The following is a 53,117-nucleotide window of genomic DNA, read 5'->3' on the forward strand; positions in this document are numbered from 1 at the left end:
GGCTTCCTCGGGACACCAGCGATGCAGTCCATCCACCAACACCTCTACCTTCGAGTCCAGTTGCGAAGTGCGATCACCCACATACAGAGAGTTGCATTGGAACTCTCAAAATGGAACTCTCATCTCAGGCTTCTAGTGGTGCGACCGGATGGCGAGCGCCCCCGGCGCGCGCCACCTTGCCGTTCCCTCGGGACAACCAGGACGATTCGCTAGATCGACACGAAGGGCCGCAGGCATGGCAGTTGGACCCACGACACGAAGGCGCCAACTCGGCGCCGACCTCCGTCGTCTCCGCGAGCGAACAGGGTTGACCCTCGAAGAGGCAGGCACCCGCGTCGGCATCTCGAAGGCGACCTTGAGCCGCTACGAAACGAAGGAAGGGACCGTCAAGTGGCCGGCCGTTGATGCCCTCTGCCGCGAGTACGGCGCCTCCGACGAGGAACGTCTGGCCCTCGTAGAGCTCGCGAAAGGCGCCAAGATCCAGGGCTGGTGGCGGTCCCTCGACGACCCCATCCCCGAGTCGATGAACCTCATGCTCACGCTTGAGGACGAAGTCGTACGCGAAGACCACTACGCCTGCATGTACATCCCTGGTCTTCTGCAGACCCGCGCCTACGCGGAAGCCGTCCACCGGGCCTCGGAAGTGCAGTGCCCCGAGCGCGAAGTTCAGCACATGGTCGACATCCGCATGAAGCGGCAAGAGCTCCTCGAACGAGAGGAACCCCCGCTGCTGTGGTGCGTGATCGATGAGGCGGCACTACGGCGCAGGGTAGGCGGCGGCGAGGTCATGCGGGACCAGCTCCACCACCTACTCGCCATGGCACAGCGACCACACGTCACCGTCCAGGTGCTCCCCTTCTCATCCGGCGCACACGCTGCCGCCGTAGGCAGTTTCGCGGTCCTGCGAGGTCCGTCTCCCGAACTGGACGTGGCATACGTGGACTTGCTCGGCGGTGGTCTCTTCATGGAAAAGCAACGAGAACTGGAGCGTTATAGATTGGCGTTCGAGTACCTCAGCGCGCAGGCGCTCGATCTTGAGTCCTCGGCGGCGGTCATCCGCCGTATAAGCAAGGAGCTTTGATGACGAAGGCACCGACGCACGCGTGGTTCAAGTCCTCCTACAGCGGAGGCAGCGGAACCGAGTGCGTGGAGACCGCCTTCGTACAGCCCGAGGTACTCGTACGGGACTCCAAAGCACCTGAACGCCCGTATCTCGTCATGTCAGTGGGCGCCTGGTGCGGCTTCCTGTCCGGAGTACGTCGTACCTCTCCTGGGGGCTTTTAGGAGCAGGCGACCTTGAGCGGACCGCAAGCCAAGAAACCCGTGCCCGCGCCCCTGCGAACCAACGGCGATCCCCGTGCCGCCCTCCGGTCCGGCCGAGACGGATCTGAGCGCGGTCGCCTCGAAGGCATCGATCTCGTGGGACGCTGAAGCAGGAGACCGATGAGTGGTGAGTAGCGTCCTCACGGCGATGATGACCGGGCCGATCGTCCCCACCAGGAGAGCACCCCGTGACCATCGTGAAGGACATCACTCTCCGCGCCACACACCACTGCGAAACCACCACCCTCGGCCTCCTCCTCCGCCACCAGGGCGTCGATCTCTCCGAGCCCATGCTCTTCGGACTCGGTCGTGGGCTCTCCTTCGTCTACTGGGACAGCAAGAGCATGGGGTTCCCCTTCCTGGGGGGACGGGTCAAGCCCTTTGAGCTCACCCGGAATCTGGCTGAGACGCTCGGGTTGGATCTCGTGGTGCAGGAGACCGCCTCGCCTCGGAAGGCGTGGGCGAACGTGGTGGAGGCCATTGAGGGCGGCCGGCCCGTGGGGCTGCAGCTGGACAGTTATCACCTGGACTACTTCGGGGCGAAGGTGCACTTCGGGGGGCATGTCGTCGCCATGTATGGCTACGACGAGCAGGTCGCCTACCTGGTGGACACCGAGCAGCAGGGCGGAGCGGTGTCCACGAGTCTCGGCGGTCTCGCTCAGGCTCGGGCCGCGCGTGGGCCCATGACCGCCAGGCACCGGTCCTTCACCCTCACCGCTCCCACCGTTCCCCAGGACCCGCCCGCGGCTCGCGAGAGGATCGTTCCCGCCATCACCGCCTGCGCGAAAGCCTTTCTCAACCCGCCGATCGCCAACCTGGGTCATCGCGGCATCGAGAAGAGCGGCAAGCTGGTCCGCACCTGGCTCGGGCGGACCGACGACCCGCGGCGGGACCTGCCGCAGGCCGCCCTTCTGATGGAGAAGGCCGGTACCGGTGGCGCCCTGTTCCGCAATCTCTACCGCGACTTTCTCGCCGAGTGCTCCCAAGTGCTGGAGGCAAGTCCCCAGGCAAGTTCTTCGCTGCGCACCGGCCACCGGCTGTACATCGAGGCCGCCGCGCTGTGGACGGAGGTCGCCGCGCTGATCGCCCGAGCCGGTGAGGCGGGCGATGAGCAGTACCTCGTACGGGCGGGCGACGCCCTCCACGAGCTGTCGCGCATCGAACGCGAGGCCATGCAGGCGCTGAGCCGTCTGGAGGCCTGAATCGAGGCCCGGGCCTGAAGAGTCACTTCCCCACGCGGTACTTCAGGTGGGTGGCCAGTGGGGTGTCCACCACCCTCACCTGCTCGAGGCGCCCGGCCCCCACTCCCTCGAACAACCGCAACCCGTCCCCCAACAACGCGGGCACCACATGCAGTTGCAGCTCGTCGATGAGGCCCTCCCTCAGGTACTGGCGCACCGTCCTCGCGCCGCCCGCGATGTCGACGTTCCGCCGACCGGCCGCCGCCCGCGCCTGGGCGAGCGCGCTGTGGATGCCGTCCGTGACGAAGGTGAAGGTGGTGCCGCCCTGCTTGACCAGGGTCGGGTGCGGGCGGTGGGTCAGGACGAAGACCGGGGTCCGGAACGGCGGATCCTCACCCCAGAAGTCGGCGCCCGTCTCGTACATCATGCGGCCCATGACCACCGCCCCCGTCGCGTCGAACCACTCCCTCATCAGCCCGGAGTCGCGGTTCTCCTCGCCGCCGGTCATGCCCTGGCGTTCGCGCCAGCTCGCCAGGTTGTGGATCCACTCGAAGAGGGGTTCGGCGCCGGTGCCGCCGGGGTTTTCGAGGGTGACGTCGGTGCCGGCGATGCAGCCGTCGAGGGAGATGGCCAGATCCGCGGTTACGGTGGTCATGAGGGGGGCTCCTGGGGGGGGCTGGGTGTGCTTCCTTCACTCTCACGTCGATCGGGGATCGGCACATTCGACATGTCGTATCGCGAGGAGACCGATGGACCAGCGGGACCGTCGAGGCCGGGGAGACACAGGCCGAGGCGCTCGTGCGGGAGGCGGCGGAGGAGGTCGGGCTGCGGGTGGTGCCGGGGGCCAAGGTGTGGGAGTCCGAGACCCATGACAAGGGGTTCCGGCTGCACTGGTGGACCGCGGAGGCCGACGCGGGGGACATGGTCATGGACCCCGGCGAGGTGAGCGCCGTGCGCTGGGTCACAGCAGAAGAGTTCGCCGGTCTGCATCCTGTCTTCGAGGAGGACCTGGTCTTCTTCGACCGCGTACTGCCGCAGCTGTGAGCGGTCGGACGCCGGTCGCGGGGATACTGCCTCTCAAGCAACGACCCCGGAAGGCGACGACACCATGCTCATCCTCTTTGGCACCAAGGGATACCTGTACCAGCTCGCGATACTCACCATGGTGTGCGGGCGCTGTGGGAACCCGGCGGCGCACACCCTGCGCAAGCGCGTCACGAAGTTCACGCTGTTCTTCGTGCCGCTGTTCCCCATCTCCACCAAGTACGCGACGCAGTGCACCTTCTGCGGTGCGGAGAACAAGGTGACCTCGCAGGAGGCGGAGCAGCTTCAGGCGCAGGCGGCCGCCGGGGGTGGGCAGGGGGGTCAGGTGTCCGGCGGACAGGCCCCGCAGCAGCCGTACCACCAGTAAGGGAGTACGGCAGCAAGGGTTCAGGCGAGCTTGCGGGCCACCCCGCCGTAGAAGCCGTGCTCTCTCACGGGGCTCCTCTTGGGGAGAGGAAGTTCCGGGGGCGGGGCGGGCTCGGGGCGGCAGTCTCGCCCGTGATGGGCGGCTCCGGGCGTCCGGTGCGGGCGGGGTCTTTCGCGACCCATTCACTCTGATCGTCCGACCGTGACGCAGATCACAGCATTGAGCTCCGGCCTTCGCGTCATCAAGGGGCACTTCCGCGGCTCGAGGGGGCAATTGATACACAACCGCCCCCGCCTCGCAGCCGATCCGGAGACCCCGCTCATGCGCCTCACCACCCTGCAACAGACCGTCCGCGCCCGCCTGATCACCCCCGATTGCCCGGAACTCCCGTTGCGCCCCACGCTGCGCTACGACTCTGCCGATCCGTTCGCCGTGCACATCGACTTCCCCGCGCAGGTCTCGGCCGACGGCCAGGGCGTGACGTGGATGTTCGCGCGGACGCTGCTGGAGGAGGGGCTCGGGAGACCCGCCGGGGAGGGGGACGTACGGATACGGCCGTCCGGCTGGGCCCGGACCGTCATCGAGTTCCGCTCACCGCTGGGCCTCGCCGTGATCCGCTTCGGCACGGCCTCCCTCCGCCGCTTCCTGCTGCGCTCCTACGACGTCGTCGAGATGGGCGCCGAGAACCTGGGCCCGGGCCTCGACCACGGTCTGGCGACGCTGCTCGACGAGGTGTGAGGCGGCGCGGGTAACGGCGGTCGGCCGGACCGCAGCACCACGTCACCGCAGCACCGCGTCACCGCAGCACCGCAGCACCGCAGCACCGCGTCAGAGCCCTCGCGCGAACTCCGCCACCGTCTCGAAGTCCCCTTCGCGCAGCCCCACCCGGGGATCCACCCGATGCAGCAGAGCCGGACCGTCATGGTGAGCGGCCACGAACTCCCGGTCCCGGTCGTCGAGTTCGTCGTCGAGCCAGGCGAAGGGGCGGCCGTCGGCGTGGGTGACGAGGTGGTGGGTCTTCCAGAACGTGCCGGTCGGGCCGGGGGTGAGGGTCGTGGGCCAGTCGACGACGGGGAGGTCCGGGAGGCCGAGGACGGGGGCGATGAAGGTGTTCGCCTCGTGGCGCCACGTGGTCGCCCAGACGAGTTCGTAGCGGTCCGCCAGGGCCAGCAGCGCGGGTCCGTGGCCGGGGTTGAGCCAGACCCGCAGGGGCTTGACGGCGGACGGGGGCAGGCCGGGGTGCTGGGCGATCCAGCCCTCGGGCTTCATGCGGTGGGTGGTGTAGCCCTCGGGGCGGCGTTCGGGCCGGGCGGCGTAGGGGTTCAGGGGGCCGTCGACGTCAAGGTAGAGGAGAGCGCGGCCGGCGTTCACGGCTGCTCGCCGCCGGTCAGGAAGCGGATCAGCTCGAGGTTGCCGTCCAGGGCCACGAGATGGTCGAGGTCGGTCTCGGCGGACGCCTGCAGCCGCAGCCGTTCGGTCTCCAGGAAGACGTACGCCATCGGGCCCTCCTCATCGTGTGAGGGAAGACTCGCCCGCCCGGGCCCTGCGCGCCAGCCGTTTTCCCCCACCGGTCTGTGACAGCCCTGTTGCCGGAGGTGTGGGCTCCGTCACAGCCGTACGTCGCCCGTGCTGCTGAACTCTGCGGACCCGGAAACGAGGCAGTCAGGGGGCCGGGATGTCGTCGTCGTTGATTCCGCGTCTGCGCGGCACCGCCGTGCTCGCGATGAGCGGGGCGGTCGCCGCGTACGTGTGGGGGCTGCTGCATCTGGCCGGGGCGTTCCTGGAGGCGGAGGACGGCGGCACGGGCTCGGCGCCGATCCCCCCGTGCCGTGGGGACGACCGGGTCGTCCACGTCATCGACTACTCGGTGGGCTTCTTCCCCCTCTCGTTCGACTGCGAGATGACGGACGGCGGCAGCTACACCGCCGACGTGATTCCCGCCTACGTCAATCCCGCCGCCGTGGGCCTCGCCCTCGCCGCCGTCGGCTGTGTCGTCTCCGCCGGTTATGTGGCGGAGCTGCGGCTGCGGGCCGAGGCGCGGAAGGGCGAAGCCCTCTAGGCGGGGCGGGCGGGGGCGTCAGGCGGGTGGGGGCGTCAGGCCGCTGCGGGGGTCAGTTCCGCCTTGCCGAACAACAGGGCGTAACCGGAGGGCAGTCGGTCCAGAACGCGGTCCACGAGCTCGTCGCCCACCAGCTCCGGCAGCACGCTCAGGACCGAGCTGACGTCCCAGCGGGCCGTCGCCGGGGTCGCGCCCTCGATGCGGCCGGCCACGGCGTCCACGAACTCCGGTGCCGTCAGGGGCCTGTTGAGCGGGATCCGGGAGGCGACAAGCCTGGCGGCCTCCTCGGGCAGGGCCCGGGCGAGGTCGACACGTTCGTCGCCGGTGACATGGCCGCCGAGGGTGGACAGGACGACGCGGACGACGCGTTCCGCCTTCGCCGTGGTCGCGTACTGTCCGGCCTCGCGCACGGCGTCGACGAGGTCGCTCCACCGTGCCGTTCTGGCCGCTCGGTCCGCGCTGAGTGCGCTCATGTACGGGTCTCCTGGGGGTCGTTGCGCCCCGCGGGCGGACCTGCCGCCCCGCGGGAGCGCCACTGCCTTGCCTGTTCTTCGAGGCCTTGCGTGTTTCTTCGAGGCCTTGCCTGTTCTTCGAGCCGCCGCGGTCAGCGGCTGATCTCCTTGCGGTCGCTGTCGCCGCCCGTGATCTGGATCCGGCGCGGCTTGGCCTGCTCGGCCACCGGGATGCGCAGGGTGAGGACGCCGGCGTCGTACGAGGCGTCGATACGTTCCGTGTCGAGGGTGTCACCGAGGAAGAGCTGACGGGTGAACGAACCCGTGGGGCGTTCGGCGACGATCATCTCCGCGCCCTCGGGGGCGGGGACGCGGCGCTCGGCGCGGACGTTCAGGACGTTGCGTTCGACGTCCAGCTCGATCGTCTCGGGGTCGACACCGGGGAGGTCGAAGTGGACGACGAACTCGTCCCCCGACCGGTACGCGTCCATCGCCATCGCGGCGGGACGGGCGGTGGAACCGAGAACCTGCTGCGCGAGCCGGTCGAACTCGCGGAAGGGGTCGGTACGCATGAGCATCACAGTCCATCTCCTTTCCACAGACTCCGTGGTGCGATGCCCTACGCCTTCTTATATAGCTCGCAACCAGGAAACTTGACAAGCCCCGACTCAGGTTAGTTTCGAGGCGCCGGTCCGGAGTTAGCCTCGGGACACATCGACCGAGGAGGCACACATGGCGAAGGTTCCCAGCGCGGCGATCGCTGCGGGCGGGCTCGTCGGCGGATACGGCGCGGCCCGCTGGACGAAGAAGCGGCCGCTGGGCGGGGCGGTACTGGCCGTCGCCGGGGCCGCGGCGGCCCGGCAGTGGCGGGAGCGGGCCGGCGGGAAGGCGGCCGGAGCACTGTCGGCCGCGTACGTGGCCGCCTTCGCGGGGTCCCACCCGCTGGCCAAGAAGGTGGGCGCGTGGCCTGCGGTGTTCGGCGTGGCGGGCGCGGTGGCCCTGGCCTCGTGGGCGGTCGCGGACCGCGACACCTGAGAGGTCAGCGGCGTCCGGCGTCCCGGTGGGTCAGCACATTGACCACCTGGCCGTTCGGATCCCGGACGAAGAAGCGCCGTACGCCCCACTCCTCGTCCCGCAACTCCCGTACGACCTCCGCGCCCGACGCCACGACCTGTGCGTATACGGCGTCGACGTCCTCGACCTCCACGCTCAGGTCGGGGACGACCGGCGCGGTGCGCTCCTCGGTGAGGAAACTGATCTGGGCGGTCGGGTTGGCGGGCGACGCCAGCGTCACGACCCACCCCATGTCCATGACCTCCTCGAAGCCGAGCAGGCCGTAGAAGTCACGGTTGGCGGTCAGGGCCTCCTCGGACTCGACGTGGATGTCGGGCATGATCCTGCGGATGCTCACGGGCACGACTCCCTGCCATCGGCTTTCTGTTATCGGCAGTCCCACCCTCGCGTCTCCTGACCGTCCCAGCCACCGGCACGCGAGGAATGACGTCCGTGACTTCACAGATCAGCCGCCGCAGCATGCTCAAGGCGGCGGGAGCCGCGGGTGTCGCGGTGACCGCCGCGACGGCCCTGCCCGCCACCGCGGCCGCCGCCGACGCCGCCTTCGCGCACCCCGGCCTGCTGCACACCGGGGCCGACCTCGCCCGCATGGCCGCCAAGGTGAAAGCGGGCGCCGCGCCCTACACGGCCGGTTTCGCCAAGCTGGCCGTCAATCGCCATGCGCAGAACGGCTGGACGCCCAACCCGCAGGCCACGGTGTACCGGGGCTCGGGCTCCCCCCAGAACTACGCGACCCTCTACAACGACATCCACGCCGCCTACCAGAACGCCCTCCGGTACCACGTCAGCGGCGACAGCGCGCACGCCGACACGGCCGTGACGATCCTCAACGCCTGGTCGGCGAAACTGACCTCCGTCGAAGGCACCGCGGACCGCTTCCTCGCCGCCGGTCTCTACGGCTACCAGTTCGCCAACGCCGCCGAACTCGTTCGCGACCACCCCGACTTCGACCTCGCCCGCTTCCAGGAACTGCTCACCAAGGTCTTCGCCCCGCTCAGTGACGACTTCCTGGTCCGGCACAACGGTGCCGTCGTCACCAACTACTGGACCAACTGGGACCTTGCCGCCATGGCCTGCGTCCTGGCCACGGGCATCTTCTGCGACGACAGCTCCCAAGTCGCCCGTGCGGTCGACTACTTCAAACACGGCGAGGGCCTCGGCGCCATCGAGCACGCCATCCCCGTCGTGCACGACGACGGCCTCGCCGAGTGGCTGGAAGCGGGCCGGGACCAGGGACACGCGCTCCTCGGTGTCGGCCTGATGGGCACGTTCTGCGAGATGGCCTGGAACCAGGGGTACGACCTGTACGGCTACGACGACAGCCGGTTCCTCAAGGGGGCCCAGTACGTGGCGAAGTGGAGCATGGGAGGGGACGTCTCCTACACCGCGAACACCCGCGCGAAGGGTGCGATCGGGGGGTGGTCCGGTCGGGAGACGGCGTCCGCGGTGGCCGGCGTCGACCCCGCGACGACCCGCCCCATCTGGGCCATGATCGCCAACCACTACACGAAACGCCGGGCCCTTCCGGCGTCGTACGTCACCCGCATCGCGGCGAGGTCCGCGCCGGAGGGGGGCGGCGGGGACTACGGCCCCAACAGCGGGGGCTACGACCAACTGGGCTTCGGCACGCTGGCGTTCACGCGGGACCGGGTGTCGGGGGCGGGGGGTTCTGCTGTCCCTACGCCCGGCGCGGCCGCTTCCCCGAACTCCGGCACACGTCCCCAGACGGGACCCACGGCCGACCAGGACCTCGCGGCCACCGGTTCCGACGACATCGTCGGCTGGTCCGCGGCCGCGGGGATCACGGCGGTGGCGGGGGGACTGCTTTTGCTGCGACGGCGTGGGGGTGCCGGGTGAGGTGGTCGGGCGGCTGCAGGCCGGTGGGGGCTGGTCGCGCAGTTCCCCGCGCCCCTAGGGAGCTGCAGTCAGCCGTGCCGGGACGGACCGTCGGCCACCTCGCGCACTACGACGGACCGTGGGCCGGACCGCGCGCCACCACGGGCCGATAGCCGCGTACGGCGGCGAGGGGACGGGGTGGGGGGTGTCCGCCCGCAGCGGCCGGCGTCCGTTACCGGGCCCTACTCAAGAGGCCGAGCCGCCGGACCGAGGACGGACACCCCCCACCCCGGCACCGACCCACGACGAAACCGTTGGCGCTACGGCCGCCCCCACCGGAGCCGCAGCTGCGCCGCAGGCATCCAGGGGCGCGGGGAACTGCGCACAACGCCAGCCCCCACCGAACCCGCACCCGACGAAACCGAACCCGCAGACATACGACCCAACCTCACGTCGCCGTAAGCGGCTTCGCGATGTCCTCCAGCGATCGCCCCTCCGCCCGCACCGCCAGGAACGCCGCCACCAGACCCGCCGCGCACATCAGCCCGGCCCCGATCTGGAAGGCAAGCACCGTGTCGCCGACCTTGCCCGTGCTCGTCAGGTCGGCGAACAGCAGCGGCCCGCTGATGCCGCCCGCCGCCGTACCCAGCGCGTAGAAGAACGCGATCGACATCGCCCGCGTCTCCATCGGGAACACCTCGGACACCGTGAGGTAGGCGCTCGACGCCCCCGCCGACGCGAAGAACAGCACCGCACACCAGCACGCCGTCAACGTGCCCGCGCTCAAGGAGCCCCGGTCGAACAACCACGCCGTCCCGAACAGCAGCAGCCCCGACAGCAGGTACGTCGACGAGATCATCACCCGCCGTCCCACCGTGTCGAACAGCTTCCCCAGCAGCAGCGGCCCGAAGAAGTTGCCGATCGCGATGACCGCGAAGTAGTACCCGGTGTCCCCCGTCGGCACGTCGAAGAACGTCGTGAGGATCGCCCCGAACCCGAACGTGATCGCGTTGTAGAGGAAGGCCTGGCCGATGAAGAGCGAGAACCCCAGGATCGACCGGCGCCGGTAGTCCGAGAACACCGTCCGCGCGATCTCCACGAACGTCACGCTCCGCCGCTGGTGGATCGTGATCTCACCCTCGGGCCGCGGCAGCCGCTCGCCGCCCCTCTCCTCCTCGACCCGTTCCTCGATCGACGAGACGATCCGTTCGGCCTCCTCGTCCCGCCCGTGGATCAGCAGCCACCGCGGACTCTCCGGCACATGCCGCCGCACCAGCAGGATCACGAAGGCCAGCACCGCCCCCAGCGCGAACGTCAGCCGCCACCCCACGTCCTTCGCGAAGATGTCCGTGTTCAGCGCGACGATCGACAGCAGGGAGCCGCCCACCGCTCCCAGCCAGAAACTCCCGTTGATCATCAGGTCCACCCGGCCCCGGTACTGCGCCGGGATCAGCTCGTCGATCGCGGAGTTGATCGCCGCGTACTCGCCGCCGATCCCGAACCCGGTCAGGAACCGGAACAGGAAGAACCACCAGGAGTCGAAGGACACCGCCGTCAGCGCCGTGGCCGCCAGATACACCGCCAGCGTGATCATGAACAGCTTCTTGCGGCCCCACTTGTCCGTCAGCCGCCCCCAGAACAGGGCCCCCACGCACGCCCCGGCCACATACAGCGCCGCCGCGACACCGGTGACCTGCCCGGAGGAGATGGACAACCCACTTCCCGGCTCCGAGAGCCGGCTCGCGATGTTGCCGACGACCGTGACCTCGAGGCCGTCGAGGATCCACACGGTGCCGAGTCCGATGACGATCGTCCAGTGCCAGCGGGACCAGGGAAGCCGGTCGAGTCTGGCGGGGATGTCGGTCGTCAGGGTGCGGCCGGTATCGGCCTGGGCTGTGGTCACGGAAGGGCTCCCTCCCCCTCGGGCGATCGGCGGGCGATCGTCGAACGAACGCCACTCGGGTGCCCGCGACCAGTCCGGCTACGCCCCCAGCGCCCGCGACACCGTATAGATCAACAAGCCCGCGAGCGAGCCCACCACCGTGCCGTTGATCCGGATGAACTGAAGGTCGCGGCCGATGTTCGCCTCGATCTTCCGGGTCGTGTGTTCGGCGTCCCAGCCGGCCACCGTGTCCGTGATGAGGGAGGTGATCTCGCGCCGGTAGGTGGTGACCACGTACACCGCGGCCCCTTCCACCCACCCGTCGACCTTCGCCTGCACCTTGGGGTCGACGGCCATCCGCGCCCCCAGCGACAGCAGCGACGCCCGCACCCGCAGCCGCAGCTCACTGCGCTCGTCCTCGGCGGCGGAGACGATCATCGACCGTACGGCGGTCCAGGCGGACGCGATCAGGTCCTGGACCTCGCCGCGCCCCAGCACCTCGCCCTTGAGCCGCTCGACACGCGCGCGCGTGTCCGTGTCGGACTGGAGGTCGTCGGCGAAGTCCGTCAGGAACCGGTCGAGGGCTCCGCGCGCCGGATGCGACGGCATGTCCCGCATCTCGGTCACGAACCGCAGCAGCTCCTTGTAGACCCGCTCGCCGACCTTCTTGTCGACGAAACGCGGGGTCCAGCCGGGCGCGCCCCCCTGCACCGCGTCCATGACCTGCTCGTCATGGAACACGAGCCAGTCGTGGGCCCGCGCCACCACCAGGTCGACGACCCGCCGGTGCCCGCCGTCGGCGACGACCTTGTCCAGCATCTTCCCGATGCCGGGCGCGATCTCCTGGGCATCGGCCCTACGGGTGATCGCCTCGCCGACCACGGCCTGCACGTCGGAGTCGCGCAGCACGGTCAGGGCACCCCGGAGCGCGGCCGACAGCTCCGCGGTGACCCGGTCGGCGTGCTCGGGGTCGGCCAGCCAGGCCCCCAGCCGGCTGCCGATGCCCACGGCCCGCAGCCGCTGTCGTACGACGTCCTCCGAGAGGAAGTTCTCGCCGACGAACTCGCCCAGTGACACCCCCAGCTGGTCCTTCTTGGTGGGGATGATCGCGGTGTGCGGGATGGGCAGGCCGAGCGGGTGGCGGAACAGGGCGGTGACCGCGAACCAGTCGGCGAGCGCGCCGACCATGCCGGCCTCGGCGGCCGCGGCGACATAGCCGGCCCAGGGACCCGCCCCGGAGTTGTGCGCCCACGTGGTGAGGACGTACACCACCGCCACGAACAGCAGCAGCCCGATCGCGGTGAGCTTCATGCGCCGCACCCCGCGCTGTTTCTCCAGGTCCGCGGCGCTGAAGGTGGTCATCGCACGTACGGCCGCGGCGGGCACGGCACGGCCCGGTGACGTCACGCCCCCGCCCCCTCGGGCCGGCCGCTCCACGTCAGACGGTTCCGCTTCCTCAGATTTCGTGCGTTCCATCCGCTCCACCCGTTCGGTGATCCCCCACACATTGTCCCTTCCTGACCGACTCATGGAACAGAACAGGAGTTCCCGGCGTCAGTCCGGATGAGGGAACCGGTAGGGGGTCTCGTCACTTCTCCCCCGGTTTATGCCTCATCATGAGTTGATCAGATCGGAGCCCCGGGCTCCCATCGCCCTAGGAGAACAAGTCCGCATGACTCGGCGTCATGGTTACGCCCTGCTGACCGCGATCGTCGCCCTGATCGTGGCCCTGTCCACCGCCATCTACGTAGGAGTGGCGGCCGACACCGGCACCTCGGACCGGACCGCGCTGTCCGGCTCACCCGCCCGCCCGTCCGCCGAGCCCGTGTCCGCCGGGGTCTGGGTCGGCAGCTGGTCCGCCTCCCCGGTCGGCGCCGAGCCCGGCACCGAGGCCGAGGGCATGACCGGCCGTTCCGTCCGCAACGTCGTCCACGCCGGCGTCGGCGGTACGAGTGCCCGTATCACGCTGTCCAATCTCTACGGCCGGACCCCGCTGACCATCACGCACGCCTCCCTCGCGCTCGCCGCCGGTCCGCGGACCGCCGCGGCGCAGGCGGGGACCACGCGGCGGCTCACGTTCGCCGGCACCACCACGGTCGTCATCGCGGCGGGCGGACAGGTGCTCAGCGACGCCGTCGCCCTGGCCGTCCCGACGGGCGGCGACGTCCTCGTCACGACCTACTCGCCCACCCTGTCCGGCCCGGTCACCTACCACCCGACGGCCCGGCAGACCTCGTACGCCGGTCCGGGCGACCTCACCGAGGACGAGACCGGGACGGGGTACACCGAGCAGGTCGACCACTGGCGGTACCTCACCGCGCTGGACGTGCTCGGCGACGAGGCCGACGGGACGGTGGTCGCCTTCGGTGACTCGCTGACCGACGGCAAGAACTCCACCCTCGACGTGAACGCCCGCTGGCCGGACTTCCTGAACCGGCGCCTGCGCACCGCGCTCGCCGCCGGCCGGGATCTGCCCCGCTACAGCGTCGTCAACGCCGGGATCGGCGGCAACCGGGTCCTCGCGGACGCCCGGGGCCGGCCCCTGGAGAACCAGGCCGGCCTCCGCCGCTTCCGGCGGGACGTGCTCGAACGTCCCAACGTCAAGATCGTCGTCATCGATCTCGGCATCAACGACATCCTCCGCACCCCGGGCACCGTCGATGCCGGCGAGCTGCTGGCCGGCCTGCGCGACCTGGTACGCCAGGCCCACGCCCGCGGCATCAAGGTCGTCGGCGCGACCCTCATGCCCGTCGGCAAGCGCACCACCTGGACCGAGGCCCGCGAGGGCGTCCGCCAGACGGTCAACGCGGAGATCCGTGCGGGCAGGGTCTACGACGCGGTGGTCGACTTCGACAAGGCGCTGAGGGATCCCTACAACCCGCTTGGGCTCCGCGCGATGTACGACTCCGGGGACCGCCTCCACCCCAACGACAAGGGGTACGAGCGGATGGCGGACACCTTCGACCTGGAGTACCTGAAGGGGTCCACGGCGGCACGGCTGTAGCTGCGGGCCGGTGGGGGCCGGTCGCCACAACGGACCCCACCGACCGCTCAGTCCTCGCGTCGCCGGCGTCGTTCCCGCATCAGGCCGTGGTGATCGCCGATCATCCGCCGATGCGCGTCGCGCACATCGTCCCGGACCGACTCCCGCAGCTCCCGGACGGCCTCCCGGCGATCCAGCCGCTGCTGCCGCCGCTCGTCCCGGAGCCGCTGCCGCTCGGCCCTCGTCACCTTCCGCTCGACGCCGACGCCGCCCCAGAACGCGAACCCGGTCACGACCACCCGAGGTGCCCCCGGCTCCCCCGGGACCCCCTCCTCGCGGTGGTCGAACCCGCCCATGATCCCGATTCCGCGCACCACGACCTCGACCCCCGGCGGTACGACGACCTGCATCCCGCCCATGATCGCGACACAGTTGATCTCGACCTCGCCGTCGGCGAAGTTCGCCTCCCGCAGATCGATCTCCCCGCCGCCCCAGAAGGCGAAGCAGTTGAACCTCCGGGGCACGGTCCACCGCCCCTTGCGCTGGAACCCGGACATCACGGCGACGGCCCACGTGGACGAGCCCTCGCCGCCGACGATCCGGGGCGCCCAACTCCCGTCCGGCTCGGGCCGCTTCAGCATGTCGATCTTGGGAGGGGCCACGCCGCCGACCGGCAGGTCACGGGTGATCGGCGCGAGCTCGCCGTACGTCCGCGCCTTGTACGTCGCGTCCAGGCGCTCCTCGAACTCCTCCATGTCGAGCCGCCCTTCCGCGAGGGCGTCCCGCAGGACCTCGGAGACTCGCTCACGATCGGCGTCGGAGGCACGCAGCTCCGGTCCGGGGGGCCTGGGGGGTGTCCCCCCAGAAGACACAGCGTCCGTCATGTACGCAGCCTACGAGTTACCGAACCCCACGGCTACGACGCCGCTTTCTCCGCTTCTCCCGCGTACATCTTCGCGATCACCGCCTCGATGTCCGGCTCCCGCACCGACAGATCCACCAGTGGGTACTCCGCCGCGACCCGCGCCACCAGCGCCGCCGCCGACTCGGACGCCGGGAACGCCAGCCACTGCCGCGGCCCCTGCACCTTCACCACGCGCGCGCCCGGCGCCTGGATCGGCGGCAACTCCCGCTCCAGGTCCACCACAAGGGTGCGCTCGCTCTCGCCCACCTCGTGGAGGCCGGCGAGGGGACCGTCGTACATCAGGCGCCCGTGGTCGATGACCATCACGCGCGAGCAGAGCTGCTCGATGTCCTGGAGGTCGTGGGTGGTCAGCAGGACCGTCGTGCCGCGCTCGGTGTTCAACTCCCGCAGGAACCCCCGCACCTTGGCCTTGGAGATGACGTCGAGTCCGATGGTCGGCTCGTCCAGGTACAGCACCTCGGGGTCGTGCAGAAGTGCTGCCGCGATGTCCCCCCGCATCCGCTGGCCCAGGGACAGTTGGCGTACCGGGACGTCCAACAGATCGGCCAGTTCGAGGAGTTCGACGCAGCGGTCGAGGTTCTCGCGGTAACGGGCGTCCGGGATGCGGTACATGCGGTGCATCAGCTTGTAGGAGTCGATCAGCGGGAGGTCCCACCACAGGGTCGTGCGCTGGCCGAAGACCACGCCGATCCGGTGGGCGAGCTTCGTCCTCTCCCGGGACGGGTCGATCCCCGCCACCCGCAGCCGGCCACCGCTCGGCGTCAGGATGCCCGTCAGCATCTTGATCGTCGTCGACTTGCCGGCACCGTTCGGGCCGATGTACCCGACCATCTCGCCGCGCGCCACGGTGAAGGAGATCGAGTCGACCGCCCGCACCTGGCGCCGCTCCCGTTTCAGGAAGCCGGTCTTCTTGCGCACGTCGAAGACCTTCTCGACGTGGTCCAGTTCAATGAACGTGTCCATCGCTAACTCCCGGTACTCCGATACGACCCGAGCCCGGCCCGCCACGCGAGCCCGGCCAGCGCACAGCACGCCAGCGCCACCAGCGGCGGTGTGAAGGCCGCCCACCGCGGCAGATCCAGCGGATACGGCCTGCCCAGCACATAGGAGGCCGGCACCCAGTTGACGAAGGCGAGGGGCAGCACGAACGTCACCCCGCGCACGAAGTCCTTCCCGAACACCGTCGGCGGGTACTGGAGCAGGGTCGTACCGCCGTACGTGAACGCGTTCTGCACCTCGGCGGCGTCCTGCGCGAAGATCTGGAAGGCCGCGCCCGCCACGAACAGCGCGCTGAAGAGCACCGCGCCGCTGACCACCATCACCGGCACCAGCAGCACCTTCGCCGCGCTCCAGTCGACGTCCACCGAAGCCAGCGCCCACACCAGCACCACCGTGCCCTGGATGATCCGGCCCAGGCGGCGCACCGCGAAGTGGTCCGCCCCGATCTGCGCGAGCACCGGTGCCGGCCGCACCAGCAGTATGTCGAAGGAGCCGTCCCGGATCCGGCCGCCCAGCACGTCCATCGAGCCGAGCACCAGGTCGGCGATCCCGAAGGCGGTCACCGAGAGGCCGTAGAGGAAGGCGATCTCGGGCAGGCCCCAGCCGCCCAGCGAGTCGACCTGCGAGAACATCAGCAGGATCCCGACGAAGTCCAGGCAGGTCATCAGCAGGTTGCCGCACATCGTGACGACGAAGGAGGTGCGGTAGGTCATGGAGGATCGCACCCACATGCCCGCGATCAGCCAGTAGGCCCGCACACCCTCGCCCAGGCGGGACGTCCCGGTCTCAGCCACCCTGCACCACCACCCGCCGGGTCGCCGCCGACTGCAGCAGCCGCCCGGCCCCCAGCAGCACCACCGCCCAGGTCGCCTGGAAGGCGTACGCCCCGAGCGGGTCGGTCTCCCCCATCAGCACGTCCGCCGGCACCTGGAGCTGCGCCGCCCACGGCAGCGCCCGCACGATGTCGCCCAGCACCCCGGGGAAGGCGTTGAGCGGGAACACGATGCCCGAGCAGAAGACCCCCGTGATCATCACCGCCTGCATGATGCCCATGCCGTCCAGCAGCCAGAACACGCTCAGGGCGGCCAGATAGCGGATCGCGAAACTGACCAGCATCGCGAGCAGCAGCGCCACCAGCAGGGCCGCCCAGGACATGACGTCCGTGGGCAGCGCCATCGGGAAGAACAGCGCGCCGAAGGTGAAGGGGATCACACCGCGGCCCACCAGCTGGAACAGGGACCTGCCCAAGTCGCTCGCCAGCCACCACAGTTGGAGGTCGGCAGGGCGGTACAGATCCACCGCGATCTCCCCCGTGCGGATCCGCTCGATCACGTCCTTCTCGGCGCCGCCGCCCTGGATCGCCAGCGTCGAGTAGAGACACTGCCCCAGCCACACGTACGTGACCGCCTGCGCCTGGTCGTAGCCCCCGAGATGGGGCTTCTCGTCCCACAGCGCGAGATACGTGTAGACGAGGATCACACCGAAAACGGTGTTGGTGAACACCCCCGCGAACGTGGCCGCGCGATATGTCGCGTATCGTCTGAATCCCCCTGCCGCGACGGCCGCGTACAACCGCCAGGAACCCACATCCACAGCCCTCCTCGGCCCGCCGGCACCAAAGCGCAGGAGCCTAGTGCGCAGGTGACAGGGGAGGCCACCCATTTTCCCGGCGAGACGCGCGCCATATCCGGGAACGGAACGCAGGGTGCGAGAGTCTTCAACAGGGGACGCAGAAGGCGTACGAGGTCGTACGGGAACGTACGACGCGAAACAGGAGTCCGTGCACGAGATGAGCGACCAGCCGCAGCAGCCGACCAAGGGCTGGGCACCGAGCGAACCGCAGACGCAGACGCCCGAAGAGCCCGGCGACAAGAAGAAGGCCAAGCGGCCCAGGCGCACCGGCTGGCGACGGGTGATCCCGACCTGGCGCATGGTGCTGGGCACCTTCGTCCTCGGACTGATCCTCCTGGCCGGCCTGTTCTTCCTCGGCTACTCCATGGTCAACATCCCGCCGGCCAACGCGCTCGCCATGAAGCAGTCCAACGTCTACCTCTACGCCGACGGCAGCCAGCTCGCCCGCGACGGCGAGGTCAACCGCGAGAACGTCTCCCTCTCGCAGGTCTCCAAGGCCGCCCAGCACGCCGTCCTCGCCGCCGAGGACCGCGACTTCTACACCGAGTCCGCGATCGACCCCAAGGCCATGCTCCGCGCCGGCTGGAACACCGCCACCGGCAAGGGCAAGCAGTCCGGCTCCACGATCACCCAGCAGTACGTGAAGAACTACTACCTGGCCCAGGAACAGACCGTCACCCGCAAGGCCAAGGAGTTCTTCATCTCGATCAAGCTGGACCGCGAGAAGCCCAAGGACCAGATCCTCGAGGGCTACCTCAACACCAGCTACTTCGGCCGCAACGCCTACGGCATCCAGTCCGCCGCCCAGGCCTACTACGGCATGGACGCCGTCGAGCTCGACCCGGCCCACGCCGCCTACCTCGCCGCGCTGGTCAACGCGCCGAGCGAGTACGACGTCGTCGCGCACCCGGGGAACAAGGCGGCGGCCCAGGCCCGCTGGAACTACGTCCTGGACGGCATGGTCAAGAAGGGCTGGCTGGCCCAGTCCGAGCGCACCGGACTGAAGTTCCCCATGCCGAAGGAACAGACCGTCTCCACCGGCCTGTCCGGACAGCGCGGCTACATCAAGAACGCGGTCGAGGACTACATCCTCGACAACAAGATCCTCACCAAGGAACAGCTGGAAGCGGGCGGCTACCGCATCACCACCACCCTGGACAAGGGCAAGCAGAACGCCTTCGTGAAGGCCGTCAATGACCAGGTGATCAAGAAGCTCGACAAGAAGAACAACAAGGTCGACAACTACGTGCGCGCGGGCGGCGCCTCCGTCGACCCGAAGACCGGCAAGGTCGTCGCGATGTACGGCGGCATCGACTACGTCAAGCAGTACACGAACGGCGCGACCCGCGGCGACTTCCAGGTCGGCTCCATCTTCAAGCCCATCGTGTTCGCCTCGGCCGTCCAGAACCACTCCGAGACCCAGGACGGGCAGCTCATCACGCCCAACACCTACTACGACGGCACCAACAAGCGCCCCGTCGTCGGGTGGAACGGCGGCACCTACGCCCCCGAGAACGAGGACCAGGGCTCCTACGGCGAGATCACCGTCCGCGCGGCCACCGACAAGTCCGTCAACTCGGTGTACGCGCAGATGGCCGTCGACGTCGGCTCCGACAAGGTCAAGCAGACCGCGATCGACCTGGGCATCCCCTCCGACACCCCGGACCTGACGGCCTCCCCGTCCATCGCGCTCGGCGTGAACACCGCGAGCGTCCTCGACATGGCGGAGGCCTACGCCACCCTCGCCAACCACGGCCGGCACGGCACGTACACGATGATCGACAAGATCACCAAGGACGGTGAGCAGACCGTCGAGCTGCCCCGGAAGAAGACCGAGCAGGCCGTCAGCCGCGAGGCCGCCGACACCACCACCTCGATCCTGCAGAGCGTCGTCGAGAACGGCACCGCCACCGCCGCCCAGGGCGCGGGCCGCCCCGCCGCCGGCAAGACCGGCACCGCCGAGGAGGACACCGCGGCCTGGTTCGCCGGCTACACCCCCGAACTGGCCACGGTCGTCTCCGTCATGGGCCAGGACCCGGTGACCGCCGCGCACAAGTCGCTGTACGGCGCGATGGGCCTGCAGCGCGTCAACGGCGGCGGACCGCCCGCCGAGATCTGGGCGCAGTACACCAAGGCCGCCCTCAAGGGCACCTCGGACAGCGACTTCGACCTCGAGCTCCAGGCGGGCGCCGACGAGGTGGCCCCCAGCAGCCAGGCCCCCGTCGACCCGACCACGGGCGGCCAGGACGACGGCGGCACCACGGGCGACACCACCGGCGGCCAGGACACCCAGGGCCAGACCGAGGGGCAGACCCAGGGCCAGGACAACGGCGGTACGACCACGACCGGCGGCGACACCACGACGGGCGGCACCACCGGGGGCACGACAGACGGCGGCACCACGGACGGCGGCGGCACCACGACGGGCGGGACCACGGGCGGCCCGACGAACGGCGGCACCACCGGCGACGGCGGCACCACGGGTGACACGACCGGAGGCACCACCGGAGACAACCCGAGCGGCGGGGCGACGACGGAGGGCGCGGGCCTGGTGAGCCCGGCCAGACGGGACTGACCGTCCCACGACACGACGAGAGGGGCCGGTGACGATGGTCACCGGCCCCTCTCGGGTTTTTCCTTCTGTCTACAGGTACAGGCCTGTCGAGTCCTCGGAGCCCTCGAACCGGTCGGCCGCCACGGCGTGCAGGTCACGCTCACGCATGAGGACGTAACCGGTCCCGCGCACCTCGACCTCGGCCCGGTCCTCCGGGTCGTACAGCACCCGGTCCCCGGGCTCCACGGTCCGTACGTTCTGCCCCACGGCGACGACCTCGGCCCAGGCCAGCCGGCGCCCGACGGCCGCGGTGGCGGGAATCAGGATGCCGCCACCCGACCGCCGCTCGCCCTCACCGTTCTCCTGCCGCACGAGTACGCGGTCGTGCAGCATCCGGATGGGCAGCTTGTCGTGCGGGGTGTCGTTTCTCTTCGCGCTCACGCCACTGAACCTACCTGTCTTCGGCACCCGTGTACGCGGCCGGGTCAGCCCTTGCGGCGCCGGGTGCTCAGGGCGAGCAGCCCCACGAGTCCCACGGCGACGAGGGCGACCGGCACGACGCGCTCGAGCCGGGGCGCGCCCTCCTCGTCCACGAACTGGGCCTTCACATCCGTGACGGCCTTGTTGACGGAGACGTACGCCCGCCCGAGCGTGTGGTCGATGGTGGAGACGACTTTCGCCTTGGCGTCGCCGACGACCGTCTTGGGGTGCACCCGCACCCCGATCTCGTCGAGCGTGTCTGCCAGCACCTCGCGGCGGCGCTTGATGTCCGCCTCGATCTGCGCCGGGGTTCTGATGTCCGACGTGTCCGCCACGGTAGAGCCTCCGGTGTCGCTGCTACTTGTCCTGGACAGTGTGTCAGTTCCGCCCGCGACCGCACGGTCAGGACCCCCGGTTACGCTGACCCAATGAGCGAGCGACTCCAGCCGGGGGACGTGGCCCCCGCCTTCACCCTGCCCGACGCCGACGGCAACGACGTGTCCCTGTCCGACCACAAGGGCCGCAAGGTCATCGTCTACTTCTACCCGGCCGCCCTGACCCCCGGCTGCACGAAGCAGGCCTGCGACTTCACCGACAACCTGGAGGTCCTGGCCGGCGCGGGCTACGACGTCCTCGGCATCTCCCCCGACGCCCCGGAGAAGCTGGCGAAGTTCCGCGACAAGGAATCCCTGAAGGTCACGCTCCTGGCCGACCCGGAGAAGACCGTCACCGAGGCCTACGGCGCCTATGGCGAGAAGAAGAACTACGGCAAGACGTACATGGGCGTCATCCGCTCCACGATCGTCGTGGACGAGGAGGGCAAGGTCGAACGGGCCCTGTACAACGTCCGCGCGACGGGCCACGTGGCCAAACTACTGAAGGACCTGTCGGTCTGACCCTCACGTCAGGAGCTGGGCCAACCCGTACACTGAGTGCCGCCGGTCACGCGCGATGACCGTATGAGCGGCCGTGATGGAATTGGCAGTCATGCTGGGTTTAGGTCCCAGTGGGTTCACACCCGTGTGGGTTCGAGTCCCACCGGCCGCACACTGTCGAAGGGCCGCCCGACAAGGCGGCCCTTCCAACATTTTTCAGCCCAACAACTCCCGAACCACCGGCACCAGCGCCCGGAACGCCTGTCCCCGGTGGCTGATCGCGTTCTTCTCCTCCGGTGAGAGCTCCGCGCACGTTCGGGTCTCGCCCTCCGGCTGGAGGATCGGGTCGTAGCCGAAGCCGTTCGTGCCCACGGGGGTGTGGCGGAGGAGGCCCCGCAGTTGGCCCTCGACCACCCTCTCCGTGCCGTCCGGCAGCGCCAGGGCCGCCGCGCAGGCGAAGTGGGCGCCTCGGTGTTCGTCGGCGATGTCCGAGAGCTGGGCCAGCAGCAACTCCAGGCTCGCGCGGTCGTCGCCGTGGCTCCCCGACCAGCGGGCCGAGAAGATTCCCGGGGCGCCGTTCAGGACGTCCACGCACAGGCCCGAGTCGTCCGCGACCGCGGGGAGGCCCGTGGCCTGGGCCAGGGCGTGGGCCTTGAGGAGGGCGTTCTCGGCGAAGGTGACGCCGGTTTCCTTGACGTCGGGGATCTCGGGGTACGCGTCCGCGCCGACGAGGTCGAAGGGCAGACCTGCGTCGGCGAGGATCGCGTGGAGCTCGGTGATTTTGCCGGCGTTGCGGGTGGCGAGGATCAGGCGGGTCATGCCACCAGTATTACGGCGTGCAGACCTTGGTGAGTTCGCCGGCCGCGTCGGTGATCGGGCTCAGGTCCGGGGTCTCGTCGCCGTTCTTGACCGCCGTACGGACGTTGGACACGGCGGAGTTGAGGTGGTCGACCGCCTTGTTGACGTCGGCGTTGTCGGTCTTGTCGCCGATCTCGTCGAGGTTCTGGTCGATGGACGCGAGGGCCTCGTCGATCTGGGTGGGGTCGTTGGAGGCGTTCTCCACGGCCTGCTGGAGGTCGGTGACGCTGTCGGCGACGGCCTCGGCGGTCTGGACGCAGTCCAGTGCCTTGCTGACGGCGTCGCAGCCGGTGGTGAGGCCGACCGTGAGTCCCACGGCGGCCACCGCGGCGGCGATGGTGATACGGCGACTGCGGCGGCGTCGGCTCGCGGCCATGGATCTCGCGGCCATGGATCTGTTTCCTCCCTGTGGCAGGCCTCAGGGGCCCCCCGTTGACTGGCCGGGCGCCCGTTGTGCACAAGCGGGCGCCCGTACTCCCGAAGACGCCGGTACGGTCGGTCGGGTTGCGCGCGCCGGCCACCGTTTCTTGGCGGTCCCTTTACCTTTCGAGGACCGTGTCGAGCGCCTTGTTCTGCAGGACGGCGAGTTCCGAGCAGCCCAGGACCGCGAGGTCGAGGAGGGAGTTGAGCTCGTCGCGGGCGAAGGGCTCGGCCTCGGCGGTGCCCTGGACCTCGACGAAGCGGCCGTCGCCGGTGCAGACGACGTTCATGTCGGTGTCGGCCTTGACGTCCTCCTCGTAGCGGAGGTCGAGGAGGGGGACGCCTCCCACGATGCCGACGGAGACCGCGCTCACGGTTCCGGTCAGCGGTCGGCGGCCGGCCTTGATCAGTTTCTTGCCCTGGGCCCAGGCGACGGCGTCGGCGAGGGCGACGTAGGCGCCGGTGATCGCGGCGGTGCGGGTGCCGCCGTCGGCCTGGAGGACGTCGCAGTCGAGGACGATGGTGTTCTCGCCGAGCGCCTTGTAGTCGATGACCGCGCGCAGGGAGCGGCCGATGAGCCGGCTGATCTCGTGCGTACGGCCGCCGATCTTGCCGCGGACGGATTCGCGGTCGCCGCGGGTGTTGGTGGCGCGGGGCAGCATGGAGTACTCGGCGGTCACCCAGCCCTCGCCGCTGCCCTTGCGCCAGCGGGGGACGCCCTCGCTGAAGGAGGCGGTGCAGAAGACCTTGGTGTCGCCGAAGGAGACGAGGACGGAGCCCTCGGCGTGCTTGCTCCAGCCGCGTTCGATGGTGACCGGGCGGAGTTGTTCGGGGGTGCGGCCGTCGATTCGAGACATGACGTCGAGCCTATCGGCCTCCCGGGTGGGCGCTCAGCTCACATCATGTCCTCGATCTCCGCGGCGATCGGGTCGGCGTCGGTGCCGATGACGACCTGGATGGCGGTGCCCATCTTGACGACGCCGTGGGCGCCGGCGGCCTTGAGGGCGGCGTCGTCGACCTTGCCCGCGTCGACGACCTCGGTGCGCAGGCGGGTGATGCAGCCCTCGACCTCTTCGATGTTCTCGATGCCGCCGAGTCCGGCGACGATCTTCTCTGCCTTGGTGGCCATGTCGGTCTCCTCATGCACAGTTGGCCCAACTTCGGGAGCGATTGCGCCGTGTGTACCGAAAGATGACGTCACAGCTGCTCAATCGTCCGTGACTGGTCTACACCACCCGACAGGCGGTCGCCAACTGATGAGTTCGGAGACGGAGATCTCACCCGCGCGACGGCGTTGGCAGTCCGCGTTCCAGGGGCTGCAGAAGATGGGCCGCAGTCTGCAGCTGCCCATCGCCGTGCTGCCGGTCGCGGGCATCCTCAACCGACTCGGCCAGCCGGACGTGTTCGGGGACGACGGGCTGGGCTGGACGAACGTCTCGAAGGTGATGGCGGGTGCGGGCGGGGCGCTGCTCGACGGTCAGCTGGGACTGCCGCTGCTGTTCTGCGTGGGTGTGGCGATCGGGATGGCGAAGAAGTCGGACGGGTCGACGGCGCTGGCCGCGGTGGCCGGATTCCTCGTCTACTTCTCGGTGTTGAGGCAGTTCCCGGAGGCCTGTCCGAGCGGGGCGAAGGCTGTGCAGGGCATCGGGTGCCAGGCGACGGTGGACCAGACGGTGGTGGCGTTCACGTACCAGAATCCGGGGGTGTTCGGCGGCATCGTGATGGGGCTGCTGACGGCGTTCTTCTGGCAGCGGTACCACCGCACGAAGCTGGTGGACTGGCTCGGCTTCTTCAACGGGCGGCGGCTGGTGCCGATCATCATGGCGTTCGTGGCGATCGTGTTCGCCGCGCTGTGTCTGTGGGTGTGGCCGCCGATCGGTGACGGGCTGGAGAACTTCAGTGACTGGCTGAAGGACGCGGGGGCGTGGGGTGCGGGGCTGTTCGGTGTCGCGAACCGGGCGTTGCTGGTGATCGGGTTGCACCAGTTCCTGAACGTGCCCATCTGGTTCCAGTTCGGGACGTACACCAAGCCGGACGGCACCGAGGTGCACGGTGACATCAACATGTTCCTGGCGGGGGATCCGAACGCGGGGCAGTTCACCTCGGGGTTCTTCCCGATCATGATGTTCGCGCTGCCGGCGGCGGCGCTGGCGATCACGCACTGTGCGAGGCCGGGGCGGCGCAAGGAGATCGGCGGTCTGATGCTCTCCGTGGCCCTGACGTCCTTCGTGACGGGGATCACCGAGCCGATCGAGTACTCGTTCCTGTTCATCGCGCCGCTGCTGTACGTGGTGCACGCGGTGCTGACGGGGGTGTCGATGGCGGTGACGTGGGGGCTGGGGGTGCATGACGGTTTCAGCTTCTCGGCCGGTCTCATCGACTACGTCATCAACTGGAACCTCGCGACGAGACCGTGGGCGATCGTGCCGATCGGCCTGTGTTTCGCGGTCCTCTATTACGTGATCTTCCGGTTCGCGATCACGAAGTTCGACCTCAAGACGCCGGGCCGGGAGCCGGAGGAGGAGGTCGAGGACGTCACCAAGGTGTAGTCCTCCGGTTGCGGAACTGACGGGTTCCTTATAACGCCCCCATCGTGTACAACAGGTCTACACCACTGAGTGGTGTAGACCACCACCCGATGGAGGAAGCGTTATGAGCACCGCCACTGCGCCCTCGGCGGCGCCCCCGAAGAAGCGGGGATCAGGCCTTTTTCAGGGCCTCCAAAAGGTAGGCCGCAGCCTGCAGCTCCCGATCGCCGTGCTGCCGGCGGCGGGTTTGCTGCTCCGGTTCGGCCAGCAGGACGTCCACGACAAGTTGCACCTGCCCGACAAGGTCACGGCGGTCTTCGCCACGGCGGGCGGCGCCATCTTCGACAACCTGCCGATGCTGTTCTGCATCGGTGTGGCGATCGGCTTCGCCAAGAAGTCGGACGGCTCGACCGCGCTGGCCGCCCTGGTCGGGTTCCTGGTCTACAGCAACGTCCTGAAGGCGTTCCCGGTCACCGAGGCCAAGGTCCAGGCGGGTGCGGACATAGCCGCGACCTACAACAACCCCGGTGTCCTCGGCGGCATCATCATGGGTCTGCTGTCCGCGGTGCTGTGGCAGCGCTTCCACCGGACCAAGCTGGTGGACTGGCTCGGCTTCTTCAACGGCCGCCGTCTGGTGCCGATCATCATGGCCTTCGTCGGCACGCTCCTGGGCGTCTTCTTCGGCCTGGTCTGGGAGCCGATCGGTGAGGGCATCTCGAACTTCGGCGAGTGGATCACCGGTCTCGGTGCCTTCGGTGCCGGTCTGTTCGGTCTGATCAACCGTGCGCTGATCCCGGTCGGCATGCACCAGTTCGTGAACTCCGTCGCCTGGTTCCAGATCGGCGACTTCAAGAACGCCTCGGGCACCGTCGTCCACGGCGACCTGACCCGCTTCTTCGCCGGTGACCCGACCGCCGGCCAGTTCATGTCGGGCTTCTTCCCGATCATGATGTTCGGTCTCCCGGCCGCCGCGATCGCGATCGCCCACTCCGCCCGTCCCGAACGCCGCAAGGCCGTGATGGGCATGATGATTTCGCTCGCGCTGACCTCCTTCTGGACCGGTGTGACCGAGCCGATCGAGTTCTCGTTCATGTTCGTCGCACCGATTCTGTACGCGATCCACGCGGTGCTGACCGCTGTCTCCATGGCGGTCACCTGGGCGCTCGGCGTCCACGCGGGCTTCACCTTCTCTGCGGGCGCCATCGACTACGGGCTGAACTGGAACCTGGCCACGAAGCCCTGGCTGATCATCCCGATAGGCCTGGTCTTCGGCGCGATCTACTACGCCGTCTTCCGCTTCGCCATCGTCAAGTGGAACCTCCCCACCCCCGGCCGCGAGCCCGAGGAGGAGGTCGAGGACCTCACGAAGGCCTGATGCCCGGCTGACGTACGACGAAGGCCCCCGGAGTCCTGAACCTCTCCGGGGGCCTTCGTCGTGCCGTGGGCGATGCCGTGGTGCTAGATCTCGTACGACTGCCTCGGCGTCGCCAGGGACACCGTGCCGTCGAAAACCGCGCGCGCGTCGGCGAGGTTGACCTGGGGGTCGGTCCACGGGGGGATGTGGGTGAGGACCAGGCGGCGGGCGCCTGCCCGGGTCGCCGTCTCACCCGCCTCGCGGCCGTTGAGGTGCAGGTCGGGGATGTCTTCCTTGCCGTGCGTGAAGGCGGCCTCGCACAGGAACAGGTCGGTGTCGCGGGCGAGTTCGGTCAGGGCGGGGCTCAGACCGGTGTCGCCGGAGTAGGTCAGGGACTTGCCGCCGTGCTCGACGCGGATGCCGTACGCCTCCACCGGGTGCGCCACTCGCTCGGTGTGGACCGTGAACGGGCCGATGTCGAAGGTGGACGGCTTGACCGTGTGGAAGTCGAAGACCTCGCTCATGGAGGAGGCGGTGGGGGTGTCGGCGTAGGCCGTGGTGAGGCGGTGCTCGGTGCCCTCGGGGCCGTAGACCGGGAGGGGGTCGCAGCGGCCGCCGTCGTGGCGGTAGTAGCGCGCGACGAAGTACGCGCACATGTCGATGCAGTGGTCGGCGTGCAGATGGCTGAGGAAGATCGCGTCGAGGTCGTAGAGACCGCAGTGGCGCTGCAGCTCGCCAAGGGCACCGTTGCCCATGTCGAGAAGCAGCCGGTAGCCGTCGGCCTCGACGAGGTAGCTCGAGCAGGCCGATTCCGCGGACGGGAACGACCCCGAGCAGCCGACGACGGTGAGCTTCATAAAACAGAAACCTCCGCTGGCGGGAACTTTTCTGGGATGGAGAACGGGGGTCGTGCGGTCCGTCGAGCGTAAGGCGCAAAACCCCCGGTCGCTCCTCCGCCAAGGGCTGTTGTGGGCGAACTCACCTGTGCTGTCACCGGTTCGGCTGGACCAGCGGCGCGTAGGGAGTGAGAGAGGGATCACGGGTTACGCAGAGGGCGCGCGGGGCAGTTCGCGCGCCGGTACGGTCGTCCTCATGGACACGTCCTGGTGGCTCGCGCTCGTGGCGGTGGTGCTGCTCGCGCTGGTCGCCACCCTGGTGGACGGCTGGGGGCGGGGGCATCGGCCTCGCGGGCGCGCGGACCGGACGACTCGGCCGTCCGGGCGTACGACGGGGGTGCGGCCGCGGCCCGCCGAGATCTGGTGGGCGCAGGTGCCGTACGAGGACGGTCCGGGGGGCAAGGACCGGCCGTGTCTCGTGCTGGCGGTGCGCGGCGGGCGGGTCACCGTCGCGAAGATCACCAGCAAGTACCACCACGAGCGGGGCGGGGTCATCCCGTTGCCGCCGGGCTCGGTGGGCGATGCGCAGGGGCGCGCGAGCTTCCTGGAGACGGACGAGCTGCGGCAGGTGCCGGTGGGGGACTTCCGGCGGAGGGCGGGGGTGGTGGACCCGGTCCTGTGGGATCAGGTCCGTCACCTGGCGACGTAGATCGTCACCCTCGGAGCGCGACGTGGAACGTCACGCCCAGAGCTGGCCCTGGAGCGTCTCGATCGCTTCCTCCGTCGTCGCCGCCGTGTAGACGCCCGTCGAGAGGTACTTCCAGCCGCCGTCGGCCACGACGAACACGATGTCGGCGGACTCCCCCGCCTTCAGCGCCTTGGTGCCGACGCCGATCGCCGCGTGCAGGGCGGCGCCGGTGGAGACGCCCGCGAAGATGCCCTCCTGCTGGAGGAGCTCGCGGGTGCGGGTGACCGCGTCGGCGGAGCCCACCGAGAAGCGGGTGGTCAGCACCGACGCGTCGTACAGCTCCGGTACGAAGCCCTCGTCGAGGTTCCTGAGCCCGTAGACCAGGTCGTCGTAGCGCGGCTCGGCGGCGACGATCTTCACGTCCGGCTTGTGCTCACGCAGGTAGCGGCCGACGCCCATCAGGGTGCCGGTGGTGCCGAGGCCCGCGACGAAGTGGGTGACCGAGGGGAGGTCGGCCAGGATCTCCGGGCCGGTGGTCGCGTAGTGGGCGCCCGCGTTGTCGGGGTTGCCGTACTGGTAGAGCATCACCCAGTCGGGGTGCTCGGCGGACAGCTCCTTGGCGACCCGTACGGCGGTGTTGGAGCCGCCCGCGGCCGGGGACGGGATGATCTCGGCGCCCCACATGGCGAGCAGTTCGCGGCGTTCCTGCGAGGTGTTCTCGGGCATCACGCACACCATGCGGTAGCCCTTGAGCTTGGCGGCCATCGCGAGGGAGATGCCGGTGTTGCCGGAGGTGGGCTCCAGGATGGTGCAGCCGGGCGTGAGGCGGCCGTCCTTCTCCGCCTGCTCGATCATGTGCAGCGCCGGGCGGTCCTTGACCGAGCCGGTCGGGTTGCGGTCCTCGAGCTTCGCCCAGATACGGACGTCGGCGGACGGCGAGAGCCGCGGCAGGCGCACCAGGGGGGTGTTGCCCACCGCGGCCAGCGGGGAGTCGTAACGCATCGACGATCAGGCCATGCCGCCGGCCACGGCCGGCAGGATCGTGACGTTGTCACCGTCGGTGAGCTTGGTGTTGATGCCGTCGAGGAAGCGGACGTCCTCGTCGTTGAGGTAGACGTTGACGAAGCGGCGCAGCTCGCCGCCGTCCACGATGCGCGCCTGGACGCCCGTGTGCCGGGTCTCCAGGTCGGCGAAGAGCTCGGCGAGGGTGTTCCCGTTGCCCTCCACCGCCTTCTGGCCGTCGGTGTAGGTGCGGAGGATGGTCGGGATGCGGACCTCGATGGCCATGGTGGCGGGCTCCTGTCGGAAAGTGGTCTGGTCGGTGGGCGCACGGCGAACGCGCGCCGCGGCTCACGGCCGTACGGCGGCAGGGAAGGTCAACAGATGGCGCTGTTCAGCCTGCACAGGTCGACGTGCAGCCGCGCCACGAGCAGGATGCCCGGCGTCTTCTCGCTCACGTCGTTCAGAACCATGGGCTCATCGTATCGATTCCCGGTCCGGATCCCGGAGTGTGATCTCGCATACTGGATGGTTCCCGACCGGATCGCGAGATCAGTAGGCCTCGACGACCGTGACCTCCTCCTCGGTGACCTCGCCGTCGAGGATCCGGTAGGAGCGGAACTGGAAGTCGCCGAGGCCGTCGGTGTCGGCGGTGGAGACGAGGACGTAGTGGGCGCCGGGCTCGTTGGCGTAGGAGATGTCGGTGCGGGAGGGGTAGGCCTCGGTCGCGGTGTGGGAGTGGTAGATGACCACCGGCTCCTCGTCGCGGTCGTCCATCTCGCGGTACAGCTTGAGCAGGTCGCCGGAGTCGAACTCGTAGAAGGTGGGCGACATCGCGGCGTTGAGCATGGGGATGAAGCGCTCGGGGCGGTCCGACCCGGCCGGTCCCGCGACGACTCCGCACGCCTCGTCGGGGTGGTCCTTGCGCGCGTGCGCGACGATCTGGTCGACGAGGGCCTGGGTGATGGTCAGCATGGTGGTCAGGATAAGCAGAAGGGCTGCCCGGTACCGAGGAGTGGTACGGGGCAGCCCAGATGCCGGACGTTCTATCCGGAGACCTTGTCGAACTCCGGCTCCCGCCGGTCCGCGATCTGCGGGTGACGGGACTTCAGCACGAGCCAGCCCACGCCCAGCGCCGCGGCCCAGCCCGCCATCACGTACAGGCACACCCGCGAGTCCGCGTCGTACGCGATCAGGCAGGTCACGAAGAGCAGGAACACGATGGCGATCCAGCTGCCGACGGAGCCGCCCGGTGCCGGGAAGGAGGAGGAGGGCAGACGCCCTGCCACGACCTCTCGGCGGTAGCGCACATGGCTGATCAGGATCATCAGCCAGGTCCAGATGCCCGCGGCGGTCGCGACCGAGACGACGTATCCGAAGGCCTTCTCCGGCACGACGTAGTTCAGCACCACGCCGATGCCCATGAAGAGGACGGAGACCGTGATGGCCAGCGCCGGGGTGCGGGTGACGGAGAGCTTGTTGAAGGCCTGCGGTGCCTCTCCGCTGTCGGCGAGGGTGCGCAGCATGCGGCCCGTGGAGTACATGCCGGAGTTGCAGGAGGACAGGGCCGCGGTGAGGACGACGAAGTTCACGATGCCGGCGCCCGCGGGGATGCCGATCACGGCGAAGGCCTTCACGAAGGGGCTGACGCCGGCCGCGAACTCGGTCCACTTGACCACGCACAGGATGACGGTGAGGGCACCGACGTAGAAGAGGCCGATGCGCCAGGGCAGGGTGTTGATCGCCTTGGGGAGGGTCTTCTCGGGGTTCTCGGACTCACCGGCGGTCACGCCGACCAGTTCGACGGCGAGGTAGGCGAACATCACGCCCTGCAGGGTCATCAGCGAGGAGCCGACGCCCTTGGGGAAGAAGCCGTCGAAGGCCCAGAGGTTGGAGACCGCGGCGGTGTCGCCGGCCGCGCTGAAGCCGAAGGTCAGCACGCCGAGGCCGATCACGATCATGCCGATGAGGGCGGTGACCTTGATCATCGAGAACCAGAACTCGATCTCGCCGAACAGCTTCACCGAGATCAGGTTCGCCACGAACAGGACGACCAGGAAGACCAGGGCCGTCGTCCACTGCGGGACGGCGGGGAACCAGTAGTTGACGTAGATCGCGGCGGCGGTGAGTTCCGCCATGCCGGTGACGACCCACAGCAGCCAGTAGGTCCAGCCGGTGAAGTAGCCGAAGAACGGGCCGAGGAACTCGCGGGAGTACTCCGCGAACGAGCCGGAGACCGGGCGGTAGAGCAGCAGCTCGCCCAGTGCCCGCATGATGAAGAAGATGATCACGCCGGCGACGGCGTACATCAGGATGAGGCTCGGACCGGCCTTGGCGATGTTCGCCCCGGCGTTGAGGAAGAGGCCGACGCCGATGGCGCCGCCGATCGCGATCATCTGGACCTGGCGGCTGCCGAGTCCGCGCTCGTAACCCTCTTCGGAGGCGTTCGGGGCCTTCTCCGGTCCTGAGCCCTTGTCTTCGACCTGAGCGGAGGTCATGTGGTGGTGCGCCTTTCTCCATACCGGACCGGGCCTCTCGTCGGCCTCGGACCGGTTCTCGATCCCCCCGGATTGATGGAGTCGTGCCTGGCCGGCGGTTACCGGCTCGGTGGCGCACCCGGCCGAACATACGGGTGGTGTTCGCCGGGCGGTCGTGAAGATTTATCACGGCCGCCGCATTGATCACCCGGGCGCTGTGTGGCACAGAGCACAGGGAGAAGCGGACAAAGGACATGCGGGTGAACGAAAGCCGTCAGTGCGGTGACGTGATCGTTATCCGGATTTGAGCGTCCTCTGAGCGAACACAGAACCGTCACATCTCAGGGCATAAGGGTGGTCACGAGGGTCTCCTGGAGGCCGCCCAGCCACAGGTACGCCATCACCATCGGCTTACGGGGGTCCTCGTCCGGGAGCCGGTAGAGCAGGTCGGTGTCCTCCTCGTCGGCGATGTCGAGGCGGGAGCCGATCGCGAGGCGCAGGTCGTTGAGGGTGCCGAGCCACTGCTGGGACTCACCGGCCGACAGCTTGAGGACCGCCCCGCCGTCGCCCGCGGAGCGCAGCGCGTCCAGGGAGCGGACCACGGCGAGGGCGTTGTCGCGCTTGCCGACCCGCAGGTCGTTCTCGGTGTAGCGGCGGAACTCCGAGGAGTACTCCCGCTGTTCCTCGGCCTTCTCGGCCCGGGGAGCGCCCTCCGGATCGCTGTAGGCGTCCGGGAAGAGCCGCTTGAGCACCGGGTCGGAGGGCGGCTCGCTCGGGCCCTCCGCGAAGAGTTCCGCGAGCGGGTCGCCGGAGGCGTCCTCGGCGGGTCCGGGGCCGATGAGTTCCAGGAGCTGGACGGCCAGCGACCGGATGATGGAGATCTCGACGTCGTCGAGGGCGACGGCCGCGCCGCCGCCGGGGAGCGGTTCGAAGGTTCCGGGCATCAGGGTCTGTCGCTACTTCCGGTCCTGCTGGAGGGTGGCCCACAGACCGTAGCCGTGCATGGCCTGCACGTCGCGTTCCATCTCCTCGCGGGTTCCGCTGGAGACGACCGCCCGGCCCTTGTGGTGGACGTCGAGCATCAGTTTGGTGGCCTTGTCCTTCGAGTAGCCGAAGTAGGTCTGGAAGACGTAGGTCACGTAGCTCATGAGGTTGACCGGGTCGTTGTGGACGATGGTGACCCAGGGGACGTCCGGCTCGGGGACGGCGAAGACCTCTTCCGCCGACTCGGTGCGTTCGATCTCTACGGGAGCGGGTGACGTCACACGGCCCATGCTGCCACGCACCCCACAAATCGTCACACTGACGCGAAGTGGGGTAGCATCTCTTGTTATGAACACAGCGGACCTTGGGCTGCCGGTGGATGTTCCCTCGACGGCGCTCTTCACGGACCAGTACGAGCTGACGATGCTGCAGGCCGCGCTGAAGGCGGGTACCGCCGAACGGCGCAGCGTCTTCGAGGTCTTCACCCGGCGGCTGCCGGAGGGGCGGCGCTACGGCGTCGTCGCGGGCACCGGCCGGGTGCTGGACGCGGTGGAGAACTTCCGCTTCGACGCCGATGTCCTCGGCTTCCTGCGCGAGCGCTCCATCGTCGACGAGGAGACCCTCGACTGGCTCGCCACCTACCGCTTCGGCGGCGACATCTGGGGCTACCCGGAGGGCGAGGTGTACTTCCCGGGCTCGCCGATCCTGCGGGTGGAGGGCTCCTTCGCCGAGTGCGTGCTGCTGGAGACCGTGATCCTGTCGATCCTCAACCACGACTCCGCGATAGCCGCGGCCGCCTCCCGGATGTCCTCGGCCGCGGGCGACCGGCCGCTGATCGAGATGGGCGCCCGCCGCACCCACGAGCTCTCCGCCGTGGCCGCCGCCCGCGCCGCCTACGTGGGCGGTTTCACCACCACCTCCGACCTCGCGGCCGGTTTCCGCTACGGGATCCCCACGGTGGGCACCTCCGCCCACGCCTTCACCCTGCTGCACGACCACGAGCGGGACGCCTTCCGGGCCCAGGTGGAGTCGCTGGGCCGGGGCACCACGCTGCTCGTCGACACCTACGACGTGACGGAGGCCGTCCGCCTGGCCGTCGAGGTCGCCGGGCCCGAGCTGGGGGCCGTGCGCATCGACTCCGGCGACCTGCTCCTGGTCGCGCACCGGGTGCGGCAGCAGCTGGACGAGCTGGGCGCCGAGCGGACGCGGATCATCGTCACCTCCGACCTCGACGAGTACGCCATCGCCTCGCTGGCCGTGGCCCCGGTGGACGCGTACGGCGTCGGCACCCAGCTGGTGACCGGCTCCGGGCACCCGACCGCCTCGATGGTCTACAAGCTGGTCGCGCGCGCCGAGTCCGACGATCCGAAGGCGCCGCTGATCCCGGTCGCGAAGAAGTCGTCCGGGGGCAAGACCTCGGTCGGCGGCCGCAAGTGGGCGGCCCGGCGGCTGGACGCGGAGGGGTTCGCGGAGGCCGAGGTGGTGGGCACCGGGCCGGTTCCGGCGGGGCTCACGGACCGGCAGCTGCTGGTGGAGCTGGTCAAGGGCGGCGAGGTCGTGGCCCGCGAGCCGCTGGACGTCGTACGGGACCGGCATGCCGCCGCCCGGGCCAATCTGCCGCTGTCGGCGACGCAGCTCTCGCGCGGGGAGCCGGTCATTCCGACGGAGTATGTCCACGGGCGCACGGGTAGCTAGGCCTTGTCCGGCGGGTGTCGTCCCGAACGCGCCCGCCCACGCCCCCTCCCGCACGGTCCCCGAAGTCTCTAGGCTCGTAAGTTCACTCTTAGTCGAAGGACACCCACCATGCGCCGCGCCTTGATCGTCGTCGACGTGCAGAACGACTTCTGCGAGGGAGGCAGTCTCGCGGTGGCCGGCGGGGCCGATGTGGCCGCCGCCGTCACCGAGCTGATCGGGCAGGCGGCGGGCTCCGGCTACCAGCACGTGGTGGCCACCCGCGACCACCACATCGCACCGGGCGGCCACTTCGCCGACAACCCCGACTTCGTGCACTCCTGGCCCGCGCACTGCGTCGCCGGGACCGAGGGGGTGGGGTTCCACCCGAACTTCGCGCCGGCCGTCGCCTCCGGGGCGATCGACGCGGTCTTCGACAAGGGGGCGTACGCGGCGGCGTACAGCGGGTTCGAGGGGGCCGACGAGAACGGCGTGACGCTGGCCGACTGGCTGCGGGCCCGCGAGGTCTCGGAGGTGGACGTGGTGGGGATCGCCACGGACCACTGCGTACGGGCCACGGCGCTGGACGCGGCCCGGGAGGGCTTCCGTACGCAGGTCCTCCTCGATCTCACGGCCGGGGTCGCCGAGGCGACGACCGAGCGGGCGATCGAGGAGCTGCGCGCGGCGGGCGTGGAGCTGTCCGGCAAGCCGGTCGTCTAGGAACAGGCCCGGGCCCGGCCTCAGGCCGGTGCTGTCGGCCTCCTGAGCAGTGACCTGATCGGATGCCACAGCTCCTGGGCGAGCTCGGGACCGCCCACGACAGCGTTGTCAGGGGCGGTACGCCATATCAGCCCGTCCGGATGGTGCAGTACGGCGGTGATCTCGTCCGGGGTCGGGGGCGCGCCGTTGCCGCGCAGGTACACCGCGCGCAGCCCCAGGTTGCGCAGCCTGGTCAGGGCGCGCGCCCGGTTGTGGGCGTGGACGAGTACCCGCACACTGCCGTAGCCGTCGGCGGGCGGGCGGGGCAGGTTCAGCGCCACCACCACCCTGCCGTTCGGCAGCTTGCAGAAACCTCCTGCGGCCATGCGGGTCACACCCCCGTGTGCGTCGGTGTCAATAAGGAAGCCACAGGACGCACCTAAACACGATCGGCGGCAACCCGCCAGGGGTTGCCGCCGATACGCTCGTGACCTGCGCTTTTACTTCTTCTTGGCCGAAGGTCCGACCTGGAGCGTGATCGTCGAGCCGTTCTTGGGCTCCTTGACGATCTTGATCCGGGTGTCGGTGTCAGTGATGTTGACGCCCGCGAACGGGTTCGACGGGTCGTAGTAGCTCGACGTGCCGTCGTCGAAGACCGGGACGCCGGGCTTGGACTTGATCTTCGTCGCGACGTCGGCGTTGTGGAGCGTGACCGAGTCCGTCGGGTACCAGCTGAAGGTGGAGTCGTAGGCCTGGATGCGGTTGCGCATCAGCGTGCCGTCGGACCACTTGAGGGCGGTCGGGTGGGAGTCGACCGGGAGGATCAGACCCGTACCCGGGTGCTGGCTGGTGTTGTCGTCCGCCTGGGAGGTGTCCCACTTCCAGATCAACAGGCCGTTCTGGTAGGCGTAGTGCTCCACCCAGCCCGGACGGGTCGTCGAGAAGCCGTAGTTGTACGGACCGACCTTCAACACCTTGTCGTACGACACGTATTGGCGGTTCTCGGCGAGGTAGTACTGCGCGTAGTCGTCCGTGATCGAGGCGCCGATGCGCGAGAAGCCGTTCGCGGTCCAGGCGGCGTCCGCCGTCTCGGCGTTGTCGGAGAACAGGGTCGCGCCGTCGGCGGTCACCGTGATCTCGTCGGCCGTGAAGCCCTTCAGGGCGGCCCCGCCGTCGGTCTGGTAGCGGAAGCGCAGCTGGATCTTCTGGCCCGCGTAGGCGTTCAGCGGGAAGGTCAGCTTCTGGTGGGCGGCGACCGAGCCGGTGAGGGCCGGCTTGCCGCTGCCGTCGCGCGGGATGGCGGTGCCGTCGGCCAGGGTGCCGTCGATGGGCGTCCAGTTGGAGCCGTCGGTGGAGACCTCGGTGTAGAGGTAGTCGTAGTCCTGCTCGATGTCCCACCAGCCGTCGAGGGTCAGCGCCGCCGAGGACTTGCCGGTCAGGTCGAGCGGGCGGCTCAGGGTGTTGCGCAGGTCGTTGCCGCTGCCGCTCCACCACTGGGTGGCGCCCTGTGCCGGGGTGACCACGGGGGTGCTGACCGTCTTCTTGGGCAGCTGGACCACGAGCGCCTGCGGGTTCTTGGTGTTGTACTCCGCGACGCCCAGCTTGTGGCTGGACCGCTTGCCCGCGTTGGCCACGTCGTAGTCGAGCCAGCCCAGTTGGAGCTTGTCCCAGGCGTTCATGTCGCCGGGCAGGTCGCCGATGGAGTCCTTGCCGGTGCCGAGCCAGGAGCCGGAGGACATCAGCGTCCAGAAGCCGGTGGAGTTCTCGCCGGCGCCGGAGGTGTCGTACTCGTCGGGCAGGCCCAGGTCGTGGCCGTACTCGTGGGCGAAGACGCCGAGTCCGCCGTTCTCCGGCTGGATGGTGTAGTCGCCGACCCAGATGCCGGTGTCGCCGATCTGGGTGCCGCCGAGCTTGTTGGTGTCCGGGCCGGTGGAGCCGGCGTCGGTGCCGAAGGCGTACCAGCGGTGGGCCCAGATGGCGTCCTCGCCCTGGGCGCCGCCGCCCGCGGACTCGTCCTCGCCGGCGTGCACGATCTGGAAGTGGTCGATGTAGCCGTCGGGCTCGTTGAAGTTGCCGTCGCCGTCGAAGTCGTAGCGGTCCCACTGGTCGAACTCGGCCAGTTCCGCGGCGATCTCGGCGGCGGTGTCGCCCGCGGCCTCGCGCTGGGCGACCCAGGCGTTGACGCCGTCCTGCACGGCGTACCAGGCGCCGGTGGACGCCTTGTTGGAGCCGTAACGGGCCTCGTTGTAGGGGACCTTGACCCAGTCGGTCACTTCACCCTCGACCGAGTAGCGGCCCGAGGACTGCTTCTCGTAGTACTTCTTCAGCGACTCGGTCTTCTTGCCGGTGCCGAAGTACAGGTCCTGGAAGTGCGCCTGGTTGTAGTCCGCCTGCCAGGCCGTGCTGTTGTTCTGCTTGCGGTCCGGCTTGGCTATCCGGTTGTGCAGCGGGCCGGCCGTGCCGCCGTAGCGGGGGTCGACCTGGTCGCCGAACTCCACCAGGATCGTGAAGATCCTGTCGGTCTTCTCCCGGCCGAGTTCGACGTACTTGCTGTCGCCCTTGCGGCTCTTGAGCTCGACCACCTGGGAGCCGTTGCGGTTCTTGACCGCGGCGTCCCCGGATATGACCTGGTCGAGCGCTTCCTTCCGCTGCGCCTCCTGGGTCTTGGTCAGCGGGCCGTCGAAGTCGTGCTCCCTGGCCTTCGCCGGCTGCGGGTCGCGCCGGTCGGCCGCGGAAGTCTTCGTGGAGCTGTCCGCGGCCTGCGCCACGGCGAACGTGGAGAACGTGGCCGAGGCCGCGGCTATCGCCACGACTGTCGCTGCCGTCCTGAACGTCCAGGATCTGTCCGTCACTTGTACCTCTCCCCTATCAGGCAAGTGACCCGTATTTGACTAAAGGTTGGGGAGAAAAGACAGATCTTGACTTGGACCCGACAAGTGCATTATTGGGAGCCGGTGTTCGTATTGCGGACACACGACTGCAACACGACAGGCGCGCACGGCCGTCCACTTGATGGACGTCATGACTCCGTGCGCCCCCTGTGCTCCGGCACTGTTGGTTAGGTCACGCTTACTGTTCGTTCCGCTCGGGCAAACAGGCGATTAGAGTCGATTGGCGGAACGCCCGGATGTCGGCGGAATGCCAGGCCGACACACCCCGTGGACCCCCGATTCCGAGGACACGATTGCCATGCCTCGTCCGACTGCCGCACAGATCGCCTACGGTTCGATCACCGTCATCTTCTCGACGCTCGCCATGCTGCTGCTGTCGCAGACGAGTTCGGCCGTGGGGACCGCGGTCGTCGCGGTCTCGGCGCTCGCCCTCGGCCTGCTGGTCGCCATGACGGTGCCCCAGCCGAAGCCCCGCGTGGTCGCGATGAACAGGCCCGCCGAACACCCGGCGGCACAGGAACAGGTCCCGGCGGCGGCCACGAGCTCCAAGACAGCCGCCTGAACACTGCGTTCGCCGAGCAGGGGTTCCGCGCCGCCTCCCGGGTTCGTCGGGGCGGGCCGTCCCGGATCGCGTCCGCCGCGCCGGGTGCTTCTTCTCGACCCCGGGTTCGTCGTGAGTGGCTGAGGCACTGATCCCGTCCGCCGCGCTGAGTGCTTTTTCTCGACCCCGGGGTCCGTCGGGGCGAGCCGGGTGCTTTGTCGGGGCAGCCCGGGCCCGTATCGCGTCCGCCGCGCCGGGTGTCTCTCCTCGACCCCGGGTCCGTCGGTGCGAGCGGGGTGCTTTGTCGGGGCGGCCCGGGGCCCGGATCGCGTCCGCCGCGCCGGGTGCTTCTTCTCGTCCCCGGGTTCGTCGTGAGCGGCTGAGGCACCGATCCCGTGTGCCGCGCCGGGTGCTTCTTCTCGACCCCGGGCTCGGGTGCTCCGCCAGGGCGGCCCGGGGCCCGGATCGCGTCCGCCGCGCCGGGTGTCTCTCCTCGTCCCCGGGTTCGTCGTGAGCGGCTGAGGCACCGATCCCGTCCGCCGCGCCGAGTACTTCTCCTCGACCCCGGGTTCGTCGGGGCGGCCTGAGTGCCAATGGCGTTCGCCGGCCAAAGGCCGCGTCGGCGCCGAGAGCCAGCCCGTCGAGTCCGGCGGAAGAGCCGGTACCCGCCACGGCCACCCGCTCCAAGACCGCCGCCCCCGAACAGGGCGCTTGGGATCGCCGCCAGAATCACCGGGGCGGGTCGGGGCACTGAGCGCGTCTGCCGCGCCGGATGCTCCTCCTCGACCCCGGGTTGGCCAGATCGGCTCGAGCGCCAATGACGTTCGCCGGCCGAAGCCCGCGTCATCGCGGAGAGCAAGCCCGTCGACCACCCCGGGCCGTGGCCAGGGGCTCCAAGACAGCCGCCCGAACACCGCGTTCACCGAGCAGGGCGCTCCCGCCCGGAACGGCTCGGCGCTGCGAACGTGCCCGCCGTGAGGGCACGCCGCACACCCGCGCTCGCAGCCCGGTCCCGCCGACCTGCACGCTTCCCAGGAGGAAACGGCCCCCGCCCGGTTCAACCCGTGTTGACCACCACCGTCTTCGCCGCCTTGTCATGCAGGCCCTGCTTGTACGGCTTGTCGAAGTAGCTCCAGCCGCCCGAGATGGCGGTCCAGATGCAGGCGCAGCAGAACGCGAACGGGATCCACAGCACCGCCGAGCGGATCAGCGTGGTCTGTACGGTGGGCGTGGAGCCGTTGTCGAGGTTCGCCACCCGCATCCCGAGCCACTTCTTGCCGAGCGTCTGCCCGGACCGGGTGATCAGGATCGTGTCGTAGGCGATGTACAGCACCGCGGCGAGCGCCGACTGGGCGAGCGACTTGCCGTACTGCATGTCGTCGCCGTCCACGTCGAACTCGCTCACCCCGAAGCCCCAGGTGATGAGCCAGACGACGATGCCCACCATGATCATGTCGATGATCCGGGCGAGCGTGCGCCGGCCGCTGGGGGCCAGTGGGGGCATGCCGGCGAGCGGGTCGGCGGGACCACCGCCGTACGGGTCACCGCCGCCGTAGGAACTTCCGCCGTACGGCGGCGGTGTGCTGTACGGCGATCCCGAGCCCTCGGCGGGCGGGGGCTGCTTCCTCAACGGGTCGTCATCCGGCGGCTGCTGGCCGGAGCCGGGGGGCGGTTCACTGCTCATGGCCCGAGTCGACCGCGAACCCCCCGACTCCGCATCCGGCGCGCGGCCGTACGGAGTACCGAATCCCGTACGACGTCCGCTGGACCCGCTCAGCCCGCCACGAACGTATGCGCCGCCTTGTCGTGCCAGCACTGGCGCCACGGCCGGTCGAACAGGCACCAGGCGACGCCCACGAGACCGATGCCGAGCAGACCCGGCACGCTGTAAACCAGCCAGCGGCGCAGGGCACCGGCGAAGGACGGGGGCTCGTGGCCCTCGATGTCCCGCACCTCCAGGCCGAACAGCTTCTTACCGAGCGTGCGGCCCCACTTGGCGGTGGGCAGCGCCTCGTACAGGACCCCCGCGACGAGGAGCACGGCGACCACGATGCCGAGATACACCGACGTGGTGCTGTCCAGCAGCCAGACCGTCACGGTCTCGCCGGAGAGCTTGGCCGCGTCGATCTTCTCGTTGATGTGGTCGGCCGCCTTGGTGCCGAGGGGGACGGCGGCCACGGCCGTGACCGCGCCGACGACGAGGGTGTCGAGCAGACGCGCCGCCAGGCGCTTGCCGAGGCCCGCGGGTCTGGCCGAGGCCTGGCGGCGGGCGGCCGCCTGGAAGATGTCCTCGACCGGCGGCTTCCAGGGGACGGGCTGCTCCTCGTCGGGCCCGGCGAGCCGGTGCACCTGCTGGGCCCAGGAGGGCTGACCGCCACCGGGGCCGGGGCTGATGGGAGTGGCTGCGGGCTGAACTGCGGCGGGCTGAGCTCCGACGGCCTGCTGGGAGCCGCCGCCCTGCTGCGGGACGCCCTGCGGCGACGGTCCCGGGGCCGGGGCCGGGGCGGAGGCGGGGCCCTGGGGCCCCACGTTTCCGGCCGCCGCGGCGCGCTCGGCGGCGGCCTTGCCGGCACCGAAGCCCGGGGCCTCGGCAGCGGCGGAGACACCGGCCGCGGAGGGCTGGACGCCGGCGCCCTGGCCGCCCTGTGCGACGGGGCCGGCGTACGCGGGTCCGGGTGTGCTTCCGCTCTGCGCCCCGGGCCCCCCGCCCTGCTGCGCCGTGCGCGGGGAGACCGCGCGGAACTTCATGGTGCCGTCGTCGTCGGACTGCTGGGCGCCCCCGGCGCCCCCCGCCGCCCCCGCTCCCCCGGACCCGGCCGTGGGCCTGCGGAAGACCCGTGTGCCGCCGTCCTCGTCCGGCTCGACGGGCGGGATCGTGGCCGTGCCGTCGGTACGGGCCGCGTGGCCCTCCGGCTGGGCGGGGGCGGAACCGTGGGCCGGCCGCCCGGGACCGGGCACCCTCGGGTCGGCGCCCCGCGGAGTCTGCGGCGCGCCGTGCTGAGCGCCCTGCGGCCCCTGCTGGGCCCCTTGGTGCGGAATCCCCTGGGCCTGCGCGGCCGCCTGCGGGGATCCCCACGACACCCGGCGGTCCTGCTCGCCGCCGAAGCCCGCCTGGTGGGCCCGGTCGGCGGCCCACGCGGACGCGGGTTCGGGGCGGCTGCCGTGCTGGGTGTCGGGGTGCGGGGGTTCCTCGGCCGGGTCCTCGTCGAAGAAGTGCGGGCCCGTCTCCTCCACCGGGGACGGGCCCGGCTCGGAGCCGGCGCCGGTCGGCGGTGCGAGCGGTTCACCGGCCGCCGGGGCGGGACGGCTGGTGCCCGGCACCCAGGAGGCACCGTTCCAGTAACGGACATATCCAGGAATGGACGGGTCCGGGTAGTAGCCCTCGCGGGGCCTGTCGTCACCGGGTGCCGGGGTTGGGGCGCTCATGTCCGTCGTCCCGTATCTGCTCGGGGGTCAATAGAGGGGGCTCCACATCTATCAGACCGGCGCAAGACCCACCGCCAGTCCCACCGGACCCACCCCTTTTGGGCACGACTGACACCGGCCGTGACAGCGGGCGTGGTACCGGACGTGGCACCGGCGGAAAAAGTTCGCCGAACCCGCGTAATGATCCCTCCCCCCACCCCTCTCCACTCGTACGGGCCCACCGCGGACCCGACGAGAGCCAAGAGCCGAGAGCCGGGAGAGGAACGAACGACATGCATCACACGGTGGTGGAGCGCGAACTGGACCTCCGACTCATCCTGTCGCCCGAGCGCAGCATTCCCGTCCCGGCCCGGCTGGGCTACCGCAGCGACGACCCCTTCGCCGTCCACGTCACCTTCCACATCGGCTCGGACCACCCCGTCCACTGGACCTTCGCCCGCGAACTCCTCGTGGAGGGGGTGTTCCGCCCGTGCGGGCACGGGGACGTGCGGGTGTGGCCGACGAAGGTCGCGGGGCGCAGTGTCGTGCTGATGGCGCTGAGCTCCCCCGCCGGCGACGCCCTCCTGGAGGCCCCGGCCGCGCAGGTCGCGGCCTGGCTGGAGCGCACGCTGAGGGCGGTCCCCCCGGGCTCCGAGGGGGAGCAGCTCGGCATCGACGACGGCCTCGCCGAGCTGCTGGCCCCCACCCCGGCCGACGACCTCTGGCTGGGCGACCCCTGGCCAGGCGACGCATCGGCGGACGAAGGGGAGTGAGCGACTGCAACCATCAATTGAGGAACCACAACGGCGACCAGCCAGGTCCGCGAGAGCGGCGGCGGTTCAGCCGCAAAGAACAGTCAGAACAGCTTGCCGGGGTTCAGGATCCCCAGCGGGTCGAAGACGCCCTTCACCGCGCGCTGCATCTCCACCCCCACGGGGCCGATCTCGCGCGCCAGCCACTCCTTCTTCAGTACGCCCACCCCGTGCTCCCCGGTGATCGTGCCGCCGAGCTCCAGGCCGAGGGCCATGATCTCGTCGAAGGACTCGCGGGCCCGCCGGGACTCGTCGGGGTCGGCCGCGTCGAAACAGACCGTGGGGTGGGTGTTGCCGTCGCCCGCGTGGGCGACGACACCGATGGTGAGCCGGTGCTTGTCGGCGATCCGCTCGGTCCCTTCGAGCAGCTCGCCGAGCCGGGAGCGGGGCACGCACACGTCGTCGATCATCGTGGTGCCCTTGACGGCCTCGAGGGCGGTGAGGGAGAGCCTGCGGGCCTGGAGCAGCAGTTCCGACTCGGCCGCGTCGTCGGCCGGGACGACCTGGGTGGCACCGGCCGCCTCGCACAGGGCGCCGACGGCGGCGAGGTCCGCGGCCGGGTCGCTGGTGTCGAAGGCCGCGAGGAGGAGGGCCTCGGTGGTCTCCGGGAGTCCCATGTGCGCCAGGTCGTTGACGGCCTTGACCGTCGTACGGTCCATCAGTTCGAGGAGGGACGGCACGTGCCCGCCCTCCATGATCCGGCACACCGCGTCGCAGGCGGCGGCCCCGGAGGAGAACTCGGCGGCCAGCACCAGTTGCTCGGGCGGCTTCGGCCGCAACCCCAGGACCGCCCGGACGACGATGCCGAGCGAGCCCTCGGAGCCCACGAACAGGCGAGTCAGGTCGTAGCCGGCGACCCCCTTGGCGGTACGGCGGCCGGTGGACATGAGCCGCCCGTCGGCGAGGACGACGTCCAGTCCGAGGACGTACTCCGCCGTGACCCCGTACTTCACACAGCACAGTCCGCCGGACGCGGTGCCGATGTTGCCGCCGATCGTGCACATCTCCCAACTGGAGGGGTCCGGCGGGTAGTAGAGGCCGAGTTCGTTGACCGCGCGGGAGAGGGTCGCGTTGATGACGCCGGGTTCGACGACGGCGATGCGGTCGACCGGGTTGATCTCCAGGATCCGGTCCATCTTCGTCAGGGAGAGCACGATGCAGCCGTCGGAGGCGTTGGCCGCGCCCGACAGGCCCGTGCGGGCGCCCTGGGGGACGACCGGGACGCGCAGTTCGGTGGCGATGCGCATGACGTGCTGGACCTGTTCGGCCGTACGCGGCAGGACGACCACGGCCGGGATGCCGGCCGGGCAGAAGCTCGCCATGTCGTTGGCGTAGGAGACCGTGACGTCCGGGTCGGTGAGAACGGCGTCGGCGGGCAGACCGGTGAGCAGGCGGTCCACCAGGTTGCCGGTGACCTCGTCGCGGGGGGCTTCGATACGGCTCATGATCACAGCGTCGCACCGGGGGCCATCGGTGTGAACCCCACCAGCGGCAACCGCCGCATGCCGGGGTGTGCTCGTCGTACTGGCGCACAGTGAGCGCCATGGAGAACCAAGCCACCAAGGACCGGCCGGAGGAGCGGCGGCGGGATCGCCCGGAGGAACGGCGGGCCCGGCTGCACGGGCGTCTGGTGATCGCCGCGGTCGCCGGCTGCGCGGTGCTCGGTACGGTGCTGGCGCTGCTGCCCGCGGAGCGGACGGCGACCCGCGCTCCCGCGCCCGCGCCCGGGGCCCAGGCGCTGACAGCGGTCGCCGCCGGGGTGCCGGCCGCGCTGCCCGATCTGGCGGCCCTGATCGGTGAGCGGGAGAGCCATCTGCGCCGGCATCCGGACGACGCCGAGTCGTGGGCGGTGCTCGGGACGGCGTACGCCGAGCAGGGGCGGCGGACGGCCGACACGACGTTCTACGCCAAGGCCGACGTCAGTCTGCGGACGTCCCTGAAGGTGCGGGCGAACGCGGCGGCCCTCGGTGGTCTGGCCACCCTCGCGAACGCGCGCCGCGACTTCCGGACCGCCCGGACCTGGGGCGAGGCGGCGCGGAAGCTGGAGCCGAAGCGGTGGACGACGTATCCGGCGCTGATCGACGCGTACACGGGACTCGGCGACTACAAGGCGGCCCGTGCGGCGCTGGAGCGGCTGACGGAGCTGCGGTCGGGGCCGGCGGTGATGGCCCGGGCGGCGGCCGTGTACCGGGACCGGGGCTGGCGCGAGGACGCGGCGGTCCAGCTCTCCGACGCGGCGGCCGGGGCGCGGGCGCCGGCCGAGCGGGCCGCGTATCTGGAGCGGGCCGGGCAGCTCGCCTGGGAGCGCGGTGACCGCGAGGACGCGTTGCGGCACTTCCAGGAGGCCGTCCGGATCGACCCCGACCAGCGGGCCGCGCAGGCCGGGCAGGGGCGGGTCCTCGCGGCGCTGGGCCGCACGACGGAGGCCCTGAACGCCTACCGGATGGCCCTCGCGAAGCAGCCGCTTCCGCAGTACGCCCTGGAACTGGGCGAGTTGTACGAGTGGCTGGGGCTGGGGCAGGCGGCCCGGGTGCAGTACGACCTGCTGCGGGCGGTGGTGGAACGCGCCGCGGCGGACGGGGCCGACGAGGAGCTGGTGCTCGGGCAGTTCGAGGCGGACCACGGTGACCCGGCGTCCGCGGTACGGCGCCTGCGGGCCGAGTGGCTACGGCAGCCGGGGATCGCGGTGGCGGACGCGCTGGGGTGGGCGCTGCACCGGGCGGGCCAGGACAAGGAGGCCCTGCGGTACGCCCGGATCGCGACGGACAAGGTGCACGGGGGCGGGGTGCGCAGCGCGCTGTACGCCTATCACCTGGGCATGATCGAGCGGGAGGCGGGGCAGTACGCCCCGGCGCGCCGGCATCTGAGGGAGGCGCTCCAGATCAACCCCTGGTTCTCGCCCTCGCGGGTGCGGGCGGCGCGGGAGGCGTTGGCGGCGCTGGGGGAGGTGCCGGACGAGGGCGTGCCGGCGGTGGACACGGAGGCGATGGACGCGAAGGCGGTCACACCGCGGCCGTACCGATGAGGGCGTTCCTCGTCACCAGCGCCGCCAGCTCCTGCTCGCCGAGCCCTTCCGTACCCTCGGGCCTGCGGGGCAGGACCAGATAGCGGGTCTCCGCGCTGGAGTCCCACACCGTGATCCGAGTCGAGTCGGGCAGGGTCAGGCCGAACTCCCGCAGTACCTCCCGCGGTTCGCGGACCACGCGGGAGCGGTAGGCCTCGGACTTGTACCAGCTGGGAGACGGGCCCAGGAGCCGGAGCGGGTAGCAGGAGCAGAGGGTGCAGACGACCACGTTGTGGAGCGACTCGGTGTTCTCCACGACCCGCAGGCGCTGGAACGAGCCCTCCATGTAGCCGAGTTCCCGCACGGCGGCCGTGCCGTCCGCGAGCAGCCGGGCCCGGTAGGCGTCGTCGGTCCAGGCGCGGGCCACGACCCGGGCCCCGTTCGCCGGCGAGGACGCGGCGAGGAACGCGTCGATCGCCTCGTCAAGCCGCTCGCCGGTGATCAGCCCCTTCTCCTCCAGGAGGGTCTCCAGGCGCCGTACCCGCCGGGCGATCGTCGCGTCGGTGTGGTGGTCACCGCTCGTCATCGCGGTCCTCCTCCAGGTAGCTCTCCCACAGGTCCAGTACGACGTGGTGGTCGCCCTCGCCCCAGAGGTCGCGAGCCTCGAAGCGGACCGCGTAGATCTGCTCGACGGGCGCGTCCCCCCGGCCCCGCGCGCTGACGTCGGCCAGTTCCTCCGGGCCCTCCGGCTCGACGACCACGCCCCGCTTGCCGCGCGCGTACCGGGGCAGGCGGGTGTGGTGCGGCGGGTCGTGGCGGTAGGTGCGGACCCGGGTGCCGGGCGGGAAGCGGTCGGGGGGCGCCTCAGTCATCGAGCTCACCCGGCTCGATCACGCCCTTGCGTTCGAGCAGGACGCGGATCGCGGTGAACCAGCGCTCGTAGTACGACGCCGCCAGGTACTGGGCCGGCGGCATCGACTCGATCGCGTCCCGGAACTCGTTCGTGTTGAACACCCCTTGCGCGCGCAGGGTGTTGTAGAGCCCGACGACCCGGGCCTCCCAGTCGGCGTGGAAGGGCTCGGCGTCGTCGGCGGTGTCGATCGCGCCGAACCCCTGCGTGCCGCCCACGTCGTTGATCCTGGCCATGGGCCCAGCCTACGAGCGTTACGCGGAAAGGGGGCTTGCTAGAGGTTGCCCCGCTTCTCCTGCTCCCGCTCGATGGCCTCGAACAGGGCCTTGAAGTTGCCCTTGCCGAAGCCCATGGAGCCGTGCCGCTCGATGATCTCGAAGAACACGGTCGGCTTGTCCTGGACCGGCTTGGTGAAGATCTGCAGCAGATAGCCGTCCTCGTCGCGGTCCGCGAGGATCTTCAGCTCGCGGAGCGTGTCGACCGGCACCCGGGTGTCGCCCACCCACTCGCCGAGGGTGTCGTAGTAGGAGTCGGGGGTGTCGAGGAACTGGACTCCGGCCGCCCGCATGGTCCGTACGGTCTGCACGATGTCGTTGGTGTTCAGCGCGATGTGCTGGACGCCGGCGCCGCCGTAGAACTCCAGGTACTCGTCGATCTGGGACTTCTTCTTGGCGATGGCGGGCTCGTTGATCGGGAACTTCACCTTGAGCGTGCCGTCGGCCACCACCTTCGACATCAGCGCGCTGTACTCGGTGGCGATGTCGTCGCCCACGAACTCCTTCATGTTCGTGAAGCCCATGACCTTGTTGTAGAAGCCGACCCACTCGTTCATCCGGCCGAGCTCGACGTTGCCGACGCAGTGGTCGACGGCCTGGAAGGTGCGGTGGGCGGGCGGCTCGACGATCGGGGCGGCCGCGGCGAAGCCGGGCAGGTACGGGCCGTCGTAGCCGGTGCGCTCGACCAGGGTGTGGCGGGTCTCGCCGTAGGTGGCGATCGCGGCGAGGACGACCGTGCCGTGCTCGTCCTTCAGCTCGTACGGCTCGGCCACCGAGCGGGCGCCGTGTTCGAGTGCGTAGTCGTAGGCGCGGCGGGCGTCCGGGACCTCGATGGCGAGGTCGATCACGCCGTCGCCGTGCTCAGCCACGTGCTGGGCGAGGAAGTGACCCCAGGGCGTGGCGGCCTTGATGACCGAGGTGAACACGAACCGGGCGGAGCCGTTCTCCAGCACATAGCTCGCGGTCTCGCGGCTGCCGTTCTCCGGTCCGGAGTAGGCCACGAGCCGCATGCCGAAGGCGGTCGAGTAGTAGTGCGCCGCCTGCTTGGCGTTGCCGACGGCGAAGACGACCGCGTCCATTCCCTTGACCGGGAAGGGATCGGCCTGCCGGGCGGTGTCGGGAGTGTGGTGTGTGGTCTGCGTCATGTGCGAAGCCTGGCTCCGCACTGCAAGGTGCGCAATAGTTCGCGCATTCACTGGACAATATGCTCAGCGATACGGCCGGGTCGGCGACCCTTCTGTACATGATGACCATCTCTCCGGGAGGCTGCTGTGGGGATCGACGCACTGGACGGGCGGATCATCGTGCTCCTCGCGCGCGAGCCGCGGATCGGGGTGCTGGAGATGTCCCGGCGGCTGGGGGTGGCCCGGGGGACCGTGCAGGCGCGCCTGGACCGGCTTCAGTCGAACGGAGTCATCCGGGGGTTCGGTCCGCAGGTCGATCCGGCGGCGCTCGGCTACCCGGTGACCGCGTTCGCCACGCTCCAGATCCGGCAGGGGCAAGGGGCCGACGTACGGGCGCACTTGGCGACCGTGCCGGAGGTACTGGAGCTGCACACCACCACCGGCAGCGGGGACATGCTGTGCCGCCTCGTGGCCCGCTCCAACGCCGATCTCCAACGTGTGATCGACCGGGTTGTCGGTTTCGATGGGATCGTCCGGGCCGCCACCGCGATCGTCATGGAGAATCCCGTTCCGCTGCGGATCATCCCGCTGGTGGAGCAGGCGGCGGAGGATCCGGCCCTTCGGGAGTGACCTAGCCACTGGGGTGAGCGGGTGTGACCTTCTGGGAGTACCTCGGCGACCGTCACCAGCAGCTGCTCACGGACGCCTACCAGCATGCGAGCGTCGTCCTCCAGTGCATGGTCGTGGCGACGGCGATCGGCGTGCTGATCGGTGTCGTGGCCTGTCGGAGCGAGTGGGCGGGCAACCTCGCCACCACGGCCACCTCGACGATCTTGACCGCCCCCTCGCTGGCCATGATCGGTCTGCTCATCCCGGCCGTGGGCCTGGGCGTACCGCCCACGGTGATCGCCCTGACCCTGTACGGGCTGCTGCCGATCGTCCGCAACGCGATCGTGGGCCTGCGCGGAATCGACCCGTCCCTGGTGGACGCGGCCCAGGGCATCGGGATGTCCCGGGTGACGCGCCTGGCGCGGGTCGAGCTGCCGCTCGCCTGGCCGCCGATCCTGGCCGGGATCCGGGTCTCGACGCAGATGCTGATGGGCATCGCCGCGATCGCCGCGTACGCCTCCGGGCCCGGCCTCGGCAAGGAGATCTTCCGCGGCATCGCCTCGCCGGGCAGCGAGAACGCGCTCAACCAGGTGCTCGCGGGCACGCTCGGGATCATCGTCCTCGCCCTGCTGTTCGACGCCGCGTACGTCCTGATCGGACGACTGACGATTCCGAGGGGGATCCGTGTCTGAGTCGTCCGGCACCTCGGGTGCGTCCATCGAGCTGGAGAACCTGACCAAGAGGTATCCCGGCAGCCCGCAGCCCGCCGTCGACAACGTCACCCTGGACATCAGGGCGGGCGAGACCGTCGTCTTCGTGGGGCCGTCCGGATGCGGTAAGTCCACAACGCTCAAGATGATCAACAGGTTGATCGAGCCGACCGGTGGACGCATCCGGATCAACGGTGAGGACGTGACCGACATCGACCCGGTCAAGCTGCGCCGCAAGGTGGGTTACGCCATCCGGTCGGCCGGGCTCTTCCCGCACATGACGGTCGCGCAGAACATCGCGCTCGTACCGAGGATGATCGGCTGGGGGAAGGGCCGGATCGAGGACCGGGTGGAGGAACTGCTCGACCTCGTCGGGCTGGACCCCCGCGAGTTCCACGGCCGCTATCCGCGCCGGCTCTCCGGCGGCCAGCAGCAGCGGGTGGGCGTGGCGAGGGCGCTCGCCGCCGATCCGCCGGTCCTGCTGATGGACGAGCCGTTCGGCGCGGTCGACCCGATCACCCGTGACCGTCTCCAGGACGAGCTGCTCCGGCTCCAGCGCGAGCCGCGCAAGACGATCGTCTTCGTCACCGATGACTTCGACGAGGCGATCAAGCTGGGTGACCGGATCGTCGTGCTGCGCGAACGCTTCCACATCGCCCAGTTCGACACCCCCGAGGCGATCCTGGCCAACCCGGCCGACCACTTCGTGTCCGGGTTCGTCGGCGGCGGAGCGGCCCTGAAGCGGCTGAACCTCACCCGGGTGCGGGATGTGGTGCTCACGGACTATCCGACGGTGCGCGTCGACGACCCCCTCCAGGAGATCTTCAACAGGCTCCGGGGCAGCGGGACGAACGAGATCCTGCTGCTCGACAGGCGCGGACGGCCCTACAAGTGGCTCAGGCGCGGCGACCTGATGCGGGCGAAGGGGTCGCTGGCGCGGGCCGGGACGCCGGTGAGCGACACGGTGCCCGGGGACGCGACCTTGCGGGACGCGCTGGGGGCCGTGATGACCGACAGCGCGGGGCGGGTCGCGGTGACCGGGCGGCACGGTGAGTACACGGGGGTCGTCGACATGGAGACGCTCATGAACTGCGTGCACGAGCTGTTGGAGGCCGACCGTTTCGAGGCCGCGGAGCGGGAGGGTGCCGGCGAAGGGGTGCGGAAAGCGTGACGGCTTCTGAGACTACGGAACTGGAGGAGACTCTGGGGCCTGCGGAAACGTTGGGGTCGGCGGAGACTCCGCAGCGGGAGGAGACTGCTGAGCCGGCGGAGACTCTGGAGCCCGTGGAGACGCCGAGTGCGGCTGAGAGGGCGGCTCCTCTTCGACCAGCTACCTCGCCCCGGCCTCACGTGACCTGGCAGAAGCTGACCTTCCTGCCCGCGTTCCTCATCGCCGTCCTGCTCGCGACCTGGCTGTGGTTCGCGCAGGCCGACCTGGACCCGCTCTCCGCGAACACGCTGTCGAACGGGCAGGTGTCCAAGGCCCTGTGGCAGCACGTGAAGCTGACGGTGATCTCGACCTTCTTCGTGCTGCTCCTCGCGATCCCGCTGGGAATCGTGCTGACCCGCGAGGCCTTCAGGAAGGCGAGTCCGGTGGTGACGGCGGTCGCCCACACAGGCCGGGCGACCCCGGTGATCGGCCTGCTGGCCCTGCTGGTGATCTGGCTGGGCACGGGCACGAAGGCCGTCCTGATCGGCATGATCACCTACGCCGTCCTGCCGGTCCTGTCGAACACGATCGCGGGCCTGAAGGGCAACGACCCGACCCTGCTGGAGGCGGCGCGGGGCATCGGCATGACCCCGCTGGGAGTCCTGACCCACGTCGAACTCCCGCTGGCCGTCCCCCTGATCCTCGCGGGCGTCCGCACGGCCCTGGTCCTCGACGTCGGTACGGCGACCCTGGCGACCTTCGGCGGAGGCGGCGGCCTCGGCGTCCTGATCACGACCGGCATCACCGACCAGCGCATGCCGGTCCTGATGCTGGGCTCGATCCTCACGGTAACGCTCGCCCTACTGCTCGACTGGCTGGCCTCACTGGCGGAACTGCTGGTGCGGCCACGGGGGTTGGGGGTGGGGACGTAGAGGTCGACCTTCGTTCGATGGAGTTACAAAGAACCGTTGCAAAGGAATCTTTGCAACGCTATCTTTGTACGCATGCCGGAAGAGCCCAACGTACGGAAACTCGACGCCCGTTCACTGCGCGGGCTGGCCCATCCCCTGCGGATGCAGCTGCTGGACGCCCTGCGCCACGGCGGACCCGCCACCGCCTCCCAACTCGCCGAGAAACTGGGCGAGTCGAGCGGCGCCACCAGCTACCACCTGCGCCAGCTGGCCGCACACGGTTTCGTGGAGGACGCCCCGGAGCGCGGCAAGGGCCGGGAGCGCTGGTGGAAGGCGGTCCACAAGGGGCTGAGCTTCGACGACGCCCTGCTCACAGACAGCGATCCGGCCGTGCGCGGAGCCGCCGACATGTACCTCCACGAGGTCGCCACCGCCCAGATCCAGAACCTCTCCAACTGGCTGGGCGACCGCGCCACCTGGCCCGAGGAGTGGAACCGCGTCTGGGACATGAGCAGCGCGACGCTACAGCTGACCCCGGAACTGACCAAGGAACTCATCGAGAAGATGCACGCCTTGGTCGACTCCTACCGCGACCGGTCCACCACCGAGGACAACGCGGCCCAGGTACGCATCCACACCCACGCCTTCCCCGTCGCCACGGACTGAAAGGACCCGCCATGCACCCCGAGACCCACCTCGCCGTCCACCGCCTCCGCGCCGCCGCCCTCCGCGCCGAGGCCGACGCCCACCGGCTCGCCGCGCAGGCCAAGCAGCCGTACGCCATCAGGACCCGGCTCGGCTGGACCCTGGTGGAGGTCGGGCTCCGGCTGGCTTCCCCGAGGAGGCCTGCCTTCGCTCACTAGCAGGTGGGGACGGACCCCTTACCCGACTCCAGCGCGGTCAGCGCGCTCACCGCCCCCTTCAGGGACGTCACCGGAATCAGCCGCAGCCCCTTCGGCAGTTCCGCCCTCGCGTCGGAGCACTCGTCCTCGGGGACCAGGAACACCGTCGCCCCGTCCCGCTTCGCGGCCTGTGTCTTCAGGGCCACGCCACCCACCGCGCCGACCGCGCCGTCCGCGTCGATCGTGCCGGTCCCGGCGATGATGCGGCCGCCCGTGAGATCGCCCCCGGCGCCGTCACCGTCGAGCTTGTCGATGATCCCCAGGGTGAACAGCAGTCCCGCGCTAGGCCCCCCGACGTCGGCGAGCTTCAGCGTGACCTTGACCTTGTCGTCGCTGAGCTTGAGGTAGCCGAGGGCCGCCTGGGTCGCCGCGTCCTGGGACTCCTTCATCTGCGCGGTGTTGTGCTTCTCGATCTCCTTGACGCTCTGCCCGCTCGGGTAGACCGCGTCGTGGGGCATGACGGCCTGGTCGGTGCGGAACCAGCTGTCGAGAATGTCGCCGAGCGAGACATGCGTGTCGGGCCCGGTCGCCACGATGGTCGTCATCCGCAGCTGCCCGCTCGTCGTACGCGTCTTCGCCCCGGAGATCGTGATCACCGCCGCGCCCTCGTTCTTGCCGAGGACGTTCGCCGTCATCCCGGGCTGCGCCAGCGCGAAGGGCAGCGGCGCGAAGAGGGCCGTGGCGATCAACGTC

At 69.9% G+C, this 53,117-nt stretch carries 63 protein-coding genes and 1 tRNA gene (2 of these 64 cut by a window edge); 27 read left to right on the forward strand and 37 right to left on the reverse strand.

What is annotated here, in order from left to right; genetic code table 11:
• On the reverse strand, window positions 1–32 hold the beginning of the coding sequence (locus ACGFWE_RS14975) for an ATP-binding protein (RefSeq protein WP_393600121.1). Its footprint begins 610 nt before the window's first position; the window shows 32 of its 642 coding nt (coding positions 1–32); its start codon is at window positions 30–32; the stop codon falls past the left edge of the window.
• 203 nt (window positions 33–235) lie between these two features.
• On the opposite strand from ACGFWE_RS14975, the gene ACGFWE_RS14980 reads away from it, so the two are divergent.
• The 3 genes from ACGFWE_RS14980 (at window position 236) to ACGFWE_RS14990 (ending at window position 2,525) form a co-directional block, all read left to right on the forward strand.
• On the forward strand, window positions 236–1,081 hold the full coding sequence (locus ACGFWE_RS14980; RefSeq protein ID WP_352391271.1) for a helix-turn-helix transcriptional regulator: 846 nt from the start codon (window positions 236–238) through the stop codon (window positions 1,079–1,081).
• Window positions 1,081–1,284 carry a DUF397 domain-containing protein gene (locus ACGFWE_RS14985; protein ID WP_393600122.1) on the forward strand — a complete coding sequence of 68 codons (204 nt, stop codon included), beginning with the start codon at window positions 1,081–1,083 and terminating at the stop codon, window positions 1,282–1,284. Before ACGFWE_RS14980 ends, ACGFWE_RS14985 begins: the two co-directional genes overlap by 1 nt.
• A gap of 227 nt (window positions 1,285–1,511) precedes the next feature.
• Complete coding sequence (locus ACGFWE_RS14990) at window positions 1,512–2,525, forward strand: BtrH N-terminal domain-containing protein (RefSeq protein ID WP_393600123.1); 1,014 nt, start codon at window positions 1,512–1,514, stop codon at window positions 2,523–2,525.
• Window positions 2,526–2,547: 22 nt separating this feature from the next.
• On the opposite strand, the gene ACGFWE_RS14995 is transcribed toward ACGFWE_RS14990, so the two are convergent.
• Window positions 2,548–3,159 (reverse strand): dihydrofolate reductase family protein, encoded by a 612-nt coding sequence (locus ACGFWE_RS14995; protein WP_393600124.1) that lies wholly within the window; start codon window positions 3,157–3,159, stop codon window positions 2,548–2,550.
• 65 nt (window positions 3,160–3,224) lie between these two features.
• Between ACGFWE_RS14995 and ACGFWE_RS15000 the strand changes: the two genes are divergently transcribed.
• From ACGFWE_RS15000 to ACGFWE_RS15010, 3 genes are all read left to right on the forward strand, one after another.
• Window positions 3,225–3,548: an NUDIX domain-containing protein gene (locus tag ACGFWE_RS15000; protein ID WP_393600212.1), complete on the forward strand. Its 324-nt coding sequence runs from the start codon at window positions 3,225–3,227 to the stop codon at window positions 3,546–3,548.
• A gap of 64 nt (window positions 3,549–3,612) precedes the next feature.
• On the forward strand, window positions 3,613–3,915 hold the full coding sequence (locus tag ACGFWE_RS15005; RefSeq protein WP_352391268.1) for a zinc-ribbon domain-containing protein: 303 nt from the start codon (window positions 3,613–3,615) through the stop codon (window positions 3,913–3,915).
• A gap of 321 nt (window positions 3,916–4,236) precedes the next feature.
• Complete coding sequence (locus tag ACGFWE_RS15010) at window positions 4,237–4,653, forward strand: SsgA family sporulation/cell division regulator (protein ID WP_352391267.1); 417 nt, start codon at window positions 4,237–4,239, stop codon at window positions 4,651–4,653.
• Between the two features lie 90 nt (window positions 4,654–4,743).
• Here the strand turns inward: ACGFWE_RS15010 and ACGFWE_RS15015 are convergent, their stop codons facing one another.
• Window positions 4,744–5,286: an HAD domain-containing protein gene (locus tag ACGFWE_RS15015; RefSeq protein ID WP_393600125.1), complete on the reverse strand. Its 543-nt coding sequence runs from the start codon at window positions 5,284–5,286 to the stop codon at window positions 4,744–4,746.
• Window positions 5,283–5,414, reverse strand: coding sequence for a hypothetical protein (locus ACGFWE_RS15020; RefSeq protein WP_352391265.1), 132 nt, complete (start codon window positions 5,412–5,414; stop codon window positions 5,283–5,285). Before ACGFWE_RS15020 ends, ACGFWE_RS15015 begins: the two co-directional genes overlap by 4 nt.
• Before the next feature lie 176 nt (window positions 5,415–5,590).
• Between ACGFWE_RS15020 and ACGFWE_RS15025 the strand changes: the two genes are divergently transcribed.
• Entirely contained in the window at window positions 5,591–5,974 is a 384-nt protein-coding gene (locus tag ACGFWE_RS15025; protein WP_352391264.1) for a hypothetical protein, read from the forward strand.
• 35 nt (window positions 5,975–6,009) lie between these two features.
• Here ACGFWE_RS15025 and ACGFWE_RS15030 read toward each other — a convergent pair whose 3' ends face one another.
• Window positions 6,010–6,447, reverse strand: coding sequence for a DUF2267 domain-containing protein (locus ACGFWE_RS15030; protein ID WP_393600126.1), 438 nt, complete (start codon window positions 6,445–6,447; stop codon window positions 6,010–6,012).
• Window positions 6,448–6,578: 131 nt separating this feature from the next.
• A complete protein-coding gene (locus ACGFWE_RS15035; protein ID WP_352391262.1) occupies window positions 6,579–7,004 on the reverse strand; it encodes an Hsp20/alpha crystallin family protein in 426 nt (141 codons plus the stop codon).
• A 154-nt stretch (window positions 7,005–7,158) separates the two neighbouring features.
• Here ACGFWE_RS15035 and ACGFWE_RS15040 point away from each other — a divergent pair, with 154 nt between their 5' ends.
• The gene (locus ACGFWE_RS15040) at window positions 7,159–7,461 is read left to right on the forward strand and encodes a hypothetical protein (RefSeq protein ID WP_393600127.1); all 303 of its coding nucleotides are present in this window, start codon (window positions 7,159–7,161) and stop codon (window positions 7,459–7,461) included.
• A 4-nt stretch (window positions 7,462–7,465) separates the two neighbouring features.
• On the opposite strand, the gene ACGFWE_RS15045 is transcribed toward ACGFWE_RS15040, so the two are convergent.
• Window positions 7,466–7,837: a VOC family protein gene (locus ACGFWE_RS15045; RefSeq protein WP_393600128.1), complete on the reverse strand. Its 372-nt coding sequence runs from the start codon at window positions 7,835–7,837 to the stop codon at window positions 7,466–7,468.
• 122 nt (window positions 7,838–7,959) lie between these two features.
• Here ACGFWE_RS15045 and ACGFWE_RS15050 point away from each other — a divergent pair, with 122 nt between their 5' ends.
• Window positions 7,960–9,357: an alginate lyase family protein gene (locus tag ACGFWE_RS15050; protein ID WP_393600213.1), complete on the forward strand. Its 1,398-nt coding sequence runs from the start codon at window positions 7,960–7,962 to the stop codon at window positions 9,355–9,357.
• Between the two features lie 427 nt (window positions 9,358–9,784).
• Here the strand turns inward: ACGFWE_RS15050 and ACGFWE_RS15055 are convergent, their stop codons facing one another.
• Complete coding sequence (locus tag ACGFWE_RS15055) at window positions 9,785–11,239, reverse strand: MFS transporter (RefSeq protein WP_393600129.1); 1,455 nt, start codon at window positions 11,237–11,239, stop codon at window positions 9,785–9,787.
• A 78-nt stretch (window positions 11,240–11,317) separates the two neighbouring features.
• Window positions 11,318–12,748: a DUF445 domain-containing protein gene (locus ACGFWE_RS15060; protein ID WP_393600130.1), complete on the reverse strand. Its 1,431-nt coding sequence runs from the start codon at window positions 12,746–12,748 to the stop codon at window positions 11,318–11,320.
• Between the two features lie 142 nt (window positions 12,749–12,890).
• Here ACGFWE_RS15060 and ACGFWE_RS15065 point away from each other — a divergent pair, with 142 nt between their 5' ends.
• A complete protein-coding gene (locus tag ACGFWE_RS15065; protein ID WP_352391192.1) occupies window positions 12,891–14,222 on the forward strand; it encodes an SGNH/GDSL hydrolase family protein in 1,332 nt (443 codons plus the stop codon).
• A 47-nt stretch (window positions 14,223–14,269) separates the two neighbouring features.
• On the opposite strand, the gene ACGFWE_RS15070 is transcribed toward ACGFWE_RS15065, so the two are convergent.
• The 4 genes from ACGFWE_RS15070 to ACGFWE_RS15085 are packed head-to-tail and all read right to left on the reverse strand — an operon-like array spanning window position 14,270 to window position 17,712.
• On the reverse strand, window positions 14,270–15,085 hold the full coding sequence (locus ACGFWE_RS15070; protein ID WP_393600131.1) for a DUF1707 domain-containing protein: 816 nt from the start codon (window positions 15,083–15,085) through the stop codon (window positions 14,270–14,272).
• A gap of 32 nt (window positions 15,086–15,117) precedes the next feature.
• Window positions 15,118–16,089: an ATP-binding cassette domain-containing protein gene (locus tag ACGFWE_RS15075; protein ID WP_352391190.1), complete on the reverse strand. Its 972-nt coding sequence runs from the start codon at window positions 16,087–16,089 to the stop codon at window positions 15,118–15,120.
• 2 nt (window positions 16,090–16,091) lie between these two features.
• On the reverse strand, window positions 16,092–16,856 hold the full coding sequence (locus ACGFWE_RS15080) for an ABC transporter permease (protein WP_393600214.1): 765 nt from the start codon (window positions 16,854–16,856) through the stop codon (window positions 16,092–16,094).
• A 55-nt stretch (window positions 16,857–16,911) separates the two neighbouring features.
• Entirely contained in the window at window positions 16,912–17,712 is an 801-nt protein-coding gene (locus tag ACGFWE_RS15085) for an ABC-2 family transporter protein (protein ID WP_352391206.1), read from the reverse strand.
• 202 nt (window positions 17,713–17,914) lie between these two features.
• Between ACGFWE_RS15085 and ACGFWE_RS15090 the strand changes: the two genes are divergently transcribed.
• Window positions 17,915–20,332: a transglycosylase domain-containing protein gene (locus tag ACGFWE_RS15090; RefSeq protein ID WP_352391188.1), complete on the forward strand. Its 2,418-nt coding sequence runs from the start codon at window positions 17,915–17,917 to the stop codon at window positions 20,330–20,332.
• Window positions 20,333–20,401: 69 nt separating this feature from the next.
• Here ACGFWE_RS15090 and ACGFWE_RS15095 read toward each other — a convergent pair whose 3' ends face one another.
• Window positions 20,402–20,752: a co-chaperone GroES gene (locus ACGFWE_RS15095; protein WP_123761009.1), complete on the reverse strand. Its 351-nt coding sequence runs from the start codon at window positions 20,750–20,752 to the stop codon at window positions 20,402–20,404.
• A gap of 44 nt (window positions 20,753–20,796) precedes the next feature.
• Entirely contained in the window at window positions 20,797–21,126 is a 330-nt protein-coding gene (locus ACGFWE_RS15100) for a DUF3618 domain-containing protein (protein WP_352391187.1), read from the reverse strand.
• A gap of 93 nt (window positions 21,127–21,219) precedes the next feature.
• Here ACGFWE_RS15100 and bcp point away from each other — a divergent pair, with 93 nt between their 5' ends.
• Window positions 21,220–21,687 (forward strand): thioredoxin-dependent thiol peroxidase, encoded by a 468-nt coding sequence (gene bcp / locus ACGFWE_RS15105; RefSeq protein ID WP_352391186.1) that lies wholly within the window; start codon window positions 21,220–21,222, stop codon window positions 21,685–21,687.
• 67 nt (window positions 21,688–21,754) lie between these two features.
• Window positions 21,755–21,838 (forward strand) — tRNA-Leu (locus ACGFWE_RS15110).
• 44 nt (window positions 21,839–21,882) lie between these two features.
• Here ACGFWE_RS15110 and rdgB read toward each other — a convergent pair.
• From rdgB to ACGFWE_RS15130, 4 genes are all read right to left on the reverse strand, one after another.
• Window positions 21,883–22,485 carry an RdgB/HAM1 family non-canonical purine NTP pyrophosphatase gene (gene rdgB, locus ACGFWE_RS15115; protein ID WP_393600132.1) on the reverse strand — a complete coding sequence of 201 codons (603 nt, stop codon included), beginning with the start codon at window positions 22,483–22,485 and terminating at the stop codon, window positions 21,883–21,885.
• Between the two features lie 10 nt (window positions 22,486–22,495).
• A complete protein-coding gene (locus tag ACGFWE_RS15120; protein WP_352391205.1) occupies window positions 22,496–22,900 on the reverse strand; it encodes a hypothetical protein in 405 nt (134 codons plus the stop codon).
• A 163-nt stretch (window positions 22,901–23,063) separates the two neighbouring features.
• Window positions 23,064–23,801 (reverse strand): ribonuclease PH, encoded by a 738-nt coding sequence (gene rph / locus ACGFWE_RS15125; protein WP_352391184.1) that lies wholly within the window; start codon window positions 23,799–23,801, stop codon window positions 23,064–23,066.
• A gap of 38 nt (window positions 23,802–23,839) precedes the next feature.
• The gene (locus ACGFWE_RS15130) at window positions 23,840–24,073 is read right to left on the reverse strand and encodes a PTS glucose/sucrose transporter subunit IIB (RefSeq protein WP_311717686.1); all 234 of its coding nucleotides are present in this window, start codon (window positions 24,071–24,073) and stop codon (window positions 23,840–23,842) included.
• A gap of 127 nt (window positions 24,074–24,200) precedes the next feature.
• Between ACGFWE_RS15130 and ACGFWE_RS15135 the strand changes: the two genes are divergently transcribed.
• On the forward strand, window positions 24,201–25,493 hold the full coding sequence (locus ACGFWE_RS15135; RefSeq protein WP_393600133.1) for a PTS transporter subunit EIIC: 1,293 nt from the start codon (window positions 24,201–24,203) through the stop codon (window positions 25,491–25,493).
• Between the two features lie 103 nt (window positions 25,494–25,596).
• Complete coding sequence (locus ACGFWE_RS15140) at window positions 25,597–26,847, forward strand: PTS transporter subunit EIIC (protein ID WP_352391182.1); 1,251 nt, start codon at window positions 25,597–25,599, stop codon at window positions 26,845–26,847.
• A gap of 83 nt (window positions 26,848–26,930) precedes the next feature.
• On the opposite strand, the gene ACGFWE_RS15145 is transcribed toward ACGFWE_RS15140, so the two are convergent.
• Window positions 26,931–27,683: an MBL fold metallo-hydrolase gene (locus tag ACGFWE_RS15145; protein ID WP_352391181.1), complete on the reverse strand. Its 753-nt coding sequence runs from the start codon at window positions 27,681–27,683 to the stop codon at window positions 26,931–26,933.
• 235 nt (window positions 27,684–27,918) lie between these two features.
• Between ACGFWE_RS15145 and ACGFWE_RS15150 the strand changes: the two genes are divergently transcribed.
• Window positions 27,919–28,371: a type II toxin-antitoxin system PemK/MazF family toxin gene (locus tag ACGFWE_RS15150; RefSeq protein ID WP_352391180.1), complete on the forward strand. Its 453-nt coding sequence runs from the start codon at window positions 27,919–27,921 to the stop codon at window positions 28,369–28,371.
• A 30-nt stretch (window positions 28,372–28,401) separates the two neighbouring features.
• Here ACGFWE_RS15150 and ACGFWE_RS15155 read toward each other — a convergent pair whose 3' ends face one another.
• The 7 genes from ACGFWE_RS15155 to clpS all read right to left on the reverse strand — a co-directional run bounded on the left by ACGFWE_RS15155 (window position 28,402) and on the right by clpS (window position 33,100).
• On the reverse strand, window positions 28,402–29,352 hold the full coding sequence (locus ACGFWE_RS15155; RefSeq protein ID WP_352391179.1) for a cysteine synthase: 951 nt from the start codon (window positions 29,350–29,352) through the stop codon (window positions 28,402–28,404).
• Window positions 29,353–29,358: 6 nt separating this feature from the next.
• Window positions 29,359–29,637, reverse strand: a complete 279-nt coding sequence (locus ACGFWE_RS15160; RefSeq protein WP_352391178.1) for a MoaD/ThiS family protein — start codon at window positions 29,635–29,637, stop codon at window positions 29,359–29,361.
• A gap of 89 nt (window positions 29,638–29,726) precedes the next feature.
• Window positions 29,727–29,822 carry a putative leader peptide gene (locus tag ACGFWE_RS15165; RefSeq protein ID WP_020940333.1) on the reverse strand — a complete coding sequence of 32 codons (96 nt, stop codon included), beginning with the start codon at window positions 29,820–29,822 and terminating at the stop codon, window positions 29,727–29,729.
• A 79-nt stretch (window positions 29,823–29,901) separates the two neighbouring features.
• Window positions 29,902–30,324: a Mov34/MPN/PAD-1 family protein gene (locus ACGFWE_RS15170; RefSeq protein ID WP_393600134.1), complete on the reverse strand. Its 423-nt coding sequence runs from the start codon at window positions 30,322–30,324 to the stop codon at window positions 29,902–29,904.
• 71 nt (window positions 30,325–30,395) lie between these two features.
• Window positions 30,396–31,847 (reverse strand): amino acid permease, encoded by a 1,452-nt coding sequence (locus ACGFWE_RS15175; protein WP_393600135.1) that lies wholly within the window; start codon window positions 31,845–31,847, stop codon window positions 30,396–30,398.
• Between the two features lie 320 nt (window positions 31,848–32,167).
• Window positions 32,168–32,770 (reverse strand): DUF2017 domain-containing protein, encoded by a 603-nt coding sequence (locus ACGFWE_RS15180; protein ID WP_393600136.1) that lies wholly within the window; start codon window positions 32,768–32,770, stop codon window positions 32,168–32,170.
• 12 nt (window positions 32,771–32,782) lie between these two features.
• A complete protein-coding gene (gene clpS, locus ACGFWE_RS15185) occupies window positions 32,783–33,100 on the reverse strand; it encodes an ATP-dependent Clp protease adapter ClpS (protein WP_053848598.1) in 318 nt (105 codons plus the stop codon).
• A gap of 58 nt (window positions 33,101–33,158) precedes the next feature.
• On the opposite strand from clpS, the gene ACGFWE_RS15190 reads away from it, so the two are divergent.
• Both ACGFWE_RS15190 and ACGFWE_RS15195 read left to right on the forward strand, forming a co-directional pair.
• Window positions 33,159–34,505: a nicotinate phosphoribosyltransferase gene (locus ACGFWE_RS15190; RefSeq protein ID WP_393600137.1), complete on the forward strand. Its 1,347-nt coding sequence runs from the start codon at window positions 33,159–33,161 to the stop codon at window positions 34,503–34,505.
• Window positions 34,506–34,613: 108 nt separating this feature from the next.
• Entirely contained in the window at window positions 34,614–35,201 is a 588-nt protein-coding gene (locus ACGFWE_RS15195; RefSeq protein ID WP_352391173.1) for an isochorismatase family protein, read from the forward strand.
• 20 nt (window positions 35,202–35,221) lie between these two features.
• Here ACGFWE_RS15195 and ACGFWE_RS15200 read toward each other — a convergent pair whose 3' ends face one another.
• Both ACGFWE_RS15200 and ACGFWE_RS15205 read right to left on the reverse strand, forming a co-directional pair.
• A complete protein-coding gene (locus ACGFWE_RS15200) occupies window positions 35,222–35,566 on the reverse strand; it encodes a hypothetical protein (RefSeq protein WP_352391172.1) in 345 nt (114 codons plus the stop codon).
• 114 nt (window positions 35,567–35,680) lie between these two features.
• On the reverse strand, window positions 35,681–38,032 hold the full coding sequence (locus ACGFWE_RS15205) for an immune inhibitor A domain-containing protein (protein ID WP_393600138.1): 2,352 nt from the start codon (window positions 38,030–38,032) through the stop codon (window positions 35,681–35,683).
• A gap of 337 nt (window positions 38,033–38,369) precedes the next feature.
• On the opposite strand from ACGFWE_RS15205, the gene ACGFWE_RS15210 reads away from it, so the two are divergent.
• Window positions 38,370–38,633, forward strand: coding sequence for a hypothetical protein (locus ACGFWE_RS15210; RefSeq protein WP_393600139.1), 264 nt, complete (start codon window positions 38,370–38,372; stop codon window positions 38,631–38,633).
• A 1,036-nt stretch (window positions 38,634–39,669) separates the two neighbouring features.
• On the opposite strand, the gene ACGFWE_RS15215 is transcribed toward ACGFWE_RS15210, so the two are convergent.
• Together ACGFWE_RS15215 and ACGFWE_RS15220 are read right to left on the reverse strand one after the other, a co-directional pair.
• Complete coding sequence (locus ACGFWE_RS15215; RefSeq protein WP_352391169.1) at window positions 39,670–40,296, reverse strand: RDD family protein; 627 nt, start codon at window positions 40,294–40,296, stop codon at window positions 39,670–39,672.
• Window positions 40,297–40,385: 89 nt separating this feature from the next.
• Complete coding sequence (locus tag ACGFWE_RS15220; protein WP_393600140.1) at window positions 40,386–42,038, reverse strand: RDD family protein; 1,653 nt, start codon at window positions 42,036–42,038, stop codon at window positions 40,386–40,388.
• 272 nt (window positions 42,039–42,310) lie between these two features.
• Here ACGFWE_RS15220 and ACGFWE_RS15225 point away from each other — a divergent pair, with 272 nt between their 5' ends.
• Window positions 42,311–42,790: an SsgA family sporulation/cell division regulator gene (locus tag ACGFWE_RS15225; protein WP_393600141.1), complete on the forward strand. Its 480-nt coding sequence runs from the start codon at window positions 42,311–42,313 to the stop codon at window positions 42,788–42,790.
• 83 nt (window positions 42,791–42,873) lie between these two features.
• On the opposite strand, the gene ACGFWE_RS15230 is transcribed toward ACGFWE_RS15225, so the two are convergent.
• Window positions 42,874–44,280, reverse strand: coding sequence for an FAD-linked oxidase C-terminal domain-containing protein (locus ACGFWE_RS15230; protein WP_352391166.1), 1,407 nt, complete (start codon window positions 44,278–44,280; stop codon window positions 42,874–42,876).
• Window positions 44,281–44,372: 92 nt separating this feature from the next.
• On the opposite strand from ACGFWE_RS15230, the gene ACGFWE_RS15235 reads away from it, so the two are divergent.
• The gene (locus ACGFWE_RS15235) at window positions 44,373–45,854 is read left to right on the forward strand and encodes a tetratricopeptide repeat protein (protein ID WP_393600142.1); all 1,482 of its coding nucleotides are present in this window, start codon (window positions 44,373–44,375) and stop codon (window positions 45,852–45,854) included.
• Here ACGFWE_RS15235 and nthA read toward each other — a convergent pair.
• The 4 genes from nthA to hppD are packed head-to-tail and all read right to left on the reverse strand — an operon-like array spanning window position 45,832 to window position 48,163.
• On the reverse strand, window positions 45,832–46,419 hold the full coding sequence (gene nthA, locus ACGFWE_RS15240) for a nitrile hydratase subunit alpha (protein WP_352391164.1): 588 nt from the start codon (window positions 46,417–46,419) through the stop codon (window positions 45,832–45,834). The two genes, ACGFWE_RS15235 and nthA, sit on opposite strands and share 23 nt — an antisense overlap.
• Window positions 46,406–46,705 (reverse strand): SH3-like domain-containing protein, encoded by a 300-nt coding sequence (locus ACGFWE_RS15245; protein ID WP_393600143.1) that lies wholly within the window; start codon window positions 46,703–46,705, stop codon window positions 46,406–46,408. Before ACGFWE_RS15245 ends, nthA begins: the two co-directional genes overlap by 14 nt.
• On the reverse strand, window positions 46,698–46,979 hold the full coding sequence (locus ACGFWE_RS15250) for a hypothetical protein (RefSeq protein ID WP_352391162.1): 282 nt from the start codon (window positions 46,977–46,979) through the stop codon (window positions 46,698–46,700). The genes ACGFWE_RS15245 and ACGFWE_RS15250 overlap by 8 nt, the downstream gene beginning before the upstream one ends.
• A gap of 38 nt (window positions 46,980–47,017) precedes the next feature.
• Window positions 47,018–48,163 (reverse strand): 4-hydroxyphenylpyruvate dioxygenase, encoded by a 1,146-nt coding sequence (gene hppD, locus ACGFWE_RS15255; RefSeq protein WP_393600144.1) that lies wholly within the window; start codon window positions 48,161–48,163, stop codon window positions 47,018–47,020.
• Window positions 48,164–48,289: 126 nt separating this feature from the next.
• On the opposite strand from hppD, the gene ACGFWE_RS15260 reads away from it, so the two are divergent.
• From ACGFWE_RS15260 to ACGFWE_RS15285, 6 genes are all read left to right on the forward strand, one after another.
• The gene (locus ACGFWE_RS15260; RefSeq protein ID WP_031041595.1) at window positions 48,290–48,772 is read left to right on the forward strand and encodes an Lrp/AsnC family transcriptional regulator; all 483 of its coding nucleotides are present in this window, start codon (window positions 48,290–48,292) and stop codon (window positions 48,770–48,772) included.
• Window positions 48,773–48,795: 23 nt separating this feature from the next.
• On the forward strand, window positions 48,796–49,443 hold the full coding sequence (locus ACGFWE_RS15265; protein WP_393600145.1) for an ABC transporter permease: 648 nt from the start codon (window positions 48,796–48,798) through the stop codon (window positions 49,441–49,443).
• Window positions 49,436–50,632, forward strand: a complete 1,197-nt coding sequence (locus tag ACGFWE_RS15270; protein WP_393600146.1) for an ATP-binding cassette domain-containing protein — start codon at window positions 49,436–49,438, stop codon at window positions 50,630–50,632. Before ACGFWE_RS15265 ends, ACGFWE_RS15270 begins: the two co-directional genes overlap by 8 nt.
• Before the next feature lie 104 nt (window positions 50,633–50,736).
• Window positions 50,737–51,543, forward strand: a complete 807-nt coding sequence (locus tag ACGFWE_RS15275) for an ABC transporter permease (RefSeq protein ID WP_393600215.1) — start codon at window positions 50,737–50,739, stop codon at window positions 51,541–51,543.
• 72 nt (window positions 51,544–51,615) lie between these two features.
• Window positions 51,616–52,188 carry an ArsR/SmtB family transcription factor gene (locus ACGFWE_RS15280; RefSeq protein ID WP_393600147.1) on the forward strand — a complete coding sequence of 191 codons (573 nt, stop codon included), beginning with the start codon at window positions 51,616–51,618 and terminating at the stop codon, window positions 52,186–52,188.
• Between the two features lie 11 nt (window positions 52,189–52,199).
• A complete protein-coding gene (locus ACGFWE_RS15285; protein WP_393600148.1) occupies window positions 52,200–52,385 on the forward strand; it encodes a hypothetical protein in 186 nt (61 codons plus the stop codon).
• On the opposite strand, the gene ACGFWE_RS15290 is transcribed toward ACGFWE_RS15285, so the two are convergent.
• Window positions 52,382–53,117, reverse strand: the 3' portion of a protein-coding gene (locus ACGFWE_RS15290; protein ID WP_393600149.1) for a S16 family serine protease. The gene runs 56 nt beyond the window's last position; the window shows 736 of its 792 coding nt (coding positions 57–792); the start codon falls outside the window, past its right edge — the gene reads right to left on this strand; it ends in the stop codon at window positions 52,382–52,384. The genes ACGFWE_RS15285 and ACGFWE_RS15290 overlap by 4 nt on opposite strands.

Origin of the sequence: Streptomyces sp. NPDC048523 (genome assembly GCF_043199815.1) — a bacterium.
GTDB lineage: Bacteria > Actinomycetota > Actinomycetes > Streptomycetales > Streptomycetaceae > Streptomyces.

Bases quoted from the DNA above. Each gene is read 5' to 3' on its own strand.
- ACGFWE_RS14980 (WP_352391271.1), top strand. From the start codon at position 236: ATGGCAGTTGGACCCACGACACGAAGGCGCCAACTCGGCGCCGACCTC.
- ACGFWE_RS14985 (WP_393600122.1), top strand. From the start codon at position 1,081: ATGACGAAGGCACCGACGCACGCGTGGTTCAAGTCCTCCTACAGCGGA.
- ACGFWE_RS14995 (WP_393600124.1), bottom strand. From the start codon at position 3,159: ATGACCACCGTAACCGCGGATCTGGCCATCTCCCTCGACGGCTGCATC.
- ACGFWE_RS15005 (WP_352391268.1), top strand. From the start codon at position 3,613: ATGCTCATCCTCTTTGGCACCAAGGGATACCTGTACCAGCTCGCGATA.
- ACGFWE_RS15010 (WP_352391267.1), top strand. From the start codon at position 4,237: ATGCGCCTCACCACCCTGCAACAGACCGTCCGCGCCCGCCTGATCACC.
- ACGFWE_RS15020 (WP_352391265.1), bottom strand. From the start codon at position 5,414: ATGGCGTACGTCTTCCTGGAGACCGAACGGCTGCGGCTGCAGGCGTCC.
- ACGFWE_RS15025 (WP_352391264.1), top strand. From the start codon at position 5,591: ATGTCGTCGTCGTTGATTCCGCGTCTGCGCGGCACCGCCGTGCTCGCG.
- ACGFWE_RS15030 (WP_393600126.1), bottom strand. From the start codon at position 6,447: ATGAGCGCACTCAGCGCGGACCGAGCGGCCAGAACGGCACGGTGGAGC.
- ACGFWE_RS15035 (WP_352391262.1), bottom strand. From the start codon at position 7,004: ATGCTCATGCGTACCGACCCCTTCCGCGAGTTCGACCGGCTCGCGCAG.
- ACGFWE_RS15040 (WP_393600127.1), top strand. From the start codon at position 7,159: ATGGCGAAGGTTCCCAGCGCGGCGATCGCTGCGGGCGGGCTCGTCGGC.
- ACGFWE_RS15050 (WP_393600213.1), top strand. From the start codon at position 7,960: ATGCTCAAGGCGGCGGGAGCCGCGGGTGTCGCGGTGACCGCCGCGACG.
- ACGFWE_RS15060 (WP_393600130.1), bottom strand. From the start codon at position 12,748: ATGAGTCGGTCAGGAAGGGACAATGTGTGGGGGATCACCGAACGGGTG.
- ACGFWE_RS15065 (WP_352391192.1), top strand. From the start codon at position 12,891: ATGACTCGGCGTCATGGTTACGCCCTGCTGACCGCGATCGTCGCCCTG.
- ACGFWE_RS15070 (WP_393600131.1), bottom strand. From the start codon at position 15,085: ATGACGGACGCTGTGTCTTCTGGGGGGACACCCCCCAGGCCCCCCGGA.
- ACGFWE_RS15075 (WP_352391190.1), bottom strand. From the start codon at position 16,089: ATGGACACGTTCATTGAACTGGACCACGTCGAGAAGGTCTTCGACGTG.
- ACGFWE_RS15080 (WP_393600214.1), bottom strand. From the start codon at position 16,856: ATGTGGGTGCGATCCTCCATGACCTACCGCACCTCCTTCGTCGTCACG.
- ACGFWE_RS15090 (WP_352391188.1), top strand. From the start codon at position 17,915: ATGAGCGACCAGCCGCAGCAGCCGACCAAGGGCTGGGCACCGAGCGAA.
- bcp (WP_352391186.1), top strand. From the start codon at position 21,220: ATGAGCGAGCGACTCCAGCCGGGGGACGTGGCCCCCGCCTTCACCCTG.
- rdgB (WP_393600132.1), bottom strand. From the start codon at position 22,485: ATGACCCGCCTGATCCTCGCCACCCGCAACGCCGGCAAAATCACCGAG.
- ACGFWE_RS15120 (WP_352391205.1), bottom strand. From the start codon at position 22,900: ATGGCCGCGAGCCGACGCCGCCGCAGTCGCCGTATCACCATCGCCGCC.
- rph (WP_352391184.1), bottom strand. From the start codon at position 23,801: ATGTCTCGAATCGACGGCCGCACCCCCGAACAACTCCGCCCGGTCACC.
- ACGFWE_RS15130 (WP_311717686.1), bottom strand. From the start codon at position 24,073: ATGGCCACCAAGGCAGAGAAGATCGTCGCCGGACTCGGCGGCATCGAG.
- ACGFWE_RS15135 (WP_393600133.1), top strand. From the start codon at position 24,201: ATGAGTTCGGAGACGGAGATCTCACCCGCGCGACGGCGTTGGCAGTCC.
- ACGFWE_RS15140 (WP_352391182.1), top strand. From the start codon at position 25,597: ATGAGCACCGCCACTGCGCCCTCGGCGGCGCCCCCGAAGAAGCGGGGA.
- ACGFWE_RS15145 (WP_352391181.1), bottom strand. From the start codon at position 27,683: ATGAAGCTCACCGTCGTCGGCTGCTCGGGGTCGTTCCCGTCCGCGGAA.
- ACGFWE_RS15150 (WP_352391180.1), top strand. From the start codon at position 27,919: ATGGACACGTCCTGGTGGCTCGCGCTCGTGGCGGTGGTGCTGCTCGCG.
- ACGFWE_RS15155 (WP_352391179.1), bottom strand. From the start codon at position 29,352: ATGCGTTACGACTCCCCGCTGGCCGCGGTGGGCAACACCCCCCTGGTG.
- ACGFWE_RS15160 (WP_352391178.1), bottom strand. From the start codon at position 29,637: ATGGCCATCGAGGTCCGCATCCCGACCATCCTCCGCACCTACACCGAC.
- ACGFWE_RS15165 (WP_020940333.1), bottom strand. From the start codon at position 29,822: ATGGTTCTGAACGACGTGAGCGAGAAGACGCCGGGCATCCTGCTCGTG.
- ACGFWE_RS15170 (WP_393600134.1), bottom strand. From the start codon at position 30,324: ATGCTGACCATCACCCAGGCCCTCGTCGACCAGATCGTCGCGCACGCG.
- ACGFWE_RS15175 (WP_393600135.1), bottom strand. From the start codon at position 31,847: ATGACCTCCGCTCAGGTCGAAGACAAGGGCTCAGGACCGGAGAAGGCC.
- ACGFWE_RS15180 (WP_393600136.1), bottom strand. From the start codon at position 32,770: ATGCCCGGAACCTTCGAACCGCTCCCCGGCGGCGGCGCGGCCGTCGCC.
- clpS (WP_053848598.1), bottom strand. From the start codon at position 33,100: ATGGGCCGTGTGACGTCACCCGCTCCCGTAGAGATCGAACGCACCGAG.
- ACGFWE_RS15190 (WP_393600137.1), top strand. From the start codon at position 33,159: ATGAACACAGCGGACCTTGGGCTGCCGGTGGATGTTCCCTCGACGGCG.
- ACGFWE_RS15195 (WP_352391173.1), top strand. From the start codon at position 34,614: ATGCGCCGCGCCTTGATCGTCGTCGACGTGCAGAACGACTTCTGCGAG.
- ACGFWE_RS15200 (WP_352391172.1), bottom strand. From the start codon at position 35,566: ATGGCCGCAGGAGGTTTCTGCAAGCTGCCGAACGGCAGGGTGGTGGTG.
- ACGFWE_RS15210 (WP_393600139.1), top strand. From the start codon at position 38,370: ATGCCTCGTCCGACTGCCGCACAGATCGCCTACGGTTCGATCACCGTC.
- ACGFWE_RS15215 (WP_352391169.1), bottom strand. From the start codon at position 40,296: ATGAGCAGTGAACCGCCCCCCGGCTCCGGCCAGCAGCCGCCGGATGAC.
- ACGFWE_RS15220 (WP_393600140.1), bottom strand. From the start codon at position 42,038: ATGAGCGCCCCAACCCCGGCACCCGGTGACGACAGGCCCCGCGAGGGC.
- ACGFWE_RS15225 (WP_393600141.1), top strand. From the start codon at position 42,311: ATGCATCACACGGTGGTGGAGCGCGAACTGGACCTCCGACTCATCCTG.
- ACGFWE_RS15235 (WP_393600142.1), top strand. From the start codon at position 44,373: ATGGAGAACCAAGCCACCAAGGACCGGCCGGAGGAGCGGCGGCGGGAT.
- nthA (WP_352391164.1), bottom strand. From the start codon at position 46,419: ATGACGAGCGGTGACCACCACACCGACGCGACGATCGCCCGGCGGGTA.
- ACGFWE_RS15245 (WP_393600143.1), bottom strand. From the start codon at position 46,705: ATGACTGAGGCGCCCCCCGACCGCTTCCCGCCCGGCACCCGGGTCCGC.
- ACGFWE_RS15250 (WP_352391162.1), bottom strand. From the start codon at position 46,979: ATGGCCAGGATCAACGACGTGGGCGGCACGCAGGGGTTCGGCGCGATC.
- hppD (WP_393600144.1), bottom strand. From the start codon at position 48,163: ATGACGCAGACCACACACCACACTCCCGACACCGCCCGGCAGGCCGAT.
- ACGFWE_RS15280 (WP_393600147.1), top strand. From the start codon at position 51,616: ATGCCGGAAGAGCCCAACGTACGGAAACTCGACGCCCGTTCACTGCGC.
- ACGFWE_RS15285 (WP_393600148.1), top strand. From the start codon at position 52,200: ATGCACCCCGAGACCCACCTCGCCGTCCACCGCCTCCGCGCCGCCGCC.